Below are 56,619 nucleotides of genomic sequence, written 5' to 3' on the forward strand. Positions count from 1 at the left end.
GTGGGTCGCCGCCGACCGGACGCCCGAGTCCGCACTGTTCTGCGTCGTCGATCTGCACGCGCTGACCGTCGAGCACGAGCCGGCGCGCGTACGAAGGCTGAGCCGCCAGGCCGCGACGTTGTTCCTGGCCGCCGGGCTGGATCCACAGCGGTGCACCCTCTTCGTACAGAGCCATGTCGACGAGCACACCCGGCTGGCGTACCTCCTGGAGTGCACCGCCACCGACGGGGAGCTCCGGCGGATGATCCAGTACAAGGAGAAGGCGGCGAAGGCCCAGGTCTCCGGGGAAGGCGTGCGGCTGTCGCTGCTCACCTATCCCGTGCTGATGGCCGCCGACATCCTGGCGTACGGGGCGCAGGAGGTGCCGGTCGGGGAGGACCAGCGGCAGCACGTCGAACTGACCCGGGATCTGGCGGTGCGGTTCAACCAGCGATACGGGCACACCTTCACCGTCCCGAAGGCCACGCTGCCGGCGGTGGCCGCGCGGGTCATGGACCTGCAGGACCCGACGTCGAAGATGGGGAAGTCCCACGAGAGCGGGGCGGGGATCGTCTATCTGCTCGACGAGCCCGGGGTCGTGCGCAAGAAGGTGATGCGGGCGGTCACCGACAGTGGGGACGACGGGGTGGTCTACGACCGGGAGGCCCGGCCGGGGGTCGCGAATCTGCTGGACATCCTGGCGGCGTGTACCGGGGGTGATCCGGCCGTGCTCGCCGAGGGGTACAGCGGCTACGGGGCGCTGAAGCGGGATGTCGCCGACGCGGTGGTCGAGCTGTTGCGGCCGTTGCAGGAGCGGCACGCGGAGCTGGCGGGCGATCCGGCGGAGGTGGAGAAGGTGCTGCGGGAGGGTGCGGAGCGGGCCAGGCAGCTGGCGCGGCCGGTGGTGGACCGGGCGTACCGGGCCATCGGGCTGCTGGAGCCGTGACGGGTGGGGGTCCCGCGAGCCGCGGGACCCCCACCCGTCACGGCTGTGTCAGCTGTTGCCGGAGGCGAGCTCGCGGCTGCGGTCGCGGGCCGCTTCCAGGGCGGCGATGAGGGCGGCGCGTACGCCGTGCTTCTCCAGCTCGACGATGGCGTTGATCGTCGTGCCGGCCGGGGAGGTGACGGCCTCGCGGAGCTTGACCGGGTGTTCGCCGCTGTCGCGGAGCATGACGGCGGCGCCGATGGCGGCCTGGACGATCAGGTCGTGGGCCTGGGCGCGGGGCAGTCCGAGGAGGATGCCGGCGTCGGTCATGGCCTCGACGAGGAAGTAGAAGTAGGCGGGTCCGGAGCCGGAGAGGGCGGTGGCCGCGTCCTGCTGGGACTCGGGGACGCGCAGGGTCTTGCCGACGCTGCCGAAGATCTCCTCGGTGTGGGCGAGGTGTCCCGCGGTGGCGTGGCTGCCGGCGGAGATGACGGACATGGCCTCGTCGACGAGGGCGGGGGTGTTCGTCATGACGCGGACGACGGGGGTGCCGGGGCTGAGCCGTTCCTCGAAGAAGGCCGTGGGAACGCCGGCGGCCCCGCTGATGACCAGGCGGTCGGCGGGGACGTGCGGGGCGAGCTCGTCGAGGAGCTTGGCCATGTCCTGGGGCTTGACGGTGAGGATGAGGGTGTCGGCGCGCTTGGCGGCTTCGGCGTTGGTGACGGCCTCGACCCCGTAGCGGGTGCGCAGTTCCTCGGCCCGTTCGGCGCGGCGGGCGGTGACGAGGAGCTTCGCGGCGGGCCAGCCGCCGCGGATCATTCCGCTGAGCAGGGCCTCGCCGATCTTGCCGGTACCGAGGACTGCGACTGTCTGGGTCATGCCCGATCCACCTCGCCGAACTGTGCTTGCGCGTGAGCTACGTATACGTCCTCATCCTTGCACCCGGGCGGGGAACGGGGAGGTGCTGTCCGTAGTGCGGTCAAGGCGTTCGGTCAGGGGGTGCGGCGGCGGAGGGTGACCGCGCCGAGGGCGAGGACGAGCAGGGCGCAGGTGGCGACGATCGCGGCGTCGCGGACGAAGTCGGCGGTCATGTCGGTGTGGGTGAGGACCTGGGTCATGCCGTCGACGGCGTAGGACATGGGCAGGACGTCGGAGAGGCCTTCGAGGACGGGGTGCATGGTGTCGCGGGCGGCGAAGAGGCCGCACAGGAGCAGCTGGGGGAAGATCACCGCCGGCATGAACTGGACGGCCTGGAACTCGGACGCGGCGAAGGCGGAGACGAAGAGGCCGAGTGCGGTGCCGAGGAGGGCGTCGAGGAGGGCTACGAGGAGCAGGAGCCAGGGGGATCCGACGACGTCGAGGCCGAGGGCCCAGAGGGCGAGGCCGGTGGCGAGGAGGGACTGGAGGACGGCGACGGCGCCGAAGGCGAGGGCGTAGCCGGCGATGAGGTCGCCCTTGCCCAGCGGCATGGCGAGGAGGCGCTCCAGGGTTCCGGAGGTGCGTTCGCGCAGGGTGGCGATGGAGGTCACCAGGAACATGGTGATGAGGGGGAAGATCCCGAGGAGTGAGGCGCCGATGCCGTCGAAGGTCTTGGGGCTGCCGTCGAAGACGAAGCGCAGCAGCGTGAGCATCAGTACGGGGACCAGGAGCATCAGCGCGATGGAGCGCGGGTCGTGGCGGAGCTGGCGCAGGACGCGGGCGGCGGTGGCGGTGGTGCGGGCGGCGTTCATCGGCTCTGCTCCCGGATGGCGGTGACGTCGGAGGCGTTCGCGGCGACGGCGGCGGCGTTGGCGTTGGCTTCGTCGACGAGGCGCAGGAAGCCCTCCTCGACGGTGGTGGCGTGGGTGCGGGTGCGCAGTGCGTCGGGGGTGTCCTGGGCGAGGATGCGGCCCTCGCGCATGAGGAGCAGGTCGTGGCAGCGCTCGGCCTCGTCCATGACGTGGGAGGAGACGAGGATCGTGGCGCCGCGGGTGGCGGTGATGTCGTGGAAGAGGTTCCACAGGTCGCGGCGCAGGACGGGGTCGAGGCCGACGGTGGGTTCGTCGAGGACCAGGAGCTCGGGGGTGCCGAGCAGGGCGACGGCGAGGGAGACGCGGCTGCGTTGGCCGCCGGAGAGGTTGCCGGCGAGGGCACCGGCGCGGCTGGTGAGGTCGACGTCGGTGATGGCGCGGGTGACGGCGGCGGCGCGACGGTCGGCGGCGGCTCGGCCGGGGTCGAGGACGGCGGCGAAGTAGTCGAGGTTCTGCCGGACGGTGAGGTCGTCGTAGACGCTGGGCGCCTGGGTGACGTAGCCGATGCGGGAGCGCAGCCGGGGGTGGCCGGCGGGGTGGCCGAGGACGTCGAGGGTGCCGGTGACGTGGGCCTGGGTGCCGACGACGGCGCGCATGAGCGTGGACTTTCCGCAGCCGGAGGGGCCGAGGAGGCCGGTGATGCGGCCGCGGGGCACGTCGAAGGCGAGGAAGTCGAGGACGGTGCGGGGAGTACGGCCGGTGCCTCGGCGGACGGTCAGGTCATGGGCGTGGACGGCGGCCGGGTCTCCCTCGGGCTGCTTATTCATCATGTGATGAATAATGCTCCTGGCGGTGCCAGGACGTCAATCGTCGGAAAGGAAGCGGGCGGGCCGCCGCTCGCCGCAGGCGCCGCCGGCGCCGCGCGGGGACGACTACTTCTTGCGCTTGGGGCGGCGGGCGGCCGGATTGCCCGTACGGGTGCTGCGGCGGCGGGCGTACTCGACCTGGGCGCGCTCGTACTCGGCGCGGCGGAGCTTCTCGCCCGGCGCCTCCCCGAGGCAGCGCAGGAAGTACGCGATCAGGGAGCCGATGAAACCGATGGTCTTCAGGCCCTTGAGGGCGGCCTCGTCCGAGGACGGGGCCGGGCGACGGCTGAAGGAGGCCCAGGTCTTGGTGAAGGCGATCGAGCTGGCGATCGCGAACAGGACGACGACCGAGATGCTGAGGAAGGGGCCGACGTTGCCGATCTCCAGCCCCTCGTACGCGAAGCGGAGCATCAAGGCGGAGGAGATGGCGGTGGCCAGCGAGCCGATGGCGAGGCCGACGCGGAGCAGGGCGTAGTGGCCGTCGTGCTCGACCCAGGTGGTGCCGAAGAACCGGATCGGCTCGGGCTGCGGGCCGGCGGGCACCGAGGCCTGCGCGGCCGGCTCGGCGGGGGTCTGGTCTCGCTGGTCGTCGCTCACATCAGCGATTATCCCCCGCCGGGCCGATCGGGCCGGGTGTGTCTCACGTGTCAGACGTGTCAGACGTGTCGGACGGGACGCCGGTGCGCGGCGCCCCGTCCGCCGATCACCGGACTCCGCCCCGGACGATCAGCCGCACTGGTTGGTGACGTAGCCGTCGCTGCCGGTACGCACGTACGCGTCGGAGACGAACCGGCCGTTGCCGATGCAGTCCCAGATGTCCGTCGTACCGTACGGACCCGAGACCGTGGTGCCCTCGCACTGGCAGCGGAGCGAGACGGTCGCGCCGAGCGGCAGGACCTCGATGACCGAGTAGTTGGTACCGGGACCGTTGCGGACGTTCAGCCGCGTGCCCGGGGCGACCGGGAACATCGGGTAGCCGGAACCACCCGCCATGCTCTGGATTTGGCTCGAATCGTTCTCCACCGACATACGAAATCTCCCCCCATGGGCGTTGCCCTGCGCAACTCGCGCAGGGTAGCAGGACCTTGGAGATGCGCAGGGGTCATCGACTAGGCTCCGACGGGGGTGGTGAGCGGTGCATTCGCTGCGCGCGGACTACGTGGGATTTCCGGAGTACGCCGGGCAGTACCGGCTCGAATCGGTGCTCGGTTCCGGAGGGATGGGCGTCGTCCATCTGGCCACGTCCGACTCGGGGCTGAAACTCGCCGTCAAGATCGTGCACCCCGAGCACGCGGTCGATCCGGAGTTCCGGGCCCGCTTCCGGCAGGAGGTCGCCGCCGCGCGGCGGGTGAGCGGAGCGTTCACCGCGCCCGTCGTGGACGCCGACCCCGATGCCGAACGGCCTTGGATGGCCACCCTGTTCATCGACGCGCCGACGCTCGCCGAACGCGTACGGGAACAGGTCCTCGGCCCCGTCGAACTGACCCGGCTCGCCGCCGGCCTGGCCGAGGCCCTGCGCGACATCCACCGGGCCGGAGTGGTCCACCGGGACCTCAAGCCCAGCAACGTACTGATGGCTCCGGACGGCGTACGGGTCATCGACTTCGGGATCTCGCGTCCGGCGGACAGCGACCTGCGGACCGAGACCGGGAAGCTGATCGGCACTCCCCCGTACATGGCGCCCGAGCAGTTCCAACGACCCCGCGACGTGGGAACGGCCGCGGACGTCTTCGCCCTGGGATCCGTGCTCGTGCACGCGGCGACGGGACACGGCCCCTTCGACTCGGACAGCCACTACCTGGTGGCGTACCAGGTGGTGCACAGCGAGCCCGATCTGACCGGGCTGCCGCCACGGCTCGCCCCGCTCGTCGCCCGGTGCCTGGCGAAGGACCCGGCGGAACGGCCCACCGCCGAGGAGCTGATCGCCGAGATGCGGGCGATCGCGTACCCGACCGCCGAGGACACCCAGGCCTTCGTCCCCCGGCAGCGGCAGCCCGCCGAATCGGAGCAGGTCACGCACCAGCGGGTGCGCGGCGCCGCCGCGCCCGAGCCGATCCGCCGGCGCACCCGCCCGGCCGTCGGGATCGGGGTCGGACTGCTGCTCGTCGGCGTCGCCGCGGTCGGCGGGTACCAGTGGTTCGGACCGGACGCCGGACCCACCGACCGGATCGCCACGCGGACCGAGCCGGCGCCGCGGAAGACCTTCACCCCCTGGGCCGTCCCCTTGGGCAAGCCCGGTACGGGCAGCCGGATCGGGGCCTGCTCCTGGCAGTCGGCGGCTCTCTACTGCGCCGGGCCGGGCCTCGTCGCGGCCCGACTGGACCCCACGGACGGCACCACCGTGTGGGCGGTGGAGGCCGCCACCCAGGCACCCCGGACGACGGCCGTCGGCGCGCCGGTCCACGCGGGCGGACGGGTACTCGTCGTGGCACCCGGCAGCGAGACCCTCCAGGCCCTGGACCCGGGCACGGGAACGGAGACCTGGCGGCGCAAGCTGCCGGGCGGCTCACAGGTGGTGACCGCGGGCGGGCAGGTCCTGCTCGTGGGAACGACCGGCAGCGTCACCGCGCTGGACGCGGCCACCGGCACGGAACGCTGGACCCGGCGGATCGGCGGGACGGGCGCCGAGTGGTGGGGCGGCACCGACGAGTCCGGAACACCCGGGCTGTACGCGGCGACGCCCGGCAGCGACAGCGGATCCACCCAACTCGCCGCGGTGGAACCGGCGGACGGAACCGTCCGCTGGCAGATCCGGACGGCGGGACGGCTGCGCCCGATCGGCGTGGCGCGGGGCGGGCTGTTCCTGCTGGACCTCGACGCGTCCTCCCGGACCGGCGCGGTCGTGCGCGTCGACCTGGCGGCGCACGGGGTGCAGCACGTGCGGCTGACGGCGCCGGTCTACGACGCGGAGCCGACGGTGGGCCAGGACGGCACCGTGTACCTGTTCGGGACCTCCGGCACGCTGGTCGCGGTCGGCACGGCCCAGGAGCAGTGGCGGCTGGAGACAGGCGTGGCCGTGGCCTCACGACCGGTGTTCGCCGACGGCCGGGTGTTCCTGGCCGCCCCGGACGGACGGCTCCTCGCCGTCGACGCGGTCAGCGGGCGACCGGCGGGCCAGACCGAGCCTCGCATGGCCGACAACGGCGCCAAGTACACCTCCACCCTGCCCGCGCCCGCGGTCGGCGGCGGCCAGGTGTTCACGGGTGCGCCCGACGGGACGGTGTTCGCGGTGCGGGCGGGGAATCCGGGCGCCTGGTGAGACGGCGGCGCCCCCGCACCGGAGGGCGGGGGCGCCGGCGGGGTGCCTGTGGGGTCGGCCGTCGGACCGGGGTCGTCGGCCCAGGGACGTCAGCCCAGGAGCGAGACGTCGCGGACCGCGCCCTTGTCTGCGCTGGTGGCCATCGCGGCGTAGGCGCGCAGGGCCGCGGAGACCTTGCGCTCACGGTTCTTCGGGGCGTACACGCCACCGAGGGCCTCGTGGCGGGCCGCCAGGGTGGCCTCGTCGACCAGGACCTCGATGGACCGGTTCGGGATGTCGATGCGGATCCGGTCGCCGTCCTCGACGACCGCGATGGTGCCGCCCGAGGCCGCCTCCGGGGAGGCGTGGCCGATGGACAGGCCCGAGGTACCGCCGGAGAAGCGGCCGTCCGTCACCAACGCGCAGACCTTGCCGAGGCCGCGGCCCTTGAGGAAGGAGGTCGGGTAGAGCATCTCCTGCATACCGGGTCCGCCGCGCGGGCCCTCGTAACGGATGACGACCACGTCGCCCGCCTTGATCTCCTTGCGGAGGATCTTGTCGACGGCCTCGTCCTGCGACTCGCAGACAACCGCCGGACCCTCGAAGGTCCAGATCGACTCGTCGACACCGGCGGTCTTCACGACACAACCGTCCTCGGCGATGTTGCCGCGCAGGACGGCGAGGCCGCCGTCCTTGGAGTACGCGTGCTGCACCGAGCGGATGCAGCCGCCCTCGGCGTCCAGGTCGAGGGTCTCCCAGCGCCGGGACTGGGAGAAGGCGGTGGCGGAGCGCTCGCAGCCGGGGCCCGCGTGCCACAGCTCCATGGCCGTGTCGGTGGCCGTGCCGGAGCGGGCGTCCCACTTCGCCAGCCAGTCCTCCAGGCCCTCCGAGTGGACGGTGGTGATGTCCTTGTTGAGGAGACCGCCGCGGTGCAGCTCGCCCAGGATCGCGGGGATGCCACCGGCGCGGTGGATGTCCTCCATGTAGTACGTGCCGCCGGGCGCCACGTTCGGCGCGACCTTGGCCAGGCACGGGACCCGGCGCGAGACGGCGTCGATGTCGGTGAGGTCGTAGTCCAGGCCCGCTTCCTGCGCCGCGGCCAGCAGGTGCAGGATCGTGTTCGTCGAGCCGCCCATCGCGATGTCGAGGGCCATGGCGTTCTCGAAGGCCTCGCGGGTGGCGATGTTGCGCGGCAGGACGGACTCGTCGCCGTCCTCGTAGTAGCGCTTGGTGATCTCCACGACCGTGCGGCCGGCGTCCTCGTACAGGGCGCGGCGGGCGGTGTGCGTGGCGAGGACCGAACCGTTGCCCGGGAGGGCCAGGCCGATGGCCTCGGCGAGGCAGTTCATCGAGTTGGCGGTGAACATGCCGCTACAGGAACCGCAGGTGGGACAGGCGTTCTCCTCGATGCGCAGCACGTCCTCGTCGGAGACGTTCTCGTTGGAGGCGTCGACCATGGCGTCGATCAGGTCCAGCTTGCGGACGGTGCCGTCGACGAGGGTCGCCTGACCGGCCTCCATCGGGCCGCCGGAGACGAAGACGACCGGGATGTTGAGGCGCATGGCGGCCATCAGCATGCCGGGGGTGATCTTGTCGCAGTTGGAGATGCAGATCAGCGCGTCGGCGCAGTGCGCCTCGACCATGTACTCGACCGAGTCCGCGATCAGGTCGCGGGACGGGAGGGAGTACAGCATGCCGCCGTGGCCCATGGCGATGCCGTCGTCGACCGCGATGGTGTTGAACTCGCGGGGGATCGCACCGGCGGCACGGATGGCGTCGGAGACGATCCGACCGACCGGGGCCAGGTGCGTGTGACCGGGCACGAATTCGGTGAAGGAGTTGGCGACCGCGACGATCGGCTTGCCGATGTCCGCGCTCGCTACGCCCGACGCGCGCATCAGCGCACGCGCGCCTGCCATGTTGCGGCCGTGGGTGACGGTGCGGGACCTCAGCTCGGGCATGCGGTTTCACTCCCCATGAGTGCGGCTGTACGGTCAGCCGCGACTGCGGATATGGCTCAGATACGAGGCTACGCCCACCGCCCGCGATCCGGACGGCATGTCCGGATGCCGGGACGGACGGCTCATTCCTCGGTCAGGTACCGCTGGAGGGTGGGCGCCACCAGCGCCACGATCTTCTCCGGGTCGGCGGATGCCAGGGGCTCCACCTGGACCACGTAGCGCAGGATCGCGATGCCGACCATGTGGGAGGCGGCCAGCTCGGCCCGGAAGGTCGGGTCCGGGACGTCGAGATCGGCGGCGACCCGCGCCAGCAGCCGGCGCAGCACCAGCTCGCGCAGCACCTTGGCGGCGGCCTCGTGGGTCAGCGCGGAGCGGATCACGGCGAGCAGCGGGACCCGGGTGACCGGGTTCTCCCAGACGCCGAGGAAATAGCGGGCGAGGCGCTCGCCGACGCCGTCCGGGCCCTCGCCGATGACCGCGGGGACCACCAGGGCGGGCTCGATGCTGACCTCGATGGCGGCGGCGAACAGATCGTCCTTGCTGCCGAAGTAGTGGTGCACCAGCGCCGGGTCGACACCGGCGACCTTCGCGATGCCGCGCACGGACGTCTTGTCGTACCCGCGCTCCGCGAACACCTCACGGGCGGCGAGCCGGATGCGCTCCTGGGTGCCGGGGCCGTCGTCGGCCTCGTCCTGCCGGGGCCGGCCGGGGCCACGACGGCGCGGCTTGGGCGCGTCCGGGGTGTCGCTCACCGTCGGCGGGCCCTGTCGCGCTCGGTGGTGGGGGTGGCGGTGGTGGCGAGGTGCAGGCGGGTGAAGGCCAGCGCCTCGGCGAGATCGGCCTCGCGCTCGGCGGAGGACATCGCCCGACGGGTGTTGACCTCGATCACCACGTGCCCGTCGAACGAGGTCCGCGCGAGGCTCTCCAGCAGCTCGGCGCAGGGCTGCGTACCGCGGCCCGGAACCAGGTGCTCGTCCTTGGCCGAGCCGTTCCCGTCGGCGAGGTGGATGTGCGCGAGCCGGTCGCCCATGCGGTCGATCATCGCGGTGGCGTCGGTACGGGCGGTCGCGGTGTGCGACAGGTCGACCGTGAAGTGGCGGTAGTCGTCCTTCGTCACGTCCCACTCGGGGGCGTACGCGAGCATCTCGCGGTCGCGGTAGCGCCACGGGTACATGTTCTCCACGGCGAACCGCACGTCGGTCTCGTCGGCCATCCGCCAGATGCCGGAGACGAAGTCCCGCGCGTACTGGCGCTGCCAGCGGAACGGCGGATGCACGACCACGGTGCTCGCCCCGAGCCGCTCGGCCGCGGCCTGGGCGCGCTGCAGCTTGGTCCACGGATCGGTGGACCAGACCCGCTGGGTGATCAGCAGACAGGGCGCGTGCACGGCCAGGATCGGCACTCCGTGGTGGTCCGACAGACGGCGCAGGGCGTCGACGTCCTGACTGACCGGATCCGTCCAGACCATCACCTCGACGCCGTCGTAACCGAGGCGCGCGGCGATCTCGAAGGCGGTCGCCGTCGACTCCGGATACACGGAGGCGGTGGAGAGGGCGACTTTCGCGCTCGGGACACGGACTGGTTCTGCCACGGAGACAGGGTACGGGCCCGGACCGCCCGCTGACCGTGACGGCGGCCACGCGGGGGCTCGGGGGGGGCGGGGGCTTCGGGGAGCGGGAGCCGCTCGGCCGACGTCGGACGGGTGCGACGGGGGTGGGGACGGCGGGGTCCACTCGGGCGGCATCAGGGTGGGGCATGGGGGTTTCCCGTCAGTCCCATCGTCCCTCCGGGTCGGGCCGGTCCCTCAAGGGCGCTCCCTCCGGTCGCGTCACTGCGTGATGGCCTGCGGCCACCCTTGACCGACCGTCCCGCCCCGGAGAAACGAAAGACTGCCGAGAAGCCCCCAAAAGAACGAGCCGGGCGTTCCTTTTCAGGGGCGGGGAGATCAGAGCCCCCAGGGCGATCCCCGTGGGCACGGCCCCGAGACGGGCCCATGAGAGATGCGTGTCGGTGGCGATGGGGCGCATCCGATCGCTACGCGCTCCTGACATCTCAGCGTCCCCAGCCCGTCCTGGGCCGGACATAAGCCGCCTACGACCCCAGGCATTCCGCGCTCACCGCGTCCGACGGCCATCTGTGGCCGGACATAAGCCGCCTCAGATCGCTACGCGCTTCTCCAAGACCGCGACCTGAGGCTGTCCGGGGCACATGAATGGGGTGGGGGGAATCGGTCGCATTCAGAGGGTGGCCAGTCGCACGAGCAGGACCGTCAGCGTGCCGGCCGTGAGGAGCGACCCCAACACGGTGAACAGCAGATCGAGGACCTTCCCGTCCATGCCCACGATGAAGAACCGACTCGGTTTTTCGGGGTCGTATCGGACCGTGACGGAAGCCCCTACGCGAAAGGCCTTGGGTACCTTCCCGCGGCCGAACCTGGATGTGTGCTCGCAGGCGCGCCCGTCCCTGGACGTCCATGCCGCGACCGGGTGGTAAAAGGTGCCGCCCTCACTGCCCTCGCTGGTTTTGTGTCGAACGATTCGCCCCGCGGCGATGGCACCTTCGCGACGCAGCGAACTCAGATGACGCAGGCCAGACACACCGAAAGCGAGGAAGCCTGTGCCGAGCGTCAGGGGGATAAGGGAGAAAAGCCATTCGGGTCCCATGATCCATGCGACGCAAACGCCGAGGTGCCGGTTGCGACCTCTTCCACGTGTCGGACAACGACTATTCCGTCGTGGATGCGAGTCAGCGCGCATGGCAACCCGAAAGGCCGATGGTTTGCCGAATTTGCCCCTATTTGGGAATGGGTTCCTGAAGTGCTGCACGCGCTGACCCCCATCCACCACGGATCAGCGGAGCTGTCGACCGTCCACCCCTCCCAGCGCGTCTCACCAGCCCGTGACGGCCGGTGGTCGCGGTCTTGGAAAGGCACGTGGCGATCCGAGGCGGCCTATGCCCGGCCGCAGGCGGTCGTCGGACGCAGGTCGGATATCGGATCACGGTCGTGGGCGGCCTATGTCCGGCCCAGGACGGTCGTCGGACGCTGAGACATGAGGAGCGCGTAGCGATCTGGCGCGCCCACCGCCCCCGAGGCCGGTCCGGAGGGCCCCGTCTCGGGACCTCGCCCACCCGGACGTGCCTGAGGGGCTGTGATCTCCCCGCCCCTGAAAAGGAACGCCCGGCTCGTTCTTTTGGGGGCTTCTCGGCAGTCTTTCGTTTCTCCGGGGCGGGACGGTCGGTCAAGGGTGGCCGAAGGCCATCACGCAGTGACGCGACCGGAGGGAGCGCCCTTGAGGGACCGGCCCGCCCCGGAGGGACGATGGGACTGACGGGAAACCCCCATACCCCACCCTGATGCCGCCCGGGCAGCTCCCGCCGTCCCGAAGCCCCCGCCCCGCCCCGCCCCTCACGCCTCCGGTGCCGGCATGTGGTCCAGCCTGCGCAGGATCACGCCCTCGCGGAGGGCCCAGGGGCAGATCTCCAGTTCCTCCACGCCGAAGAGGTCCATCGCGCCCTCCGCGACCAGGGCTCCGGCCAGGAGCTGGTTCGCGCGACCTTCCGAGACGCCCGGGAGCGCCGAGCGTTGGGCCGTGGTCATCGCCGCCAGGCGCGGGACCCATTCCTCAAGGGACTTGCGGCTCAGGTCCCGCTGCACGTACAGGCCGTCCGCCGAGCGGGCCGCGCCCGCGATGCGGGCCAGCTGCTTGAAGGTCTTCGAGGTCGCCACCACGTGGTCCGGCGCGCCGAAGCGGCTGAACTCGCCGACCGTGCGGGCGATCTCCGCCCGCACGTGTCGCCGTAGCGCCCGGATGTCCAGCGCGTCCGGCGGGTCGCCCGGGAGCCAGCCCGAGGTGAGGCGCCCCGCGCCCAGGGGGAGGGAGACGGCCGCGTCCGGGTCCTCGTCGATGCCGTACGCGATCTCCAGCGAGCCGCCACCGATGTCCAGGACCAGCAGCTTCCCGGCGGACCAGCCGAACCAGCGGCGGGCCGCGAGGAAGGTGAGGCGGGCCTCGTCCTCGCCGCTCAGCACCGGCAGGTCGACGCCGGTCTCGGCCTTGACCCGGGCGAGGACCTCGTCCGCGTTCGTGGCCTCGCGTACGGCGCTGGTCGCGAAGGGGAGGACGTCCTCGCACCCCTTGTCCTCGGCGGCCTGGACGGCGTCAGCGATCACCGAGACGAGACGCTCGACGCCCTCGGGGGTGACGGCGCCGCGCTCGTCGAGCAGCTCCGCCAGCCTCATCTCCACCTTGTGCGAGTGCGCCGGCTGCGGGCGCGCACCGGGATGCGCGTCCACCACCAGCAGATGGACCGTATTCGAACCCACATCCAGCACACCGAGTCTCATAGGGGGAAACGCTACTGCGAGGAAGACTCGGGGGTTGAGTAAGGGGCGCATAGGCTTGGCTTTGTGCCAAATACGAAGAAGGCCAACAAGACCCGGTCGCAGAAGGACACGGGCAAGGACACCGGCAAGGGCAAGGCCAAGGCCGACGCCAAGAGCGGTAAGGACAAGACCGTGGTCGCGGCCGACGAGAAGGGGCTCGACTTCCCCCGGGCCTGGGTGGAGTTCCCCGATCCGGCCGACGACGAGCAGGTCTTCCGCTGTGACCTGACCTGGCTGACCTCCCGCTGGACCTGCATCTTCGGCAGCGGCTGCCAGGGCATCCAGGCGGGGCGGGCCGACGACGGCTGCTGCACGCTCGGCGCGCACTTCTCCGACGAGGACGACGAGAAGCGCGTCGCGCAGCACGTGGCCCGGCTGACGCCGGAGCTGTGGCAGTTCCACGACGTCGGCAGCGAGGGCGGCTGGACGCAGCACGACGACGACGGGGAGAAGCAGACCCGCCGCTGGGACGGCGCGTGCATCTTCCTGAACCGGCCGGGGTTCCCCGCCGGGGCCGGTTGCTCGCTGCACATCCTCGCGGTGAAGGAGGGTCGGGAGCCGCTGGAGACCAAGCCCGACGTCTGCTGGCAGCTGCCGATCCGTCGGACGTACGAGTGGATCGACCGGCCGGACGACACGCGCGTGCTGCAGGTGTCGATCGGTGAGTACGACCGCCGCGGCTGGGGTCCGGGCGGCCACGACCTGCACTGGTGGTGCACGTCGGCGACCTCCGCGCACGGGGCCGGCGAGCCGGTGTACGTGTCGTACCGCCCCGAGCTGACGGAGCTGATGGGCAAGGAGGCCTACGACGAGCTGGTGAAGCTGTGCGAGGCGCGCCTGGCCTCGCTGCTGCCGATGGCCCCGCACCCCGCGGATCCTGCCTGACCGCAGGCCCGGTCAGGGGCCCGGTGACACCGACGGGGCCGGGTCCGGGGCGGGGGAAACCGTTCCGCCTGAGCCCTCCGTCGGGGTCGGCGTGGGCGTCTCGGACGGCGGTGGGATCGTCGGCTCCGTGGGGGTCGGGGTGGGCGGCTGGGTCGGGTCCGGCGAGGGCGTCGGCGTCGCGGGCTGCGTCGGGTCGGGGGTGGGCGGGGGCGTCGCCGCTGGGCGGCCGCGCCCCTGGATGGAGACCACCGCACCGCTCGGGTCGACCCCGACCCGGGCCCGCCAGGCGCCGACGGGCTGGCCCTCGGGGTCCACGGCGATCCGTAGGGTGACCGATTCTCCTGGGGCGAGCGTGCCCGCGGTCCGGCTCGCGCGCAGCCAGGGGGCGTCGGACCAGAGCCGCCAGTCCACGGGGGCGCCGCCGGTGGCGGTGAGGGTGAGCAGGGTGACGGCGCCCTGGGCGGACGCGGCCACGGTGAGGCGGCCCGGGTCGCCGGCCTGGTCGGGGGTGGCGGGCGGGCCGCTGCTGATGACCTCGACGGAGACGTCGGAGGTGGTGTCGCTCTGGGCGAAGCCGGGGCCGCCGGTGGTGGCGGCGGCGTTGCCGGTGTTCTCGTAGGCGGTCAGCGGGCGGCCGTCGGTCCGTGCGGTCGGGAGCTCGGACTCGCTGGAAGAGATACGGGTGGGGTCACCGACGGCGGGCTCGCCGGTGTCGGGTCCGCCGCGGTACGCCGCCCACAGGGCCAGGACCGGGGCGGCGACGACGGTGGCGACGACGGTGGTGGTCACCACGCGGGCGCGCAGCCGGTCGCGGCGGGCCACGCGGTCCTTGGGGTCCATGGGGAAGCCGGTGCGGTCGAAGCGTGGGGCGGGTCGGCGGGCGCGGCCCCGGCCGGAGCGGAGCATCGCGGCGTGGACGGCGGTGCGGGGGGCCGGTACGAGGGGGAGCGCGGCGGAGTTGATGCCGCCGGAGCCGGGCCAGGGGCCGGCGGCGCCCACGCGTTCGGCGACGCGGCGGCAGCGGGGGCAGTCGTCGACGTGGCGGACGAGCTCGGCGCGCAGGGTGCTGGAGAGCAGGACGTTGCCGTCGCCTTCGTCGCCGGTGAGCCGGGAGACGCTGGGGCAGTTGCCGGTCTCGACGACGGCGAGGGCGGCGCGGGTGCGTTCGACCTCGCAGGCGGCGCCGGAGAGCAGTTCGCGGGCGGTGGCCGCGGGGGTGCCGAGGACGGCGGCGAGTTCGGGGACGCCGAGGCGGTGGCGGACGGCGAGTTCGAGGGCTTCGCGCTGTTCGGGTGTGGTGCCGGCGGCTTCGGGCCAGGCGAGCCGGGCCAGCTCGGTACGGCGGTAGGCGCTCACGTCAAGGGGCCGGTGGGCGTCCTGGCCTCGGTCGGGTGCGGTGTCACCGCCCGGCGCACGGTCGCGCCGGGTGTGCTCCGGCGCACGCCGGGCGGAATGCGCTCCCTGCCGTGCGCGCCGCTGCTCGGCGAGCCGGTGCAGGCAGCCCCAGCGGGCGAGGGCGTAGAGCCAGGCGCGCCGGTCCCCCTCGTCGGGGCAGCGGCCGGGATGCCGCTCGGCCACGGCGAGGACGTCCCCGAGCACGTCGGTCGCGGTGTCGTGGTCGCACAGGACCGACAGGCAGTACGTGAACAGGCCGTCCAGGTAGGGCTCGTGCCGGAACGGCGGCGGCTGCTCGGCCTCGTGGGGCGTGCGCCCATGCGCCCGGTGTGCGCCGGTGCGCGCTGAGGAGTGTGCCTGGTCGCTGCTGTTCACCTGGCGACCGTAGGCGGCGCGCCGGTGACGCCCTGGAAGCCTTCGCCACTTTTAGCCCTTACGGGTGAACAGATCGGTGAGGCGCTGACGCAGGCCCTGACGTGGTCGGACCGGCGAGGAGCGCGTCGAGGCGGCCGGGCCCCGTCGTCGGCACCGCGGTCCGGCTTGTCGGTGCGGGCGGCTACCGTGAACGCCATGGCTGCCCGCACCGCTCGTTCATCCGCCAAGGACCGGCCGTCCTACCGCTGCACCGAGTGCGGCTGGACGACCGCGAAGTGGCTCGGTCGCTGTCCCGAATGCCAGGCCTGGGGCACCGTCGAGGAGATGGGCGCGCCCGCCGTGCGGACCACCGCCGCGGGCCGGGTCTCCACCGCCGCCCTGCCGATCGGGCAGGTCGACGGCCGGACCGCGACCGCTCGCAGCACCGGTGTGGACGAGTTGGACCGCGTCCTGGGCGGCGGGCTCGTGCCCGGCGCCGTCGTCCTGCTCGCCGGCGAGCCCGGCGTGGGCAAGTCGACCCTGCTGCTGGACGTCGCGGCGAAGGCGGCCAGTGACGAGCACCGCACGCTGTACGTGACGGGCGAGGAGTCGGCGAGCCAGGTGCGGCTTCGGGCCGACCGGATCAACGCCCTGAGCGATCACCTCTACCTCGCCGCCGAGACCGATCTGTCCGCCGTGCTCGGGCATCTCGACGCCGTGAAGCCCTCCCTGCTGATCCTGGACTCCGTACAGACCGTCGCCTCCCCGGAGATCGACGGGGCGCCCGGCGGCATGGCCCAGGTGCGGGAGGTGGCCGGGGCACTGATCCGGGCCTCCAAGGAGCGCGGCATGTCCACCCTCCTCGTCGGCCACGTGACCAAGGACGGGGCCATCGCCGGTCCCCGACTGCTGGAGCACCTCGTGGACGTGGTGCTGAGCTTCGAGGGCGACCGGCACGCCCGGCTGCGGTTGGTGCGCGGCATCAAGAACCGGTACGGGGCCACCGACGAGGTCGGCTGCTTCGAGCTGCACGACGAGGGGATCACCGGGCTCGCCGACCCGAGCGGGCTGTTCCTGACCCGGCGGGCCGAGGCCGTTCCGGGTACCTGCCTGACGGTGACTCTGGAGGGCAAGCGCCCGCTGGTCGCCGAGGTGCAGGCGTTGACCGTGGACTCGCAGATCCCCTCCCCCCGGCGCACGACCTCGGGCCTGGAGACCTCGCGCGTGTCGATGATGCTGGCGGTGCTGGAGCAGCGCGGCCGGATCACGGCGCTCGGCAAGCGCGACATCTACAGCGCCACCGTGGGTGGGGTGAAGCTCACCGAGCCGGCCGCCGACCTGGCGATCGCGCTCGCGCTGGCCTCCGCCGCCAGTGACGTCCCGCTGCCGAAGAACCTCGTCGCGATCGGCGAGGTCGGTCTGGCCGGCGAGGTGCGGCGGGTGACCGGCGTGCAGCGGCGGCTCGCGGAGGCACACCGGCTGGGATTCACGCACGCGCTGGTCCCGGCGGATCCCGGCAAGGTGCCGGCCGGGATGAAGGTCATCGAGGTCGCCGACATGGGCGACGCGCTACGGGTGTTGCCGCGCGGCCGCTCGCGCACGCCCGCCAAGGAGCGGTCCGAGCAGTAGCCGAGCCGGGGGGACGATCCCCTGGTCAGGGGGTCCGCCAGGGGGGTCGGGAAGGGCCCTCCCGGGCCCTACCTGGCCAAGCCACGGCGGGGCCGCGGCGCGCGCCGGTAGACTTTGTGCTGGTCCGCCCGGCCGTACGCACGTCCTCGTGCCCGCGGCGCGGGGCGGCGCAACCCGCGACCGGAGGAGTGCAGTGGCAGCCAAGGACGGGGCAGCAGCATCCGGGAAGTCGGGCGCGAGCTCCAAGCAGGAGGCCATGATGCGCGCCTCGCTGAGCGCGGTCGCACCTGGTCAGCCGCTGCGTGACGGCTTGGAACGGATCGTCCGCGGCAACACCGGCGGGCTCATCGTCCTGGGTATGGACAAGAGCGTCGAGGCGATGTGCACCGGTGGCTTCGTCCTGGACGTGGAGTTCACCGCGACCCGGCTGCGCGAGCTGTGCAAGCTCGACGGCGCGCTCATCCTCGACAAGGACATCACCAAGATCCTGCGGGCCGGTGTGCAGCTGGTGCCGGACGCGTCCATCCCGACGGAGGAGACCGGTACGCGCCACCGTACGGCCGACCGCGTCTCCAAGCAGTGCGGCTTCCCGGTGGTGTCGGTGTCGCAGTCGATGCGGCTGATCGCGCTGTACGTGGACGGGGAGCGGCGGGTCCTGGAGGAGTCCGGGGCGATCCTGTCGCGGGCGAACCAGGCGCTGGCCACGCTGGAGCGGTACAAGCTGCGCCTCGACGAGGTCGCGGGCACGCTGTCGGCGCTGGAGATCGAGGACCTGGTGACGGTCCGCGACGTGACGGCGGTCGCGCAGCGGCTGGAAATGGTCCGCCGGATCGCGACCGAGATCGCCGAGTACGTGGTCGAACTGGGCACGGACGGGCGACTGCTGTCGCTGCAGCTGGACGAGCTGACGGTCGGGATCGAGCAGGAGCGGGAGCTGGTCATCCGGGACTACGTGCCGGAGCCGACGGCGAAGCGTTCCCGCACGGTGGACGAGGCGCTGGCGGAGCTGGACGCGCTGACGCATCCGGAGTTGCTGGAGCTGGCGATCGTGGCGCGGGCGCTGGGGTACACGGGCTCGCCGGAGACGCTGGACTCGGCGGTGTCGCCGCGCGGGTACCGGCTGCTGGCGAAGGTGCCGCGGCTGCCGGGCGCGATCATCGAGCGGCTCGTGGAGCACTTCGGCGGGCTGCAGAAGCTCCTCGCCGCTTCCGTGGACGACCTCCAGGCCGTGGACGGGGTGGGCGAGGCCCGTGCCCGGAGCGTCCGCGAGGGCCTGTCCCGTCTGGCCGAGTCGTCCATCCTGGAGCGGTACGTCTAGCCTGCGGCTCCGCTCGACCGATCGGTGGGGCTGCCCTGCCCGTTCGGCCTGCGCACCGCGCCGGGGCTCCGCCCCGCACCCCGCACCCCGCGCCTCGAACGCCGGCGGGGCTGGGGGGGCCGAGCAGCACCGGCGGGGCTGGGAGTGCCGCTGAGAGTTTCGGGTCAGTCCTGCTTGAGGACGAACGAGGTGCGGGCCACCGGCATGCCCGGGGCCTTGACCTCGACCACGTAGGTGTCGGGGGCCGCGGACCCGGCCGGAGGTGTCTGGCACTGGTCGGCGGCGCTGAACCTGCGGTCCCAGTCCAGTGACTGCTTGGTCTCGCCCTGCGCCGGGAGGCGGAAGAAGGCGTTGCCCGCGCCGGCCGGGCAGTCCGCCGAGGACCAGACGGCCTTGCTGCTGCTCGCCTGAAGGATGGTCAGGACGGCCTGCTTCGGGCCGAGGTCGATCTTGCAGGTGGTTCCGGAGGTGTTGCGGGCGACCAGTTCGAGGCGCGGCTTCTCGTTCGCCTCGTACTCGTTCTTCACGCTCTTGACCTCCCACTGCAGGGAGCCCGGTGCGCAGGTGGGGAGTGCGGAGTCCGCGGGGACCGGAGCCGGGCCGCCCGCGGCGCCGCCGGAGCCGGAGCCCGAGCCGCCGTTCGAGCCCGAACCGCCGCCCGGTTCACCGTTCTTGCCCGCGCCGCCCGTGGAGCCGCCCTGGGAGCCGGTGCTCCCGCCGCTGCCGGACTCGGGGCGTCCGCCGGGGGCCGCGCTGATCGCGGGGCCGGTGCCGGCCGGACCCGGGGTGATCGACGTGACGGGGGCGGGGCCGTCCTGGCCCTTCCCGTTCGTACTCGTCCTCCCCCCGCCGGAACTGACGGTCCATACGGCGAGGAGCGCGAGGAGCGCGACAACGGAAGCCAGCACAGCCCTCCGTCGCCAGTAGATGGAGGAGGGGAGCGGCCCGACCGGATTGCGCAGAGATCCCACGGACGGAACTTTACGAGAGTTCGCGGCCCGATCAGTGCCCCACATGCCGCGCGGAGGTTTTGATTTGCCGATGATCATCCCGCGGGCGCAATCGAGGGGCCGAGATCCGGCCAAAGGGTTGGCGCGGAGATCGATCCGCTTCCCCTACGTCGGGTGAGCACGGACAGCGCCGAGCGTCGTTCGCCGGCCCGGGTCCGGCGCGCCGAGGGAGGCGAAACGTGCCAGGATGCCGTCTGCCATGACTGCATCCCCCGCTTCCTCCACGGCCGTATCCCCCGACTCCTCCCACGCGCTGCACTCCCCCGTCATCGCGTGGTTCGACGAGCACGCCCGCGACCTGCCCTGGCGCCGCCCCGAGGCGGGCCCCTGGGGAGTGATGGTCAGCGAGTTCATGCTCCAGCAGACGCCCGTCAACCGGGTCCTGCCGGTCTACGAGCAGTGGCTGGCCCGGTGGCCCCGCCCCGCGGACCTGGCCGCCGAAGCCCCCGGCGAGGCCGTACGGGCCTGGGGCCGGCTCGGTTACCCGCGCCGCGCGCTGCGGCTGCACGGGGCGGCCGTCGCCATAACGGACCGGCACGGGGGCGACGTGCCGCGGGAGCACGCGCAGCTGCTGGCCCTGCCCGGGATCGGCGAGTACACGGCGGCGGCCGTGGCCTCCTTCGCGTACGGGCAGCGGCACGCCGTCCTCGACACGAACGTCCGCCGGGTCTTCGCGCGCACCGCGACCGGGGTCGAGTACCCGCCGAACGCGACGACCGCCGCCGAGCGGCGCCTGGCCCGGGCCCTGCTGCCCGAGGACGAGGCCACGGCGGCCCGCTGGGCGGCGGCCTCGATGGAGCTCGGCGCGCTGGTGTGCACCGCCAAGAACCCCGACTGCGCGCGCTGCCCGGTGGCCGGGCTGTGCGCGTGGCGGCTCGCCGGGAAGCCCGCGCACGAGGGTCCGCCGCGGCGCGGGCAGACGTACGCCGGGACCGACCGGCAGGTGCGGGGCAAGCTCCTCGCCGTGCTCCGGGAGGCGGTGGGCGCCGTTCCGCAGGCCGTGCTCGACACGGTCTGGGACGAGCCCGTGCAGCGGGCCCGGGCGCTGGACGGGCTGGTCTCCGACGGGCTGGTCGAGCCCCTGGACGGCGGCTTCTACCGGCTTCCGCAGGGCCTCCCCCAGGTCGCCCCGCAGACCCTCCCCCGAGCCTGACCGAAACTGACCCGGAGATTCCGCTTCCTGCCGGTAAACCCCAGCTCACGCGGGCTGTTACACAACCTATGGGTGTCCGTGCGTCCACCGAAGGCTGGCTCGCACAGGCCCGTGACAACCCCTCCGTACCTTCGAATCCGTAGGACACGGGGATGAGCGGTTGGACGGGTGGAGGCGGTCTCAGATGGCGCACGGTGAGGTGCTCGGTTTCGAGGAGTACGTACGCACGCGGCAGGACGCGCTGCTGCGCAGTGCCCGGCGCCTGGTCCCGGACCCCACGGACGCGCAGGACCTCCTGCAGACCGCGCTCGTGCGCACCTACGGCCGCTGGGACGGCATCGCCGACAAGTCCCTGGCCGACGCCTACCTGCGCCGGGTCATGATCAACACCCGTACGGAGTGGTGGCGCGCCCGCAAGCTCGAAGAGGTCCCCACCGAGCAGCTCCCCGACGCCTCCGTCGAGGACGGCTCCGACCAGCGTGCCGACCGGGCCCTCCTCATGGACATCCTCAAGGTTCTCGCGCCCAAGCAGCGCAGTGTGGTCGTGCTGCGACACTGGGAGCAGATGAGCACCGAGGAGACGGCAGCGGCGCTCGGAATGTCGGCGGGAACCGTGAAGAGCACTCTGCACCGCGCGCTGGCCCGCCTCCGGCAGGAGCTGGAGAGTCGGGATCTGGACATGCGTGCGCTGGAGCGCGGTGACCACACCATGCGGTACGAGGGGCGTGAGCGGTGCGCGGCCTGAACGGCCAAGGTTTGTCCGGAGGTTCTCTGGTACTGATGTCGGCGGGGACGGTCGTCCTCGTCGGCACAGCCGTGTTCGCGGTCGGGTGCGCCACGGGCGGCACCGGCCTGCGCGACGGCGGTCCGGCCCGCCCCGAGGCCGTGGCCAAGGCCGCCACTTCGGGGCCCGCCCCCGAGGACTCCGTCTCGGCGTCGTCCGGCCGGCCGCTGAAGAAGGTCGACCCGGTCGGGCTGCTGATGAAGGACCCCAAGGTCAGCACCGAGGTCAAACGGGACCTCAAGCCCTGCTCCGGCAAGGAGTATCCGGTGGACGTGAGCTACGGGAAGGTCACCGGCGGTCCCGTCGTGGACATCGTGGTGAACGTCCTGTCCTGCGCCGATGCCTTGGGCCGCGGAACGTACGTGTACCGGTCCGACGGAGCCACGTACGAGAATGTCTTCTCGGACGAACAGCCACCCGTCTACTCGGAGATCGACCGGGGCGACCTGGTGGTCACGAAGCAGGTCTACGGAAAGAGCGACGCGCTCGCCTATCCGTCGGGCGAGGACGTGATCACGTACCGCTGGAACGGGGAGAAGTTCACCGAGCAGGACCGAGTTCACTCGGAGTACAGCAATGTGGTCGACGGCGGGATCCCGCCCGCCCCGGCCACGAGTCAGAAGAACTGAGCACAGAAGAACCGAGGCGAGGCTCCCGCATGGCCGAGACCCATGTCCTGTTCGTGGAGGACGACGACGTCATCCGTGAGGCCACGACCCTGGCGCTGGAACGCGACGGGTTCGTGGTCACGGCCATGCCCGACGGTCTTTCCGGACTGGAGTCCTTCCGCGCGAACCGGCCGGACATCGCCCTGCTGGACGTGATGGTCCCCGGCATGGACGGCGTGAGCCTGTGCCGTCGCATCCGCGACGAGTCCACCGTCCCGGTCATCATGCTGTCGGCGCGCGCCGACAGCATCGACGTGGTGCTGGGCCTGGAGGCGGGCGCCGACGACTACGTCACCAAGCCCTTCGACGGCTCCGTGCTGGTGGCCCGGATCCGCGCGGTGCTGCGCCGCTTCGACCACTCCGGCGGCCCCCAGAACGGCTCGAACGCGATCGCCAACGGCTCGGACCCCGACCGCGGGGTGCTCTCCTTCGGCGACCTGGAGGTGGACACCGAGGGCATGGAGGTCCGCCGGGCGGGCGCCGCCGTGGCCCTGACCCCGACCGAGATGCGGCTGCTGCTGGAGTTCTCCTCCGCGCCCGGTACCGTGCTGTCGCGCGACCGCCTGCTGGAGCGCGTCTGGGACTACGACTGGGGCGGCGACACCCGCGTCGTGGACGTCCACGTCCAGCGACTGCGCACCAAGATCGGTCAGGACCGCATCGAAACGGTCCGGGGCTTCGGATACAAGCTCAAGGCATGAGACGGTTCACCCTCCGCACGGGGATCCGCTGGAAGATCACGGTCGCCATCGCCTCCGTGGGCGCCCTCGTCACGATCGCGTTGAGCCTGGTCGTGCACAGTGCTGCCCGCGTGTCGATGCTGGAGAGCGCCCGTGAAGTGCAGCTGGACCGCGTGCAGTTCATCTCCCGCAACGCCGACGCCGGCCGCAAGCCGCCCATGGGGGCCAAGCTCAACGATCCCGAACTGCCCGCCGAACTGCGGCGCAAGGCGCAGTCGGGACGGCGCGGGACCTACATCCAGGAGCGGCCGCACGGGGCACCCGAGGTGTGGGCCGCCGTGCCGCTCGGGAACGGACAGGTGCTGTCGCTGCACACGCCGTTCCGGGACGGCGCCAACAATCTGATCGCCGACCTGGACCGGGCCCTGGTCATCGGCGGCCTGTCCGCCGTGATCGGCGGCTCGGCGCTCGGCGTGCTCATCGGCGGGCAGATCTCCCGCCGGCTGCGCAAGGCCGCGGCCGCCGCGCAGCGCGTGGCGCACGGCGATCCCGACGTCCGCGTACGGGACGCGGTCGGCGGTGTCGTGCGGGACGAGACGGACGACCTCGCGCGGGCCGTGGACGCCATGGCCGACGCCCTCCAGCAACGGCTGGAGGCCGAGCGGCGGGTGACCGCGGACATCGCGCACGAGTTGCGGACTCCGGTGACGGGCCTGCTCACGGCGGCGGAACTGCTGCCCCCGGGGCGGCCGACGGAGCTGGTGCGGGACCGGGCCCAGGTGCTGCGCGCCCTCGTCGAGGACGTGCTGGAGGTGGCCCGGCTGGACAGCGCCTCGGAGCGGGCGGAGCTCCAGGACGTGGCGCTGGGGGAGTTCGTGAGCCGGCGGGTGACGTCGCTGATGCCGGAGGCGACCGTACGGGTCGTCGCGGACGAGATCGTCAGCACCGACCCGCGCCGCCTGGAGCGGATCCTGGGGAACCTGCTGGCCAATGCCGCGCGGTACGGGCGGCCGCCGATCCAGGTCGACGTCGAGGGCCGGGTCGTACGGGTCCGGGACCACGGGCCGGGCTTCCCGGAGGCGCTGCTGCGCGAGGGGCCGAGCCGCTTCCGTACCGGGTCGACGGACCGCGCGGGTGTGGGGCACGGGCTGGGGCTGACCATCGCCGAGGGCCAGGCGCGGGTGCTGGGCGCCCGGCTGACCTTCCGTAACGTGGCCGCCCGGGGCGGCTCGGAGCGCGAGGGTTCGGCGGCCGGCGCGGTGGCGGTCCTGTGGCTGCCGGAGCACGCGCCGACGGCGACGGGCAGCTTCCCGATCCTCAAGCTGCCGCAGGGCTGAACCGGGGCGGGTGGGGCGGGACGGGTACCGGGCGGTATCCGCCCACGGGTCCGTGACTTAGCATCCGTGGCATGACCGACGGTACGAATCCCCCGAGCCACCCGCAGCCCGAGCCCGCCCCCGGGAGCGGCGGATACGGGTTCCCGCCGGGACCGCCCGCCCAGGGCGGCTACGGCTACCCGACCCCGTCCGGGGGCTACGGCTACCCGCAGTCGGGACAGCAGCCGAACCCGTACCAGCAGGACCCGGGGGCCGGTTACCAGCAGGACCCGGCGGCCGGATACCCGCAGGACCCGGCGGCCGGATACCCGCAGGATCCGGGAGGCGGCTACCCGCAGGACGGTGGCGGTCAGTGGTCCCCGGCCCAGCCGGGCTTCACGAGGCTGGCCGGTCCGGACCTGCCGGGCTCCTCGCAGCCGGACTGGGAGGCCATGGCCGACCGCTCGGCGGCCGAGCGGCGCAAGAAGCGGTTGTGGATGCTGGGCGGCGCGGTGACCGTACTGGCACTGCTGGCCGGCGGCGGAACGTTCTTCCTGCTGGGCGACGACGACGGACAGGACGCCCAGCCCGCGAACTCGGCCTCCGCCTCGCCCGAGCCGGACGATTCGAAGGGGCCCGCGGCCTACACCGCGACCGTCGCGGGTGACGACACCCTGCTGCGCGACAGCTACGGCGGCATGGGCATCCGGCTGGGTCCCGACCTCAAGGTCGGTCCGCTGGGCAAGCGTTTCCAGGTCGTCGGCAAGGGCAACGGGAACTCGTGGGGGCAGTCCGCCGAGCCGGTCGTGGACGTGACCAAGAGCTTCACGGTCACGGCCCGCGCCTACAACTCCGCCACCAAGGGCTCGCGGATCGTCATGAGCCAGGGCGACGGGGAGTCGTTCTCCTTCGAGCTCGGCGTGAACGAGGTGAACGGCAAGCAGGCCTGGATCTTCCGTGTGCAGACGGGCGACAAGGGCGCCGCGGCCACCACGCGGACGGTCACCGCCGAGGGGCTCAACATGGTGAAGACGCCCACGCTGCTGATGGCCACGTACGACGCCGACAAGAAGGCCATCGCGCTCTACGTGGACGGCAAGAAGGCCGGCGAGACCCCGGTGCCGCCCATCTGGCAGGCCCCCGGTCCGCTGCAGCTCGGCCGGTCCAAGCACCACAACATATGGACCGGTCCGTGGCAGGGCGCCCTGCACAGCCTCAAGACCTACGACATGGCCTTCACGGCGGAGCAGGCCGCCGCGTACAAGGAGGGGAAGCTCGATCCATCGCCGAAGCCGACCCATGCCTGGCTGCTCACCTGATCGGTGAGCAGGGCGGGTCGGCCGGTGCGACGGGTGCCGCGGGCGCCGCGAGTGCGGCGCGTGCGGCGGTCGGGACGGGTCGGTCGGGTCAGACGGTGACGCCGTTGGTGCGCAGGAAGGCCACCGGGTTGACGGCCGAGCCGTAGTTCGGGGTGGTGCGGATCTCGAAGTGCAGGTGCGGGCCGCTGGAGTTGCCGGTGTTGCCGGACAGGGCGATCCGCTGCGAGGCCTTGACCTTCTGGCCGACCTTGATCTGGATCTTCGAGAGGTGCGCGTACTGGGAGTACGTGTTGTTCGCGTGCTTGATCACGATGGCGTTGCCGTACGCGGGGCCGTCGCCGCCGCCGTTCGGGCCGGCCTTGACGACGGTACCGGCGGCCGCGGCCTTGACCGGGGTGCCGACCGGGACGGCGAAGTCCTGGCCGGAGTGCTTGTGGGACCACATGTTGCCGCCCTTGCCGAAGGTGGCGGACAGCGTGTACTTCTCCAGCGGCTTGTCCCACAGGCCGGTCTTCGAGGCGCCCGCGGCACCGGCGGCGCCGGCGGTCTTGGCGGTGACGGCGGCCTGCGGGGCGTCTGCGAACGCGGCGGTCGTGCCCGCCCCGAGGGCCAGCACCGCACCGAGAACGGTGGTGCCGACAGCGATACGGGTACGACGGGTGTAGACGCGCTTCGCGAACATGTGCAGACCTCCGGGGCCGGGAACAAGGGGGGTTTCACACCTGTCAGAGGCATGAAGTGACCCGGCACGATCGAGCGAGTGCCGGGCTGGCTCAACCTTGGTAACCCGCGGCCCGGGACTTCCCCAAATGCCCCGATTACTAGCGGAACTCGTAGCGGCACCCCTGTGACGCGTCCCGTTGACGGCCTCCCTCCAGGGGCGAAGGTCCTGCGACAGGGCGTTTTGGATCTACGAAACGGCCTAGTACGTCCGTTTTGTCTTGTGCCGCTTGTCACCGAAGCCAGGACCGTTTGCGACCCACGTCACTAGGCTCCGGCCCGTGGACGTATCGGTGTTGGGAATCCGGCTGGCCTCGGGGGTCGTGACCCCGCTCGTCAGGAAGCTCTTCCGGCACGAGGAGGCGGGCGCGGGCCTGGTGGACCGGCCGCACCGGATCTCCTCCTACGTGGCGTGGCGCGAGAAACGCGACCTCGACGCGGCGGACCTGCGCAGGCTCGCCGACCGCTTGGTCGAGGAGGCCTTACGGGCCCCCGGGGAACGCCCCCTGCCGCCCGGCGAGGAGGCGGGCGTGGCGGCCGCCCTCGCCGCCACCCTGCACGCACTGGGCGACCTCACCCTCTCCGACGTGGAGGCCGTCCGCCTCGGACCGCGGGCCTTCGCCCGGCAGCTGCGGGCCGCCGCCCCGCACCCCGGGCTCTCCCGCGACGCCGAGCTCTTCCACTCCCGCCTCGTGGACCTGGCCTGCCTGCACATCCTCAACTTCTTCACCCAGCGCTCCACCTTCGTCGCGTCGACCCTGGTCGAGCAGAGCCGGCTGCACGCCGAGACCATCGCCAAGGTGGACGAACTGCTGACCCGCGTCCCCCGCCAGGACGGCCGCGACAGCGCCTTCGAGGCCCGCTACCTGGACTACCTGGCCCGGCGCCACGGCTCCCTCACCATCTTCGGCCTCGACCTGGCCCCGGGATCCTCCCGCTGGCCGCTGGACGCGGCCTACGTGAGCCTGGAGGTCACCGCCGCCCCCGGAGACCGGGCCGAGGCGCTCCCCGCCGCCCCCTACTCCCTGCCCGCCGACCGGCTGCTCGACGAGCACCCCCGCGTCCTGCTGCGCGGCGAGGCGGGATCCGGCAAGACCACCCTGATCCAGTGGCTGGCCGTATCCGCCGCCCGGGACCCCGGCGCGGGGACCGTCCCCTTCGTCCTGCCGCTGCGCACCCTGACCCGGCACGGCGAGCGGCTGCCCGCGCCCCGCGACTTCCTCGCCGGCTCCCCGCTCGCCGGGGAGGCCCCCGACGGCTGGGAGGGCCGGGTCCTGCGCGACGGCCGCGCCCTGCTCCTGGTCGACGGCATCGACGAGATCCCGGCGACCGAACGCGACCGGGCCCGCGACTGGCTCGCCGACCTGATCGCCGCCTGTCCCGGCAACCGCTGGCTGGTCACCTCCCGGCCCTCGGCGGTCCGGCCGGACTGGCTGGCCGCCGTGGACTTCTCCGAGGTGACCCTGACCCCGATGACCCGGGCGAACGTACGGGCTTTCATCGAGCGCTGGCACACGGCCGCGGACCACACCCCGCCGGAGTACCGGGACCAGCTGCTGGACGCCGTCGCCAGGAAGCCGGACCTGGCCAGGCTGGCCACCAATCCGCTGTTGTGCGGGATGATCTGCGCCCTGCACCGGGAACGTCGCGGCTTCCTCCCCACGGGCCGCAAGGAGCTGTACGCGGCCGCCCTGTCCATGCTGTTGCACCGCCGCGACCGCGAGCGGGGCCTGCTGCTGCCGGACCTGGCCGAGGAACCCCAGCTCCAGCTGCTCCAGCGACTCGCCTACTGGCTGATCCGCAACGGCCGCACGGAGATGGACCGCACCCGGGCCGAAGCGCTGATCGCGGACGCGCTGCCCGCCGTACCGGCCGCCCGGGTCCTCGGTGACGCTCCGGAGGTGTTCGCGCACTTCCTGGAGCGCACCGGCCTGCTGCGGGCACCGACGGAGGACACCGTCGAGTTCGTCCACCGCACCTTCCAGGACTTCCTCGGAGCCCGGGCCGCCCTGGACGAGGGCGGCCTCGGCGAGCTGACCGGTCACGCGGAGGACGACCAATGGGAGGACGTCATCCGCATGGCGGTGGCCCAGGGCCGCCCGCGCGAGCGCACCGAGATCATCCGGGGCCTGCTCGACCGCGGCCCCGACCGGTCCGTGCTCCTGGCCTACGCCTCCCTCCAGTACGCGGCGGAACTCACCCCCGCGCTGCGCGCCGAGGCCGAGGCCGCGGTACGGCACCTGCTGCCGCCCCGGAGCATCGACCAGGCCCAGGAGCTGGGCCGGACCGGACCGCTCGTGCTGGAACTGCTGGCCGACCCGGCCGAGGCGAGCGAGGAGGAGGCCCTGATGGCCGTCGCGGCGGCCGGCGAGACCCTCTCGGACCTGGCCGTCCCCTACCTGGCGGGCTTCCGCGACACGCGGTCGCCCGCGGTCCACCACGCCCTGGTCTCGCTGTGGGGCCGCTTCGACGCCCGGGAGTACGCCCGGGAAGTGATCGAACACCTCCGCCACGATCCGCACGCCCTGCAGATCCTGCGCGACGGCCAGGCGGACGCCTTGCACGCGTTCACACGGCCGCCGGGGCTCGTCGTGCGCGGTGCGGTGTCCGCCCGCGCCCTGTCCGCACTGTGCTCCCGCGTACAGGTGGTGAGTCTGAGCCTCCTCGAACTCGAAGAGCTCACCGATCTGGACTTCCTGCGAGGACAGGAGGCGCTCGACGTGCTGGAGGTCAACCGGTGCCACGGGCTCACGGACGTGACGGCCCTCCACGGCCTGCCGATACGGGTCGCCCGCCTGAGCATGTCCGTGCCGGGACTGCACGAGGCCATCGCGAGCTGGCCCCGCCTGCGGTCACTGGAGTTGTACTCGCCGCACCCCTGGTCGGCCCGCGACCTCGCACCCGGAGCGGAGCTCGAATCCCTGATCCTGAACACCGCCTCGGTGCGGATGGAGGGCCTGGGCCGGCATACGGGGCTGCGCATCCTGAACCTCGGCCACGGTTGGCGGCCCACCGGCCCGGCGGACTGGGCCGAGCTGTCCCGGCTGGACCGGCTGGAGGAGCTGGCCGTGTCGGACGAGGTCCTGGCGAGCCTGGTCGAGCACCTGAGGCTGCCGTCGCTGCGGACCCTTCGGCTGTACGAGGACGAACCGATGGCGCCCGGCCTGGCGGAGCGGCTGGCCCGGCGCTTCCCCGAGACCGAGGTCGAGTCCTTCTACACGGTGTACGAGCAGTGACCCGATGACGGAAAAGGGGCGGCCCCAGGACCTGTGGGTCCTGGGGCCGCCCCTTACCGCTCGGTCGCGTCACGCGCCCTTCGACAGGTCCGGGCCGGAGCCCGTGGCCTCGATCGGGGGGAGGTCGGGCAGAGCCGACTTCTCCTCGCCGCGGAAGGTGAACTTGGCGTCCTCGCCCTCACCCTCCTTGCCGACGACCACGATGTGACCGGGACGCAGCTCGCCGAAGAGGATCTTCTCCGACAGGATGTCCTCGATCTCGCGCTGGATGGTCCGGCGCAGCGGCCGGGCACCCAGGATCGGGTCGTAGCCCCGCTTGGCGAGCAGGAGCTTGGCGTCACCGCTCAGCTCGATGCCCATGTCGCGGTCCTTGAGGCGCTCGTCGACCTTGGCGATCATGAGGTCGACGATCTGGATGATGTCTTCCTCGGTGAGCTGGTGGAAGACGACCGTGTCGTCGACACGGTTGAGGAACTCGGGCCGGAAGTGCTGCTTGAGCTCTTCGTTGACCTTCGCCTTCATCCGGTCGTATCCGGTCTTGGTGTCGCCCTGAGCCGCGAAGCCCAGGTTGAAGCCCTTCGAGATGTCCCGGGTACCCAGGTTGGTCGTCATGATGATGACCGTGTTCTTGAAGTCCACGACCCGGCCCTGGGAGTCGGTCAGGCGACCGTCCTCCAGGATCTGGAGAAGGGAATTGAAGATATCCGGGTGGGCCTTCTCGACCTCGTCGAAGAGGACGACGGAGAACGGCTTCCGGCGCACCTTCTCGGTGAGCTGGCCGCCCTCTTCGTAGCCCACGTAGCCGGGGGGCGAACCGAAGAGACGGGAAACCGTGTGCTTCTCGCTGAACTCCGACATGTCGAGGGAGATCAGCGCGTCCTCGTCGCCGAAGAGGAATTCGGCGAGCGTCTTGGAGAGCTCGGTCTTACCGACACCGGACGGGCCGGCGAAGATGAACGAGCCACCCGGGCGCTTCGGGTCCTTCAGACCGGCACGGGTACGGCGGATCGCCTGGGAGAGCGCCTTGATGGCGTCCTTCTGGCCGATGACCCGACGGTGGAGCTCGTCCTCCATGCGGAGCAGTCGCGAGGACTCCTCCTCGGTGAGCTTGAAGACGGGAATGCCGGTCGCGGTCGCGAGGACTTCGGCGATGAGCTCACCGTCGACCTCGGCGACGACGTCCATGTCGCCGGCCTTCCATTCCTTCTCGCGCTTGGTCTTCGCCGCCAGCAGCTGCTTCTCCTTGTCACGGAGAGACGCCGCCTTCTCGAAGTCCTGGGAGTCGATGGCCGACTCCTTGTCGCGACGCACGCCCGCGATCTTCTCGTCGAACTCGCGGAGGTCCGGCGGCGCGGTCATCCGACGGATGCGCATCCGGGAGCCGGCCTCGTCGATCAGGTCGATCGCCTTGTCCGGGAGGAAGCGGTCCGAGATGTACCGGTCCGCCAGCGTCGCCGCCTGGACGAGGGCCTCGTCCGTGATGGAGACGCGGTGGTGGGCCTCGTAGCGGTCGCGCAGGCCCTTGAGGATCTCGATCGTGTGGGGGAGGGAAGGCTCCGCCACCTGGATCGGCTGGAAGCGGCGCTCAAGGGCCGCGTCCTTCTCGAGGTGCTTGCGGTACTCGTCGAGCGTCGTGGCACCGATGGTCTGGAGCTCACCACGGGCCAGCATGGGCTTGAGGATGCTGGCGGCGTCGATCGCGCCCTCGGCGGCACCCGCACCCACGAGGGTGTGGAGCTCGTCGATGAACAGGATGATGTCGCCGCGGGTGCGGATCTCCTTGAGCACCTTCTTCAGGCGCTCCTCGAAGTCACCGCGGTAGCGGGAACCCGCGACCAGGGCGCCGAGGTCGAGCGTGTAGAGGTGCTTGTCCTTGAGCGTCTCGGGAACCTCGCCCTTGACGATCGCCTGGGCCAGGCCCTCGACGACGGCGGTCTTGCCGACGCCGGGCTCGCCGATGAGGACCGGGTTGTTCTTCGTGCGGCGGGACAGCACCTGCATGACCCGCTCGATCTCCTTCTCGCGCCCGATGACCGGGTCGAGCTTGGATTCGCGGGCCGCCTGGGTGAGGTTGCGGCCGAACTGGTCCAGGACGAGCGAGGTCGAGGGCGTACCCTCGGCCGGGCCGCCGGCAGTGGCCGACTCCTTGCCTCCACCGGTGTAGCCGGAGAGCAGCTGGATGACCTGCTGCCGGACTCGGTTGAGATCGGCGCCCAGCTTCACGAGGACCTGGGCGGCGACGCCCTCGCCCTCGCGGATCAGGCCGAGCAGGATGTGCTCGGTGCCGATGTAGTTGTGGCCGAGCTGGAGGGCCTCTCGGAGCGAAAGCTCCAGGACCTTCTTCGCCCGCGGGGTGAAGGGGATGTGGCCGGACGGGGCCTGCTGCCCCTGACCGATGATCTCCTCAACCTGCTGGCGAACAGCCTCGAGCGAAATCCCGAGGCTCTCCAGGGCCTTAGCGGCGACACCCTCACCCTCGTGGATCAAGCCCAGGAGGATGTGCTCGGTGCCGATGTAGTTGTGGTTGAGCATCCGGGCTTCTTCCTGAGCCAGGACGACAACCCGCCGCGCGCGGTCGGTGAACCTCTCGAACATCGTTTATCGCTCCTCAGAGCGGTCGGGCAGTTCGGGGTCGGTCCCCGCCCTGTCCTTCCGCATGCTAGTCCCGTGGGGCGGGACAGCTCATTCCAACTGCCGACATCCGTCCACGGCTCACCCCTGCATCAGCGGGAAAACCGGCTTGAAGAGCCGACAACTGCTCCAACTCGATGGTGCGAGACGATGTTCCCGCAGGCCAGGCAGATACCCGTCATGCGTGTACGCCGACGGCGAACGGAGACCCGTCAAATCAGCGTGTCGCCCCGATCCACTAGGAATGTCTTACCCGTAAGGACTGACACTCCATGCCGGTGGCACCGGTTCCCTCAGCTAAGGGCGAACACGGTTGCGTCCCGAATGCGGACTCCGGAGTCCACGGAAGTTTACGTTCCGCACGGCGGTGAGTGCGGTCCGTCACATTGAGCGTAACCCGGAGGCGTTTCGGAAGTTGCTCCGGACATGGCCGTCACCCTGCCGCTCGCCACGCCGCTCGTGCCGTCGCCCCGCCCGACGCCCGAGGAGGACGCCTACGCCTCCTGGTACGGGAGGGTGCTCGGCTGGACCGTCACGGGCGGGCCGCCGGTCCAGCTCGCGACCGGGGTCCGGTTCGACGTGCTGGAGCTGCCGTCCGACGCGGGGGCCGCGCTGTTGCGCAGGCCGGTCGCGACGGGCCCGGTGGCCCTGATGGGACGCCGGATGCGGTTCCTGGTGGCCGCGGGCGGCGCCGAGGAGCTGGACGGGCTGCTGGACTGGCTCGAATGGGGCGGGGTCGCCCTCGATCTGACCGCCCTGGGTGCGGGTGGCCGGATCACCGCCCCGGTGCCACCGGGGCATGCCGTACGGGACGGGTGTCCCCGGGGGGCCGCCGTGTGGCTACGGCCCCCCGAGCAGGGGTGCGAGGCACTTCTGCCTGCCCTGTCCGGTCCCGGACAGGGTGCCGGTCCCGGCCGGGTGGGCGCCGGTCCCGATCTCGTGCGCCTGGTCTCCGCGGCGGCGACGGAATGCCACCGCGCGCGACTCCGGCGCCGGACGCCCTCGCGGAGCGCCGTGGCCGGGCCTCCCTCACGGGCCGGCCGGGTCAGTCCCTGACGGGTCAGCCCCGGTTCTCGTAGGCGTCGCGGATGTCCTGCGGTACGCGGCCGCGGTCGTTGACGCTGAGGCCCTGGGACTTCGCCCAGGCGCGGATCTCCGCGGTGTCCGGGTTGCCGGACGCCACGGCCGTACGGCCCTTGGCGCGACCGGTGGACGCGCGGCCACCGGTGCGGCGGCCGCCCTTGGTGTACGGGTCGAGCAGACCGCGGAGCTTTTCAGCGTTGGCGGTGGTGAGGTCGATCTCGTAGGTCTTGCCGTCCAGAGCGAACGTCACCGTCTCGTCCGCCTCGCCACCGTCGAGGTCGTCGACAAGAAGGACCTGAACCTTCTGTGCCACCGGGATTTCCTTTCATCGAAAAGCAGTACGCGGAAAGGAAACCGCTTTTGCCTGGAAAACACAAACCCCCGGGGAGAGGTTCGAGACCGCAACAGGGCGGGAAACGTACGCGATTCGGACATAGGCCACAGGCAGGCGGAGCACCGGAAAAGCTGAGGCCATCGATCAGAGGTGCAGAAGCATCCGACTGTTGCCCAAGGTGTTCGGCTTCACTCGTTCGAGACCGAGGAACTCGGCGACACCCTCGTCATAGGAACGCAGCAGCTCCATGTAGACATCGGTCTTGACCGGGGTCTCGCCGATCTCGACGAAGCCGTGCTTCGCGAAGAACTCGACTTCGAAGGTGAGGCAGAAAACCCGGCTCACCCCGAGGGTGCGGGCGGTACGCAACAACTGCTCCAGCACCTGATGCCCGACTCCGGCACCCTTCAAGCCCCGGTCCACGGCGAGAGTGCGTACTTCGGCAAGGTCTTCCCACATCACGTGGAGAGCCCCGCAGCCGACGACCTGACCGTCGGACTCGCGTTCCGCGACCCAGAACTCCTGGATGTCCTCGTAAAGGACGACCGGAGCTTTGTCGAGCAGGATCCGCTGCTGCACGTACTGGTCGAGGAGGCGGCGCAGCGCGGGAACATCACGCGTCCGGGCACGGCGGATCGTCACTGTTTCTGCATGTGCAGTGGAAAACTCTCCCATGGCTGCGGACGTTATCGCCCCGGCTCCTGCGGGCGCTCGTCGGACTCCCCTTCGGCCGCGGGCGGAGCGGTGGGTTCTGCGGCGGCGTCCGCGCCCGACCCGTCGTCGTACTGGACCACGCGCACGGCGTCCCGGAGGGCTTCCCGCTGTTCCGCGGACATCATGCCGAAGAAGGCCACGAGGGCGGCCGCGGGGTTGTCGCTCGTCGACCAGGCTTCGTTCATCAGTGCGGCCGAGTAGGCGGCGCGGGTGGAGACCGCCGTATATCGATAGGCGCGGCCTTCGGCTTCCCGGCGGACCCAGCCCTTCTGATGGAGATTGTCCATAACGGTCATGACCGTGGTGTACGCGATGGACCGTTCCTGCTGGAGGTCTTCCAGTACTTCTCGCACGGTGACCGGGCGGTTCCACTGCCACACCCGTGTCATGACGGCGTCTTCGAGTTCTCCCAGGGGGCGAGGCACACCAGCACGATAGTGCGGCTTGTGCGGAATTGCCCGACTATTCGCTCGGCAACGCGCAGGAAAAACGGGCGCGCGGCCGGTGAGGCCGCACGCCCGAGGGGGTTACTTCTGCTGCTGGGTGGCTTCGGCCCGGGCGAGCACGGCGTCGACCGCCGCGTCTTCCTTGGCCTTGTTGGAACCGCCCTGGCTCTTCACGATCGTCACGACGAGAGCGATGAAGAACGTGGCCATCACGAAGGGGGGCACGAGCGCGGAGACATAGTCCATGCCCCACAGCGTAGCTACCCGGCGGCGAGCCCGGCCTCCGGGGGCGGGGTGGGCTTGCGGCGTGGCGGGAACACCTCACCGGGGGTCGGAATCGGCCGCTCCGGGCGCGGCGGCTCCTTGGGGTTCGGCGCCGGACGGGCCGGCGGGTCGTCCTTCTCCTTGCCGCCGGCCAGGGCCAGCAGCCGGGTCCGGGGCGCGGGGGCGGTCGACAGCCGCCGGCGTACGGAGCGCTCCGCGACCGTGCGGACCCGTTCCAGCAGTGCGGCGGCGACCGGATTGGCGCGGAGCGCGCGCAGGGCGGCGAGGTCGTCGGGCTCCGGTTCGTACCCGGCGGCCAGGGCGTCCTGCAACAGCTCCAGATAGCCGGAGAGGCTGCCGGGCAGGGCGCCCCGGTAGCGGGCGAGGTCCGCGAGGAGGAAAGCTCTGAGTCGGCCCGCCTCCCGGACCGCTTCGTCCACCGACTGCGCGAGGCGCAGGCAGTCCTGGACCTCCTCGGCCGCCAGGGGGGCCGAGGAGGACTGAAGGGCGTGGGCGAGGAGGCGCCTGAGCAGGTGCAGCTCAGCGGCGCTGAACGCCATGCCGCCGCGGGATCCGTAGGGCGTGGGCATGGGCCGAAGATACGCGCTAATCGGACAAAATCCCCTGATCGCGGATGCGGCGCGCTCGGCGGGTCCCTCAGCCGGTCTCTTTGACCGCGCGCAGGAAGTCGGCCCAGGCGGCCTGGGTGGTGGCCAGGACGAGGTGGGCGGGGTCGGCGCGGTCGGCGACCTTGACGAGGGCCCCGGGAGCCGTCGCGACGTAGACGCAGGCGTCGCCCTCACTGCAGAACGAGGACTTCCGCCACACGGGCTGAGTGGTCATGGTGTCTCCATCCGGGCGCGGTGGCCGGTAATTGCCGTCAATGAAGGTAACGCCGTGGCCGGTCCGCGCCGGTGGCTTTCGGGAATTCGGCGTTTCGCCCTTGCCTTCCGGACGCGGTACGGGTACCGCTGAGCCGGGTCTTCCCCCCGCCCTTTCGCCGTTTCCCGACACCGCTGGAAGGTGCCCCCCTGGCGGGGCCGGATCGCGGACTAGGGCCTGTCTTTCGGATCAGGGCGGATCAGCCCGCGGCGTCTGGTGCCGTGGATCGCAAGGCCGAGGAGGGAGTCCATGCGGAGCATCGACGACCGACGAGAACGCGGCGAGGTGCGGCACCAGGCGTCGCGGGCCCGGAATGATCCGAAAGACAGGCCCTAGATGCGGGCCACGAAGGCCGAGACCGCTTCGTGGACGTCGGACTCCGTCCAGGACAGGCCGGGCCGGGTGATCTCCATTTCCGTCACCGCCAGGCCCGGCGGGCCCTCGGCGGACCAGCGGCGGAAGAGGACCGTGCCCGTCTCCTCGGCCTGGCGCAGGCCCGCCTCCGTCAGCCGGTCCGGCTCGTACGGGAGCCACACCTGGAACTGGTGGGTGTGCGGCTCCTCCGGGTGGATCCGGGCCCACGGGACTCCCGAATCCGCGAAGGCCGAGCGCAGCGCCCCCGCGACCGTCCGCGCCTGCGTCACGTACGACGGCAGCCGGGGCAGTTCCCGTTCCAGTCCGGCCAGCGCCGCGAGGGCCTGCGGGAACTGCCGGAAGATCTGGCCGCCGTAGCGGTGCCGCCAGACCCGGGTCTCCTCCACGAAGGAGCGGGGCCCCGCCAGCGCCGCCCCGCTCAGGCCGCCGAGCGACTTGTAGAACGAGACGTAGACCGAGTCCGCCAGGCCCGCGATCTCCGGCAGGGTGCGCCCGAAGTGGACGGTGGACTCCCACAGCCGGGCCCCGTCGAAGTGGACGACCGCGTCCCGCTCCCGGGCCGCTGCGGTGAGCGCCTCCAGCTCCTCCCAGGTGGGCAGCAGGAAGCCCGCCTCCCGCAGCGGCAGCTCCACCATCAGCGTCCCGAAGGGCTCCCGCAGCGCCTCGACCTCCTCCGCCGTCGGCTGGCGGGCCTCCGTCGTCGGGTGCGTCACGCGCAGTCCGGAGACGGCCGAGAGGGCTTCGCCCTCCCAGCGCTCCGGATGGCTCATCGGGTGCAGGGCCACCACCGGGTTCCCGGTCCGGCCCGCCCAGCAGCGCAGGGCGATCTGCTGGGCCATCGTGCCGCTGGGGAAGAACGCCGCGTCCTCGGTGCCCAGCAGCTCGGCGACCTTGCCCTCCAGCGCGGTGACGACCCCGTCGCCGTAGACGTCGGCCGGCCCGTCCATGGCGTACGGGGCCTCGGCGAGCGAGCCGAGCAGCTCCCCCACGGTGGGCTCCAGCAGGCTGCGCGACAGCTTCCGCTCCGCCCCGCGCCAGGCCGCGACCAGCCGCTTCGTACGTTCGGTGTCCTCGCTGTTGTCACTCATGGGCAATGATCCTCGCTCCACTCGCCGCCGACCGGCCAACTGCCCCAGGAGCTAGCATGGCGGCGTATCGTCCGGTACCCCCCGCGGACTGGAACGGAAGGGCCCTCCCCGCGTGAATCCATCACAGCAGCCACGCCCTGCCCGGCTCGCCGTCGGCGTCGTCGGAGCCGGCCGCGTCGGTCCCGCGCTGGCGTGTGCGCTCCAGCAGGCCGGACACCGGCCCGTCGCCGTCTCCGGAGTGTCCGACGCGTCCGTGCGGCGGGCCGCGCGGATGCTGCCCGATGTGCCGCTCGTACCGCCCGCGCAGGTGCTGGAGCTGGCCGACCTGGTGCTCCTGACCGTCCCCGACGACGCGCTGCCGTCCCTGGTGGAGGGTCTCGCCGAGACCGGCGCGGTCCGGCCCGGACAGCTCCTCGTGCACACCTCCGGCCGGTACGGGACCTCCGTGCTCGACCCGGCGCGCCGCGCGGGCGCCCTCCCGCTGGCCCTGCACCCGGCGATGACCTTCACCGGTACCGAGGTCGACGTGCAGCGGCTCGCCGGCTGCTCCTTCGGCGTCACCGCCCCCGAGGAGCTGCGCCTGGCCGCGGAGGCCCTGGTCATCGAGATGGGCGGGGAGCCCGAGTGGATCGCGGAGGAGAACCGTCCGCTCTACCACGCGGCCTTGGCCCTCGGCGCGAACCACCTGGTCACCCTGGTCGCCCAGTCGATGGAGCTGCTGGCCAAGGCCGGGGTGGAGCACCCCGACCGGATGCTGGGCCCGCTCCTCGGCGCGGCCCTCGACAACGCCCTGCGCTCCGGTGACGCCGCCCTGACCGGGCCGGTGGCCCGCGGGGACGCCGGGACGGTCGCCGCGCACGTCTCGGAGCTGCGCCGGCACGCGCCCGCCGCGGTCGCCGGGTACCTGGCGATGGCCCGCACCACCGCGGACCGGGCCCTCGCCCACGGTCTGCTGAAGCCCGAACTCGCCGAGGACCTGCTCGGTGTGCTCGCCGACACGGAGTCCGACGGAGGCGACCGGTGACCGACCTGCTGCTGCACACCGCCGAGGAACTGCACAAGCTGTCGCGCACCGGCCGCCGGGCCGTGGTGATGACCATGGGCGCCCTCCACGAGGGACACGCCACCTTGATCCGCACGGCCCGCGAGCTGGCCGGGCCCGAGGGGCAGGTCGTCGTCACCGTCTTCGTCAACCCGCTGCAGTTCGGGGCCGGCGAGGACCTCGACCGCTACCCCCGCACCCTCGACGCGGACCTGGTGATCGCCGAAGAGGCGGGCGCCGACGCGGTGTTCGCCCCCGCGGTCGAGGAGGTCTACCCGGGCGGCGACCCGCAGGTGCGGATCACCGCCGGCCCGATGGGCGAGCGCCTCGAAGGCGCCACCCGCCCCGGGCACTTCGACGGGATGCTGACCGTCGTCGCCAAGCTGCTCCACCTCACCCGCCCCGACCTGGCGCTCTTCGGCCAGAAGGACGCGCAGCAACTGGCGCTGATCCGGAGGATGGTGACCGACCTGAACTTCCCCGTCGAGGTGGTCGGCGTACCGACCGTCCGCGAGGAGGACGGGCTCGCGCTGTCGTCCCGCAACCGCTACCTCTCGGCCGCCGAGCGGGGCACCGCCCTGGCCCTGTCGCGCGCCCTGTTCGCCGGCCGCGACCGGCTCGCCGCGCAGGCCGCGCTGCGCGCCCGCGCCGAGGCCTCACCGGCCAGCGACGAGCGGGCCACCGCCCTGGCCCGCCTCGGCGAGATCCGCGCCTCCGCCGACGCGCACGCCGTCTCGGCGGCCGTCTCCGCGGCCGGCTCCGGGCTGCCGGACGCCGTACGGGCCGCCGCGCTGCACGTCCTGGACGAGGCGGGCCGCCACGAGCCGCCGCTCGTGCTGGACTACCTGGCGCTGGTGGACCCGCTGGACTTCACCGAGACCGGTCAGGACTTCACCGGGCAGGCCGTGCTGGCCGTCGCCGCGAAGGTGGGCGCGACCCGGCTGATCGACAACATCCCATTGGAATTCGGAGCACACTCGTGAGCACCCCAGGCAGAGGCATCCCGTCGGGCGGGGCAGGCGCGGGCACCGGCATACGGCTGCACGCACCGGCCCCCGGCTGGTCCCTCGACGCCGACGTCGTGGTCGTCGGTTCCGGCGTGGCGGGCCTGACCGCCGCGCTGCGCTGCGCCGCCGGGGGCCGCCGTACCGTCGTGGTCACCAAGGCCCGGCTCGACGACGGCTCCACCCGCTGGGCCCAGGGCGGTATCGCCGCGGCCCTCGGCGAGGGCGACACACCCGAGCAGCACCTCGACGACACCCTGGTCGCCGGTGCGGGCCTGTGCGACGAGGAGGCCGTCCGGCTGCTCGTCACCGAGGGGCCGGACGCGGTACGTCGGCTGATGGCCACCGGCGCGGTCTTCGACACCTCCACGGAGACCGGCGAGATAGAACTGACCCGCGAGGGCGGGCACCACCGCCGCCGGATCGCGCACGCGGGCGGCGACGCCACCGGCGCCGAGATCTCGCGGGCGCTCGTCGAGGCCGTGCAGGCCGCGGGCATCGAGACCGTGGAGAACGCCCTCGTACTGGACCTGCTGCAGGACGCGCAGGGCCGTACGGCCGGTGTCACCCTGCACGTCATGGGCGAGGGCCAGCACGACGGGGTCGGCGCCGTGCACGCGCCCGCCGTGATCCTCGCGACCGGCGGCATGGGCCAGGTCTTCTCCGCGACCACCAACCCGTCGGTGTCCACCGGTGACGGCGTGGCGCTCGCGCTGCGGGCCGGCGCCGAGGTCTCCGACCTCGAATTCGTTCAGTTCCACCCGACGGTGCTCTTCCTCGGCCCGGATGCCGAGGGCCAGCAGCCGCTGGTGTCGGAGGCGGTCCGGGGCGAGGGCGCGTACCTCGTGGACGCGGACGGCGTGCGCTTCATGCAGGGGCAGCACGAGCTGGCCGAGCTGGCGCCCCGCGACATCGTCGCCAAGGGCATCATGCGCCGCATGCAGGAGCAGGGCGCGCAGCACATGTACCTCGACGCCCGGCACTTCGGCGCGCGGATGTGGGAGCAGCGCTTCCCGACCATCCTGGCCGCCTGCCGCTCCCACGGCATCGACCCGGTGACCGAGCCGATCCCGGTGGCGCCCGCCGCGCACTACGCGTCCGGCGGCGTCCGGACCGACCTGCACGGGCGGACCACGGTCCCCGGTCTGTACGCCTGCGGCGAGGTCGCCTGCACCGGTGTGCACGGCGCGAACCGGCTGGCGTCCAACTCCCTGCTGGAGGGGCTGGTCTTCGCGGAGCGGATCGCCGAGGACATCGTCGCCGAGCGGGCCGCCGGCCGCGGCCCGGGGATACCGGTCCCGGCGACCGGCCCGCTGCAGCCCGGCGGTGCCCGGTACGAGGTCCAGCGGATCATGACGGAGGGCGCGGGCGTGCTCCGCTCCGCCGATTCGCTCGCCGCCGCGGCCGAGGCCCTGGAAGCGCTGTACGCCACCGCCCTGAACGAGCTGGAGGCGCACGGCAAGACCGCCGAGCCGGGCGTGGACACCTGGGAGGCCACGAACCTGCTGTGCGTGGCGCGGGTCCTGGTCGCCGCGGCGCAGCGGCGGGTGGAGACCCGTGGCTGCCACTGGCGTGAGGACCACCCCGAGCGGGACGATGCGCACTGGCGCCGCCATCTCGTCGTCCGGCTCTCGGCGACCGAGAAGCGCGCCTTGGTCGTCGTACCCACCGACTCCGCGGACTTCCCGTCCGTGCACCCCCTGAGCAACCCGAGCCTGGAGCAGTGACCGTGAGCACCCCCGAACTTCCCCTGATCGACCAGAACGACGGCGGCTGCGGCGACGACTGCGCCTGCGGCGACGGCGAGGAGAGCGGCCTGGACCCGGCGCTGGCGCAGCTGCTGGCCGACGCCGGCCTGGACCCGATCGAGGTCGAGGACATCGCGCACATGGCGCTGTCGGAGGACCTGGACGGCGGTGTGGACGTGACGACGGTGGCGACCGTGCCGGAGGAGGCCGAGGCCGTCGCCGACTTCGTCGCGCGCGAGGACGGTGTGGTGGCCGGTCTGCGGATCGCCGAGGCCGTGTTCTCCGTGGTCTGCACGGAGGCCTTCGAGGTGGAGCGGCACGCGGAGGACGGCGACACCGTCACGGCCGGTCAGCTGCTGCTGTCCGTGCGCTCGCGCACCCGTGACCTGCTGACGGCGGAGCGCAGCGCGCTGAACATCATGTGCCGGCTGTCGGGCATCGCGACGGCCACCCGCCGGTGGGCCGACGTGCTGGAGGGCACCTCGGCCAAGGTCCGCGACACCCGCAAGACGACGCCGGGTCTGCGTTCGCTGGAGAAGTACGCGGTGCGCTGCGGCGGCGGCGTCAACCACCGGATGTCGCTCTCGGACGCGGCGCTGGTCAAGGACAACCACGTGGTGGCGGCGGGCGGCGTCGCGCAGGCCTTCAAGGCCGTGCGGGAGGCCTTCCCGGAGGTCCCCATCGAGGTCGAGGTCGACACGCTGGAGCAGATCGGTGAGGTCCTGGAGGCCGGCGCCGACCTGATCCTGCTGGACAACTTCACGGTCGAGCAGACCGCGCGGGCCGTGGCCCTGGTGGCCGGTCGTGCGGTGCTGGAGTCCTCCGGCCGCCTGACCCTGGACACGGCCCGCGCGTACGCGGAGACGGGCGTGGACTACCTGGCGGTCGGCGCGCTGACCCACTCCTCGCCGATCCTGGACATCGGACTCGATCTGCGCGAGGCGGTGTAACCCGTGCTCCTCACCATCGACGTGGGCAACACCCACACGGTCCTGGGCCTGTTCGACGGTGACGAGATCGTCGAGCACTGGCGCATCTCGACCGACCCGCAGCGCACGGCCGACGAGATGGCCGTGCTCATGCAGGGGCTGATGGGCATGCACCCGATGCTCGGCAGCGAGCTCGGCGACGGGATCCACGGCATCGCGATCTGCTCGGCGGTGCCGTCGGTCCTGCACGAGCTCCGCGAGGTGACCCGCCGCTACTACGGCGACGTGCCGGCGGTGATCGTGGAGCCGGGCACCAAGACCGGTGTGCCGATCCTCATGGACAACCCGAAGGAGGTCGGCGCGGACCGCATCGTGAACGCGGTCGCGGTGGTCGAGCTCTACGGGGGCCCGGCGATCGTGGTCGACCTCGGTACGGCGACCACCTTCGACGCGGTGTCCGCGAAGGGCGAGTACGTGGGCGGGGTGATCTCCCCGGGCATCGAGATCTCGATGGACGCGCTCGGCGTACGGGGTGCCCAGCTGCGGAAGATCGAGCTGGCGCGTCCGCGCAACGTGATCGGGAAGTCCACGGTCGAGGCGATGCAGTCGGGCGTGGTCTACGGCTTCGCGGGGCAGGTCGACGGGGTCGTGACCCGGATGGCGAAGGAGCTGGCCGGGCCGCACGGGAACCCGGACGACGTGCGGGTCATCGCGACGGGCGGGCTGGCTCCGATGGTGCTGGGCGAGTCCTCGGTGATCGACGACCACGAGCCGTGGCTGACGCTCATCGGGCTGCGGTTGGTGTACGAGCGCAACGCGCCGAAGTTCGGGTAGACCGGTACGGGAGAGGGGCCGTACCCCGTGCGTACGGTCCCGGCCCGGTCAGGCATGGACTTCGACCCACAGCAGCTTTCCCCCGGAGTCCCCGTACAGCCCCGTCCCGCCGAGCGGATACCCGCCCCAGTTGGCGGCGTACGCCTGTACGAGGAAGAGCCCGCGGCCTCGCTCGGCACCCGGCGGCGGTGTGCCGCCGGGGGAGTCCGCTCCGAACGGCGACGGGATGTGCGGATTGCTGTCCCAGACGCTGACCCGCAGCCGAGTGGACCCCATGGCCCGCAGCCGGAGTGTGTACGGGCCGTCGGAGTGGAGGTAGGCATTGGCCATCAGCTCCCCGGCCAACAGCTCGGCCGTCTCGACGAGTGCGCTCATCGCGTGTGTGCGGAGCACGGAGCGCAGGGTCTGGCGGGCGAGGCCAGGGGCGCGGGGATCCTGTGGGAGTTGCAGGCTGTAGGCCCACGACGGGGATACGGTGGCAGGCATGGAAGTCTCCGATCACGGAGGGGTGTTGGTCGTGTTGCGCTTGCTGCCCGGTGACCTGGCCGCTCCGTCGAACGGGGTACTTCCGGGTGAGGTGGCCTGCGTCCCAGATTAGAGGTCGTCAAAGATTCTTTGCGTAAATCCAAGGTCTTCGATCCGGAATTCCCTCGTGTGAGTGAGGAGTGAAACATGGTCACTCGCCCCGCCCCGACGGCCCGTCGTGCCCGGCTGGCGGCTGAACTGCGCAAACTCCGCGAGCGGGCCGGTATGACTGCCACCGAGGCCGCGGCCTCGATCGGCACGAGCTCGGGCCAGCTGAGCAATGTGGAGACGGCCAGGTTCGGAGTGAGCCCTGACCGCGTTCGTGCGATGGCACGCGTCTACTCGGCCTGCGACCATCAGCTCGTGGAGGCGCTGGCGGCGATGGCAGCCGACCGCACGAACGGATGGTGGGAGCAATACCGGGAGGTCCTGCCTCCCAGCCTCCTCGACCTGGCCGAACTTGAGCACCACGCGTTGGCGTTGCGTGCCGCCTACACGGCTCATGTTCCGGGCCTCTTGCAGACGGCGGACCACGCACGGGAAGTCTTCCGGCAGGTGGTACCGGAGCTGACCCCACCCGAGGTCGAGCACCGGGTGTCCCACCGGATCAAGCGGCAGGACGTGCTCTACCGGAGCGACCCCATTCCCTACACCGCGATCATCCACGAGGCGGCCCTGCGGATGCAGTTCGGCGGACGCGCCGTCGTCAAGGGGCAGCTCGCCCACCTCATGGAGATGGGGCAACGAAGCCAGGTCCGCATCCTGGTGATCCCCTTCGACGCGGGCTCATTCCCCGGTGCCGGCCAGTCGATCTATTACGCCCACGGACCCGTGCCGCAGCTCGACACGGTCCACCTGGACCAGTCCCACGGTCCGGCACTGGTGGATGCCGAGGCTCGGCTGGACGGATACCGGCTCCTCCTCGGCCGCATGGAGGCCATGGCCCTCGGCCGGGAAGAGAGCAGCCAGTTCATCCACAGCATCCTGCGGACCCTGTGAAGGGAAGACCCATGTCCGAGCTCAGCTGGCAGAAGTCGTCCTACTGCGGCACCGGCGAGGCCTGCGTACACGTCGCGACAGCCGGACCCGGCGCGGCCGTGAACGTGGCCGGCAGCGCCGACCCCGGCGAGACATACCTGACCGTGTCCCCGGCCGCCTGGTCGGCCTTCCTACGAGCCGTGAAGAACCCCGGCGCCGTTTGAGGGAGGATCCGCGCGATCCCGGCCGACGGCGTCCTGAGAAACCTGCCCGCCCCGTCACTCACCGCGAGTAGCCTGGCGCGATGGTGGACGTGGGGGTGAGCGAGCTGCGCCGGAGCCGCGAGCGACTCGCCAAGCAGGGGGAGGCCGCCGAGCAGGCGGGGGAGAACGCGGTCAGCGGACTACTGCTCTTCTACGCTGCCGAGTGCGGATTGAAGGCTGAGCTGCTGCGCTGGGTTCTGCGCTGCGAGGACACGTCCTCCTTGACCGCTACGCACGCTATGAGCTGCGCTGGGACGCTGAGGACGCCCTCCGGCTGTCGCTGTGGCTGGCGATGAGGGCTGAGGCGTTGCCGACCGCCGATCTTCCGATCGCCGACATGGGCTACGACGAGATCGTCCAGGCTCTCCCTCCCCTCTGGGGCGCGAAGCTCGGGACCGACAACTCCCGCGAGGCATGGACCGGACGATGGGTTCCGGCCGCCCTCGGGGACTTCAACGAACAGATTCAGGCGCGCGATGTCGTCCGCTTCGTGCGCGAGGCGGCGCTCGCCTCCGTGGGCGATGCGAAATGGCCGGACAGACTACTGACCCCGGTGGCCATGCGTCGCGCCCTGAACGCGTGCAGCCGCGCGAAGGTAGAGGAGATCAACCAGGAGAATCCACGTCTCGGAGCGCTACTGAGGCGCATGTCGACTTTTTCGGACTCCGTGAAGATGCCCTTCGACGCGGCGGACGTGGAACTGACGGCCGACGACGTCGAAGCCCTGGGGGAGTGGGGTGTACTGGCCCGAGACATCGACGGGCGCTACCGCATGCCCGAGATCTATCGCCACGCGCTCGGCTTCCGCACGCAAGGCAGGGCCCGGGTGGTCCGGAGCCTTTGAAGGAGCAGGGGAACGCCGCCCGAGGCGTCAGCACGCCCGCGGGCGGACGAATATCCGGCGCAGGGCGGCGCGCCAGGGGTGGCGGGCCGGTCTGCCGTCCAGGACCGCTCTGGCCTGCTCGTACGTGCGCAGCGAACGCACGACGGCGACGTCGTCGCGCCCGGGCGGCGGGGGCATGGGGGCGCCCTGCTGGGAGGCCCGGTAGGTGTCGATCATGTACTGCTCGATTGCGGTCATGACCCAAGCCTCACCCCGTCGGCGGCATGGCGCACGACAGTTGACGTTCCCCGTCAATCGACGGCGCGAAAGCGCCCCCGCGGCCATAAACGATCACTCGTCCGGCGGCCGCGCCGGGCCGTCCGCGGCCACCCGTACGGCGGGCCGGGGAGGCCCGCCCCGGCGTGCCCGGAGTGCGCGGAACGACAGAATGGCCTGATGAGCGTCACGATCGACATCGCGGGCCTGCCCACCGAGCGGATCACTTTCGCGCCGTCCCCGCTCGCCGAGCTCTGCATGGCCCTGCACGCGCTCTCCCAGCCCGCGCACCACCCCGGGCTGGCCTCCTGGACCACCGCCACCACCGCCTCGCTCGATCCGTGCCTCGCGGACCGGCTGCTGGAGGCCGACTTCATGTGGCGGAGCTCGTTCTCCGACATCTTCATGCCCTTCGCCGGGGTGCCCGGCGGAACCGGCCGGCCGGCCGCGACGCTGGCCGAGGCGCTGGACGTGCTCGACCGGCTGGACGACGAGCGGTTCGTGCGGGCCGCCCTGGAGCAGTGCTGGCTGGCGCTGTACAACGAGGGCGGCCCGGCCTCCTCGCCGCTGGCTAACCCGGCCGCGCGGGCCAAGGCTCTGGAGACGGCCGCCGCCCGCGGCCCGCGCCAGCTGGACTTCTCGATGCGGCTGCTCGACGACACGGCGGCCGTGCGGGTGTGGGTGCGGCGCCTGCTGGAGGATTGCGACGAGGCCTTCTTCGCCGAGACGTGGAAGCGGGTCGAGCCCGGGCAGAGCGCCGATGCCCGGCACAAGACGGAGGTGCTGCGCCGCAAGGGGCTGCCGGCCGTGCTGAAGGAGGTCTCGGCGGCGCTGAGCGTCGACGCGGGCGGCACCACCATCACCGCGGACAAGATGGTCCACGGGTCGACGACCGCGACCGATCCCCGAATAGGCGCCGGTCTGGTCTTCGTGCCGACCAACTTCGGCTGGCCGCATCTGCTGGTGCTGCACGCGCCGGGCTGGCGGCCGGTGGTCCACTATCCGCTCGGCTCCCCCGAGCTGGCCTCCGAGCCCGGCTCGGTGGAGCTGCTCCAGCGGCGGATGGAGGCGCTGGCGCATCCGATGCGGATGATGCTGTGCCGGAGCCTGGCCCGGGCCCCGTTCACGACGAGCGAGCTGGCGACCGTGTACGGGATCACCGCGCCGGAGGTGTCGCGGCACCTGGCCGTCCTGAAGAAGGCCGGCCTGATGCACACGCGGCGTCAGGGCCGGTACGCCCAGCACCAGTTGGACCTTCCGGCGGTCGCCCGCATCGGATCGGACTTCATCGAGGGCATCCTCCGCTAGGACCAACAGGAGTCCGGTTGGCTTGATTTGGGCGGCCCAGAGTCACCGATATACGGAATTCATAAACCGGAATCGGCGAAAACTCTGGCCATGGTGGCCACTTGCTGTCTAACGTGCGTCCACCGATCCCCCACGTAACGCGCACCACTTCTGCTCACGCGCTCCGCCATGCTCCGCCCCGCTATGCCCTGCTCCGCCCTGCCCTGCTCGCCTTGCCGTGGAAGGACCTTCATGCCCTCACGCCGTATAGCCGCAGCAACCGCCGCCCTGGCAGCCGCAGCCCTCGTCTCACCGCTGCTGCTGGCCGGACCGGCCGGAGCCACCGGAAGCCCGCAGAGCGACGCCGCCCGGGGTGACGCGCTCGCCAAGAAGCTGGTCAAGGAAGCGACCGGCAAGGGCGCCTACAACCACCTCAAGGTCCTGCAGTCGCTCGCCGACTACAACAACGGCAACCGCGCGGCCGGGTCCAAGGGGCACGTGCAGTCGGCCAAGTACATCGAGGCCGTGATGAAGGCGGCCGGCTACAAGGTCACCAAGAACGAGTTCGACTTCGTGTACGTCGAGACCATCGAGGAGAAGCTGACGGTGGGCGGCGCGAACCAGCGCGACGTACCGATCCACCTGATGTCGTACACGGCGAACAGCCCGGAGGGCGGTGTGACCGCCGGCGTCGCCGTCGCCCCGGTCGACGCGGACGGGACGAACGGCTGCGAGCCCGGCGACTTCGCCTCCGGCACCTTCACCGGCAAGATCGCCCTGATCAAGCGCGGCGGCTGCACCTTCGCGGCGAAGCAGGCCAACGCGGCGGCGGCCGGCGCGGTCGGCGCGGTCATCTACAACAACACCGCGGGCGCCCTCAACGGAACCCTCGGCGACCCGAACGCCGGCAAGATCCCGACGGGCGGCATCACCCAGGAGGACGGCGAGAAGCTCGCCGCCGAGGCCGCGGCCGGCCCGGTCCAGGTCACCCTCGACATCCGGCAGCTGCGCGAGAACCGCAAGACGTACAACGTCATCGCCGAGACCAAGGGCGGCGACGAGAACAACACCGTCTTCCTCGGCTCGCACCTCGACTCGGTCGCGGCCGGCCCGGGCATCAACGACAACGGTTCCGGCTCGGCCGGCATCCTTCAGGTCGCGCAGCGCCTCGCGAGCAGCCAGACCAAGATCAAAAACAAGGTCAAGTTCGCCTGGTGGTCGGCGGAGGAGTTCGGGCTGCTCGGCTCCGAGGCGTACGTCGCCGGGCTGACGGACGCGCAGAAGAAGCAGATCAAGCTCTACCTGAACTTCGACATGATCGCCTCGCCGAACGCCGCGTACTTCGTCTACGACGGCGACGACTCGGACGCGACCGGCGCGGGCCCCGGCCCGGAGGGCTCCGCCCAGCTGGAGAAGGGCATCACCGACTTCCTCGACTCGAAGAAGATCCCGCACGAGGGCACGGACTTCTCGGGCCGCTCGGACTACGGCCCGTTCATCGAGGTGGGCATCCCGTCCGGCGGCACCTTCACCGGCGCCGAGGGCATCAAGACCCCGGAGCAGGCGGCGAAGTTCGGCGGCCAGGCGGGTGTCGCCTACGACGTGAACTACCACGGCAAGGGTGACGACATCACCAACATCGACCAGAAGGCGCTCGACATCAACGTCGACGTCATCGCGGACGCGGTCGGCCACTACGCCTTCGACCTGGCCCCGCTGTCGAAGCCGGTCGTCTCGCAGCCGACGGGCGGCACGGGCAGCGGCGGCGGCCTGCACCAGGGCCACGACGAGCTGACGCAGTAGGCACGCGCGCAGCCGAACAGGAGGGCCGGGATCCAGCGGATCCCGGCCCTCCGCGCGTCGGCCCGGCGCCCGCCCCCGTCCCTCCCACTCACCCACCGCACCGCACCGCACGAAGATCCACAGTTCGAACTTGCGCACCGTTCGCCACGCGTTTCATCACGGAGAGCACCCAAAGTATCCATTACGGTTACTTTGAGTGAGAAATCCGGACAGAGCGCCTTCGGGCGAGAGGAGCCACACCGTCATGCCCATGCTGCTGATCAAAGGTTCGTACGAGATCCTCGGGACCGACCCGGACGGGGACACCATCCACTTCCGGCCCGACAACCCCGACGAATGGGATCTCATCGGCGGCCCGCGGAAGGTCAAGCGCAACGCGGCAGGCCGCGGGAAGCTGCGCCTGGAGGCCATCGACGCCCTGGAGACCCACTACACACGGACCGGTCCCACGGTCCATCAGCCGCTCACCCTCGCCAACGCCGCCCGGGACGCCGTACTGGAGTGGGTCGGCTTCACCAGCGTCACCCGGGGGTCGGACGGTCTGGTGACCGCCTCGACCCCGGCGAGCGTGCCCGGCTTCGTCCTGACGCGGGGCGTCGACATCAGCCGCCGGTGCATCGCCTTCGCGGGGCGGGGCGAGCCGCCGGCCGCCAGCGGGACCCAGGTGCTCGTGGACGTGGCCATGCTGGAGCTCACGCTCAACCACCACCTGATCAAGGAGGGGCTGGTGTACCCGATGTACTACAACACGCTCTTCCACGACCTGCGCAACGCGATCACCACCGCGACCCAGAAGGCACGGACCGCCACCCCGCCCAAGGGGGTGTGGGCCGAGGACTCGACCGTCAGCGGAGCGACGGTCACCGGCATGTCCTCGATCACCGAGCACGAGGTCATCCTCCCCAAGCTCTTCCGGCGCCTGGTGGACTACCTCTACCTCGGCGACAACGACCTCTCCGGCTTCCCCGCCTACCTGGACCAGCAGGCCGACAAGTTCCTCATCCTGCCCACCGGCCAGTTCACCACGGGCCTCGACGAGGTGGTCCAGGTCTCCGGCACCACGGTGAAGATGACCCGCAACCCCGAGGACCTCGTCTTCGACGAGGACTGAGCGGAAGACGACCGTCATGACCGACGCCACGGACTTCCGCGCCCTCTCCGAGCTCCTCACCGGTGAACCGTCCCTCGACCAGGCAACGGCGGACGCGCACCGCACCCACCTCGCCGCCCACTACCCGGCAGCGCTCCCGCGCCTGATCGAGGCCTACCGGACCGCGTCGGGGCAACCCGACCCCGGCGGCGCGCTGTTCGCCGCCGTGAACGCCGCTCCGGAGCTCGCCCGCATCGCCCGGGAGACCCTCGCGATCTGGTACACCGCCCAGTTCACCCGGCCCGACAACACCCAGGCCGGGCCCGCCGCGCCCGGCCTCTACCGAGGGGGGCTGGTGTGGCGGGCGATCCGGGCGTACCCGATCTCCGCCGCTCCGACGCCCGGCACCTACGGCCACTGGGCTCAGCACCCCTGAAACGAGGACAGCCGGATGGACTCCACCCCCTACGACGTCGTCATCGTCGGCGCCGGTGTGGCCGGCGCCCTGGCCGCCTGCCGGATCAAGGAAACCAAGCCGCACGCCCGGGTCCTGCTCCTGGACGCCGGCAACAACAGCCTCACCGAAGACCAGAGAGCCGCGTTCGTCGACTCCTACCAGGTCTCCGAGACCAAGAACGTCCCCTCCCCCTACGCGGCCCTGGACAACAACAAACAGGGCTGGGCGCCGTCCTCCGACAACACGGGCGATCCGGTCGCGATGAACCGCTACTACGTGGAGACCGGGCCCGACCTGTTCAAGAGCGGCTTCACGCGCATGATCGGCGGCAGCACCTGGGCCTGGCGCGGCAACACCCCCCGCTTCCTGCCCAGCGACTTCGAGCTCAGGACCCGCTTCGGCATCGCGGTCGACTGGCCGCTCACCTACGACGACCTGGAGCCCTTCTACGCACAGGCGGAGAACGAGCTGGGCGTCTCCGGCAACCGCGAGGAGTGGGACCCGCTCACCCCGCGCAGCACCGACTTCCCGATGCCCGGCATCGTCGCCAGCTACGGTGACGAACTCGTCCGGGCCGCCCTCGCCACCATCGACCCGATCGACGGCACCCCCGTCACCCTGGTGACCACCCCGCAGGCACGCAACTCCCGGACCTACCAGGGCCGCAGCCCCTGCCTGGGCAATGCCAGCTGCATCCCCGTCTGCCCCTCCGGCGCCAAGTACGACGCCTCCGTCCACGTCCGCCGGGCCCGCGACGTCCTCGGCGTCGAGGTGCGCACCGGCTGCACCGTGACCCGTCTCGTCCCGCGCCCCGGCAACGCCGCGCCGACCGTCGTCCTGCGGGACTGGACCACGAACGACCGGGCCGAGGAACAGGTCGACGGCCACCACGTCGTACTGGCCCTCAACGCGATCGAGATCCCGAAGCTGTGGTTGATCTCCGGCCTCGACAACCGCAGTGACCAGGTGGGCCGCAACCTCATGGACCACCTCACCGAAGAGGTCGTCGGACTCTTCGGCAAACCCGTCTTCCCCTTCCGCGGACCGCAGTCGACCCTGAGCATCGAGACCTTCCGCGACGGCGACTGGCGCCGCACCACCGGCGCCTTCCGCATGACGGTCGGCAATGACGGCTGGGGCCGGTTCGAATCCCCCTCGGCCGCCCTGGACAAACTGATGTGGGACCCCGCCGGGCAGCGCCTCAAGCGCTACGGCCAGGATCTGCGGGACAAGCTCGCGGACCGTGTCACCCGCATGATGCGGATCGGCTACTCCACCGAACAGCTCCCCGACCCCGCCAACCGGGTCACCCTCTCCGACCAGCGCGACGCGCTCGACGTCCCGCGCCCCAAGATCGCGTTCAAGGTCGACGACTACTCCAAGCGGGCCCTGGCCTACGGGCATTCGGTGGCACGCCGCATCTGGCAGCACATGGAGGACACGGCGGGCGCCCGTGCGGTCGAACCACTGCAGCCGACGCTGAAGTTCAACGGCGCGGGCCACCACATGGGCACCACCCGGATGGGCACCGACCGGTCGAGTTCCGTGGTCGACGCCGACGGCCTCTCCCACGCGCACGCCAACCTGTGGGTCGTCGGCTCCTCCGTCTTCCCCACCGGCAGCACCGCCAACCCCGCCCTCACCTTGGCCGCGCTGACCCTGCGCACCGCGGACAAGCTCGCCCGCGCCCTGTGACCGCACCACGATGACCGTGACCGCACGACTGGTCGTGGCCCGCCACGCGGAAGCCCGGTGCAACGTCGAGGGCCGCGTCGGCGGCCCCCGGACCTGCACCGGTCTCACCGACGTCGGGCGCGGCCAGGCTGCGCTCCTGGCCGCCCGGCTCACCGCCGAGCACCGGGACGGCGGCCCTGCCTTCCACGCCCTGTACGCCGGCCCACGCCGCCGCGTCCAGGAGACGGGCGGCATCCTCGCTCCCGCACTCGGCCTTCCCCTCACCGTCGATCAAGGCCTCGAAGGCCCCGTGCACGGGGAGGCGGACGGGCGGCCGTGGCGGGAGGTCGAGGACGCCTTCCGGGGCGCCCCGCACACGCACCCGGACCGGCCTTACGCTCCCGGTGCGGAGACCTGGCACGCGTATCTCGACCGGGCCACGGCGCACCTGGCCGGCCTCCTGCGGCAGCACCCGGGGCAGAACGTCCTGCTCACCGCGCACGGCGAGACCGTCCACGCGGCCTGCCACCTGCTCCTGCGGATCCCCTTCGGGGCGAGCGGCGAGGTCGGCTTCGGCACGCGCCACACCGGCCTCACCCGCTTCGAGCACCGCCGCGACCGCTACGGCAACGGGCGCTGGGTGCTCACCGCCCTCGACGACACGACCCATCTCGGGCCGCACCCGGCCCACTAGGTCGTCTCTTTCGGATCTTGTCGGCCGAGCCCGCGGCGTCCGGTGCCGTGCACGGCAAGGCGGAGGGGCGCCCGTGTACTGGAGGTACTCGGGTGTCCCGACAACGCGGCCGGGTGCGGTGCCGGGCGTCGCGGGCCCGGCAAGATCCGAAAGAGACGGCCTAGGCCTTCAGGCCCGGCCCGCGGCGCCCGGCCACGCCGGGGCCGGCAGGCCGGCCGGCTGGACCAGCCAGCCGAAGGCCCCCAGCCCGGCGGGGTCCGTGAGCTCCGCCGCCTCGCCGGCCGCGGACAGGGCCCGTACGTAGGCCACCGGGTCCGTCGACGCCAGGGCCAGCGGGGGACGGGCGCCCGAGACGCCGAGCGCCGCCAGGGCCTCGCGCTGGGTCAGCAGGAGCGACCCCGGCCCCGCGCAGGAGTCCAGGGCCACATGGGCGGTGACATCGCAGGAGCCGTCCGGGACCGGCGGGACCTCCCGGCCGCCGCGGAATCCCGTCAGGGTGCCGTACGGGGGCCGCGCGCCCCGGGTGTGGGCGTAGTCCACCGCCACCGCCAGGCCCCGTTCCAGGGACCCGGTGGCGGCCGCCCAGGCCTCGTCGCGGGCCCGGCCGATCTCGGCGCGGCCGCCGCCGGGCCACCACCGCTCCAGCCAGGCCCGGTCCGGGCCGTCCAGCGGGTCGCCCACGCGCTCCGTACCGTCCGGGGCGACCAGTACGTAGTGCCCGCCCTCGGCGATCTCCAGCGGCACGTTGTCCAGCCATTCGTTGGCGAACAGCAGCCCCGTCGTCCCTTCGGGCGGGGCCACGACCCAGCGGATCCGGGGGTCGAGCCCCGCCGGCCGCTCGGCCCGTTCCACGGCGTACGGACGCACCCGCGCGGCCGTCCCCGGCTCCAGGGCGGCGAGCACCCCGGCCAGCAGCTCCCCCCGCCCGGCCCCGACGTCGACCAGGTCCAGCTCCGCCGGGTGCCCGAGCTCGGCGTCCACCCACCGCAGCAGCCGGGCAACGGCCCCCGCGTACAGCGGGGAGGCGTGCACGGAGGTACGGAAGTGTCCGGCGGGTCCCGGCCCGCCGGGGCGCGTGTAGAAGCCGTCGGGCCCGTACAGCGCGGCCTCCATCGCATCGCGCCACCGGACCGCGGTCACGCCTTCACCCTGAGAGCTCACCGGACAAAGGTTATGCATCCGTCCACCTAGGGGAGTACGCGTCGGGCGTCAGGTTCGCACCTCTGGTTGACTCCAGCACCTATCTGCGTTCCCTACTCTGGGTTACGTGCAGCGCCTCTACGACTTCCTCCGCAGACACCCGACGGGCGTCGACAGCTTCTGGGCTGTCCTCCTCTTCGGGATCGGGATGCTGCAGGTCGCCGACGACAGTTCCCACAGCACCACCGCACGGCTGCTCGCCGTCCCCGCGGTCGTCGCGATGAGTGTCGTGGTGGCCCTGCGCCGCAAGTGGACACCGGCGATGTTCTGGCTCGCCGTCGGCACCGGCGTCTACAAGCTGATCACCCACACCGACGTGAATCCCGCCGACGTCGCGATGCTGATCATCCTGTACACGGTCGCCGCCTCCTCCGAGGTCTCGCGCCGGATGTCCCGTACCGCGTTCGCCATCGGATTCCTCGCCTCCCCCCTGTACGCCGTGCGCTTCGCGGTGGACCAGGGCAACCTGCGCGACAACGCCCTCTCCGTGCTCTTCGCGATCGTCCCGTTCGTCCTCGCCTGGGTGCTGGGCGACTCCCTGCGCACCCGCCGGGCCTACTACGCCCAGCTCGTCGAGCGGAACCAGCGCCTGGAGAACCAGCGCGAGGCCCAGGCCAAGGTGGCCGTGGCCGCCGAGCGCGCCCGGATCGCCCGCGAGCTGCACGACGTCGTCGCGCACAACGTCTCGGTGATGGTGGTCCAGGCGGACGGCGCCGCGTACGTCATGGACGTGGCTCCCGAGCAGGCCAAGGAGGCCCTCCAGACCATCTCCGGCACCGGGCGCCAGGCTCTGGCCGAGATGCGCCGACTGCTGGGCGTCCTGCGTACCGGCGAGCCCCAGGAGTCCGAGGACTACGTGCCGCAGCCGGACGTCGAGCAGATCGAGGTACTGGTCGAGCAGGTGCGGGCGGCCGGGCTCGTGGTGGACTTCGAGGTGGAGGGCGCGCCGCGCCCGCTGCCCAGCGGGGTCGAGCTGACGGCGTACCGGATCGTGCAGGAGGCACTCACCAACACCCGCAAGCACGGCGGCCCCGAAGCCAAGGCCAGCGTCCGGCTGGTCTACTTCGACGACGGGCTCGGCCTGCTGGTCGAGGACGACGGCCGGGGCGCGGCCCACGAGTTGTACGAGGACGGCGGCGCGGACGGCGCCGGGCACGGGCTGATCGGTATGCGCGAGCGGATCGGTATGGTCGGCGGAACCCTGGACGCGGGGCCTCGGCCCGGTGGCGGATTCCGGATCAGCGCACTGCTTCCCCTGAAGAAGAGATGACGAGGACGAGGTAACTGATGTCCATCCGCGTGATGCTGGTCGACGACCAGGTGCTGCTGCGCACCGGATTCCGTATGGTGCTCGCCGCCCAGCCCGACATGGAGGTCGTCGCCGAGGCGGGCGACGGCCTGGAGGCGCTCGAAGTGCTGCGGGCCACGAAGGTGGACGTGGTGCTCATGGACGTCCGCATGCCCAAGCTCGACGGGGTGGAGGCGACGCGGCGGATCTGCGAGCCGGAGGAGCACCCGAAGGTGATCATCCTGACCACCTTCGACCTCGACGAGTACGCCTTCTCGGGCCTGAAGGCGGGCGCGAGCGGCTTCATGTTGAAGGACGTCCCGCCGGGCGAGCTGCTCGCGGCCATCCGCTCGGTGCACAGCGGGGACGCGGTGGTGGCCCCGTCCACGACGCGGCGTCTGCTGGACCGGTTCGCGCCGATGCTGCCGACGACCACGCAGGAGCCGCAGAACAAGGAGATCGAGCGGCTGACGGAGCGCGAGCGCGAGGTCATGCTGCTGGTGGCGCAGGGTCTGTCGAACGGTGAGATCGCGGCCCGGCTGGTCCTGTCGGAGGCGACGGTGAAGACCCATGTGGGCCGGATCCTGACCAAGCTGGGACTGCGCGACCGGGTCCAGGTCGTGGTCCTGGCGTACGAGACGGGCCTGGTCCGCGCGGGCGGCGGAGCCGGCTAGGCCTGCCCCGCCCCGCCCGCCGCTCGGCCCGCCACCCGCTACGTCCCGGCCTCCGCCGCCGGGTCCGGTGCCGTCATCCAGCGGTCCGGTCGGGCCGAGGCCCGGGAGGTGCGGGAGCGGGCGGCCTGGGCGTGCAGCAGGGTCGCGGCCTCCGGCTCCGGGCGGAGTCGGGCCGTGACCGTGCAGTTCGCGCCGGTGTCCACGTGGACGTCGGCGACCCCGCGGGCGCGGGCCCACGGGCCCTGCGTGAAGCGGACGCTCTGCACCTTGGCGTGCGGGACGACGTCCGTACGCCGGCACAGGCGGCCGTGCCGGGCGGCGAACACCTCCGGGGAGAGCGCCAGCGCGTAGCCCTTCCACCACACCGGCACCACCCAGCGGGACCCGGTCCGCGGGGAGCCCGAGAAGGACAGGGCCGCCAGGTCCACACCGGGCAGCACCCGGGCGATGACGGCGGTGGCGGCGTCCCGCGAGGCGACCGGGACCAGGACGGTGTTGTTCGAGCCGGCGACCTTCAGCTCCACCCGGACCAGGCCGCGCCTGCGCCACAGCAGCGGCTCCACGATCCGTACGTTCTGCACGCGGCCCGGCGGCACGGTCTCGTGGGCCCGGTCCAGCAGTCCGTGGTCCAGGCGCAGTCCGTCGGGGGATTCGGCGACCCGC

General features: G+C 71.8%; 53 protein-coding genes and 1 pseudogene (2 of these 54 running past the window's edge). 29 read left to right on the forward strand and 25 right to left on the reverse strand.

Annotation, left to right across the window (positions count from 1 at the left end):
• Positions 1-925, forward strand: the 3' portion of a protein-coding gene (gene trpS / locus ACWG52_RS16630; RefSeq protein WP_033227097.1) for a tryptophan--tRNA ligase. Its footprint begins 83 nt before the window's first position; only the last 925 of its 1,008 coding nucleotides appear in the window; the start codon falls outside the window, past its left edge; its stop codon occupies positions 923-925.
• Positions 926-973: 48 nt separating this feature from the next.
• On the opposite strand, the gene proC is transcribed toward trpS, so the two are convergent.
• The 5 genes from proC to ACWG52_RS16655 form a co-directional block, all read right to left on the reverse strand.
• Complete coding sequence (gene proC / locus ACWG52_RS16635; RefSeq protein WP_389803374.1) at positions 974-1,783, reverse strand: pyrroline-5-carboxylate reductase; 810 nt, start codon at positions 1,781-1,783, stop codon at positions 974-976.
• Positions 1,784-1,896: 113 nt separating this feature from the next.
• Positions 1,897-2,634 (reverse strand): ABC transporter permease, encoded by a 738-nt coding sequence (locus ACWG52_RS16640; protein WP_033227095.1) that lies wholly within the window; start codon positions 2,632-2,634, stop codon positions 1,897-1,899.
• Positions 2,631-3,464 carry an ABC transporter ATP-binding protein gene (locus ACWG52_RS16645; protein WP_453128934.1) on the reverse strand — a complete coding sequence of 278 codons (834 nt, stop codon included), beginning with the start codon at positions 3,462-3,464 and terminating at the stop codon, positions 2,631-2,633. The genes ACWG52_RS16640 and ACWG52_RS16645 overlap by 4 nt, the downstream gene beginning before the upstream one ends.
• Before the next feature lie 102 nt (positions 3,465-3,566).
• Positions 3,567-4,097 carry a hypothetical protein gene (locus ACWG52_RS16650; RefSeq protein WP_389803383.1) on the reverse strand — a complete coding sequence of 177 codons (531 nt, stop codon included), beginning with the start codon at positions 4,095-4,097 and terminating at the stop codon, positions 3,567-3,569.
• 129 nt (positions 4,098-4,226) lie between these two features.
• Positions 4,227-4,493: a peptidase gene (locus ACWG52_RS16655; RefSeq protein ID WP_375942155.1), complete on the reverse strand. Its 267-nt coding sequence runs from the start codon at positions 4,491-4,493 to the stop codon at positions 4,227-4,229.
• Positions 4,494-4,635: 142 nt separating this feature from the next.
• On the opposite strand from ACWG52_RS16655, the gene ACWG52_RS16660 reads away from it, so the two are divergent.
• A complete protein-coding gene (locus tag ACWG52_RS16660) occupies positions 4,636-6,759 on the forward strand; it encodes a serine/threonine-protein kinase (protein ID WP_453128935.1) in 2,124 nt (707 codons plus the stop codon).
• Between the two features lie 89 nt (positions 6,760-6,848).
• Here the strand turns inward: ACWG52_RS16660 and ilvD are convergent, their stop codons facing one another.
• The 5 genes and pseudogenes from ilvD to ACWG52_RS16685 form a co-directional block, all read right to left on the reverse strand.
• Positions 6,849-8,699: a dihydroxy-acid dehydratase gene (gene ilvD, locus ACWG52_RS16665; RefSeq protein ID WP_033227084.1), complete on the reverse strand. Its 1,851-nt coding sequence runs from the start codon at positions 8,697-8,699 to the stop codon at positions 6,849-6,851.
• A gap of 122 nt (positions 8,700-8,821) precedes the next feature.
• On the reverse strand, positions 8,822-9,451 hold the full coding sequence (locus ACWG52_RS16670) for a TetR/AcrR family transcriptional regulator (RefSeq protein ID WP_033227098.1): 630 nt from the start codon (positions 9,449-9,451) through the stop codon (positions 8,822-8,824).
• Positions 9,448-10,290 carry a sugar phosphate isomerase/epimerase family protein gene (locus tag ACWG52_RS16675; protein ID WP_386026380.1) on the reverse strand — a complete coding sequence of 281 codons (843 nt, stop codon included), beginning with the start codon at positions 10,288-10,290 and terminating at the stop codon, positions 9,448-9,450. Before ACWG52_RS16675 ends, ACWG52_RS16670 begins: the two co-directional genes overlap by 4 nt.
• Positions 10,291-11,050: 760 nt before the next feature.
• A pseudogene (locus ACWG52_RS16680) lies at positions 11,051-11,455 on the reverse strand (DUF3592 domain-containing protein); the annotation flags it as partial.
• 650 nt (positions 11,456-12,105) lie between these two features.
• Positions 12,106-13,044 carry a Ppx/GppA phosphatase family protein gene (locus ACWG52_RS16685; protein ID WP_033219156.1) on the reverse strand — a complete coding sequence of 313 codons (939 nt, stop codon included), beginning with the start codon at positions 13,042-13,044 and terminating at the stop codon, positions 12,106-12,108.
• 171 nt (positions 13,045-13,215) lie between these two features.
• On the opposite strand from ACWG52_RS16685, the gene ACWG52_RS16690 reads away from it, so the two are divergent.
• The gene (locus ACWG52_RS16690) at positions 13,216-13,968 is read left to right on the forward strand and encodes a hypothetical protein (protein WP_051763156.1); all 753 of its coding nucleotides are present in this window, start codon (positions 13,216-13,218) and stop codon (positions 13,966-13,968) included.
• Between the two features lie 12 nt (positions 13,969-13,980).
• Here ACWG52_RS16690 and ACWG52_RS16695 read toward each other — a convergent pair whose 3' ends face one another.
• Positions 13,981-15,738, reverse strand: a complete 1,758-nt coding sequence (locus ACWG52_RS16695; protein WP_389803396.1) for a BACON domain-containing protein — start codon at positions 15,736-15,738, stop codon at positions 13,981-13,983.
• Between the two features lie 195 nt (positions 15,739-15,933).
• Here ACWG52_RS16695 and radA point away from each other — a divergent pair, with 195 nt between their 5' ends.
• Together radA and disA are read left to right on the forward strand one after the other, a co-directional pair.
• Entirely contained in the window at positions 15,934-17,346 is a 1,413-nt protein-coding gene (gene radA, locus ACWG52_RS16700; RefSeq protein ID WP_389803398.1) for a DNA repair protein RadA, read from the forward strand.
• A 193-nt stretch (positions 17,347-17,539) separates the two neighbouring features.
• Positions 17,540-18,664: a DNA integrity scanning diadenylate cyclase DisA gene (gene disA, locus ACWG52_RS16705; protein WP_030727101.1), complete on the forward strand. Its 1,125-nt coding sequence runs from the start codon at positions 17,540-17,542 to the stop codon at positions 18,662-18,664.
• A 164-nt stretch (positions 18,665-18,828) separates the two neighbouring features.
• Here the strand turns inward: disA and ACWG52_RS16710 are convergent, their stop codons facing one another.
• Positions 18,829-19,572, reverse strand: coding sequence for a hypothetical protein (locus ACWG52_RS16710; protein WP_389803403.1), 744 nt, complete (start codon positions 19,570-19,572; stop codon positions 18,829-18,831).
• A gap of 301 nt (positions 19,573-19,873) precedes the next feature.
• Between ACWG52_RS16710 and ACWG52_RS16715 the strand changes: the two genes are divergently transcribed.
• The 6 genes from ACWG52_RS16715 (at position 19,874) to ACWG52_RS16740 (ending at position 25,594) form a co-directional block, all read left to right on the forward strand.
• A complete protein-coding gene (locus ACWG52_RS16715) occupies positions 19,874-20,827 on the forward strand; it encodes an HhH-GPD family protein (protein ID WP_389803406.1) in 954 nt (317 codons plus the stop codon).
• Between the two features lie 184 nt (positions 20,828-21,011).
• Positions 21,012-21,572, forward strand: a complete 561-nt coding sequence (locus ACWG52_RS16720; protein ID WP_030010715.1) for a SigE family RNA polymerase sigma factor — start codon at positions 21,012-21,014, stop codon at positions 21,570-21,572.
• 35 nt (positions 21,573-21,607) lie between these two features.
• Complete coding sequence (locus tag ACWG52_RS16725; protein ID WP_389803408.1) at positions 21,608-22,240, forward strand: hypothetical protein; 633 nt, start codon at positions 21,608-21,610, stop codon at positions 22,238-22,240.
• 29 nt (positions 22,241-22,269) lie between these two features.
• Positions 22,270-22,980, forward strand: a complete 711-nt coding sequence (gene cseB, locus ACWG52_RS16730; protein WP_453128936.1) for a two-component system response regulator CseB — start codon at positions 22,270-22,272, stop codon at positions 22,978-22,980.
• Positions 22,977-24,296 carry a two-component system sensor histidine kinase CseC gene (cseC, locus tag ACWG52_RS16735; RefSeq protein WP_033219167.1) on the forward strand — a complete coding sequence of 440 codons (1,320 nt, stop codon included), beginning with the start codon at positions 22,977-22,979 and terminating at the stop codon, positions 24,294-24,296. Before cseB ends, cseC begins: the two co-directional genes overlap by 4 nt.
• Positions 24,297-24,367: 71 nt before the next feature.
• A complete protein-coding gene (locus ACWG52_RS16740) occupies positions 24,368-25,594 on the forward strand; it encodes a LamG-like jellyroll fold domain-containing protein (RefSeq protein ID WP_390139439.1) in 1,227 nt (408 codons plus the stop codon).
• An 88-nt stretch (positions 25,595-25,682) separates the two neighbouring features.
• Here the strand turns inward: ACWG52_RS16740 and ACWG52_RS16745 are convergent, their stop codons facing one another.
• A complete protein-coding gene (locus ACWG52_RS16745) occupies positions 25,683-26,276 on the reverse strand; it encodes a M23 family metallopeptidase (RefSeq protein ID WP_390139441.1) in 594 nt (197 codons plus the stop codon).
• 319 nt (positions 26,277-26,595) lie between these two features.
• Here ACWG52_RS16745 and ACWG52_RS16750 point away from each other — a divergent pair, with 319 nt between their 5' ends.
• Positions 26,596-29,550: an NACHT domain-containing protein gene (locus ACWG52_RS16750; RefSeq protein WP_390166457.1), complete on the forward strand. Its 2,955-nt coding sequence runs from the start codon at positions 26,596-26,598 to the stop codon at positions 29,548-29,550.
• Positions 29,551-29,619: 69 nt separating this feature from the next.
• Here ACWG52_RS16750 and ACWG52_RS16755 read toward each other — a convergent pair whose 3' ends face one another.
• On the reverse strand, positions 29,620-32,145 hold the full coding sequence (locus ACWG52_RS16755; RefSeq protein ID WP_033219171.1) for an ATP-dependent Clp protease ATP-binding subunit: 2,526 nt from the start codon (positions 32,143-32,145) through the stop codon (positions 29,620-29,622).
• Between the two features lie 462 nt (positions 32,146-32,607).
• Between ACWG52_RS16755 and ACWG52_RS16760 the strand changes: the two genes are divergently transcribed.
• Positions 32,608-33,237 carry an SCO3374 family protein gene (locus ACWG52_RS16760; protein WP_390166459.1) on the forward strand — a complete coding sequence of 210 codons (630 nt, stop codon included), beginning with the start codon at positions 32,608-32,610 and terminating at the stop codon, positions 33,235-33,237.
• Between the two features lie 4 nt (positions 33,238-33,241).
• Here the strand turns inward: ACWG52_RS16760 and ACWG52_RS16765 are convergent, their stop codons facing one another.
• The 7 genes from ACWG52_RS16765 to ACWG52_RS16795 form a co-directional block, all read right to left on the reverse strand.
• On the reverse strand, positions 33,242-33,577 hold the full coding sequence (locus ACWG52_RS16765) for a histone-like nucleoid-structuring protein Lsr2 (RefSeq protein ID WP_030009902.1): 336 nt from the start codon (positions 33,575-33,577) through the stop codon (positions 33,242-33,244).
• Between the two features lie 165 nt (positions 33,578-33,742).
• Complete coding sequence (locus ACWG52_RS16770) at positions 33,743-34,273, reverse strand: amino-acid N-acetyltransferase (protein WP_030727070.1); 531 nt, start codon at positions 34,271-34,273, stop codon at positions 33,743-33,745.
• Positions 34,274-34,284: 11 nt separating this feature from the next.
• Positions 34,285-34,737: a BlaI/MecI/CopY family transcriptional regulator gene (locus ACWG52_RS16775; protein WP_389803429.1), complete on the reverse strand. Its 453-nt coding sequence runs from the start codon at positions 34,735-34,737 to the stop codon at positions 34,285-34,287.
• A 102-nt stretch (positions 34,738-34,839) separates the two neighbouring features.
• A complete protein-coding gene (locus ACWG52_RS16780; protein ID WP_033219175.1) occupies positions 34,840-35,004 on the reverse strand; it encodes a hypothetical protein in 165 nt (54 codons plus the stop codon).
• Positions 35,005-35,018: 14 nt separating this feature from the next.
• Positions 35,019-35,612 (reverse strand): ribonuclease D, encoded by a 594-nt coding sequence (locus ACWG52_RS16785; RefSeq protein WP_208869336.1) that lies wholly within the window; start codon positions 35,610-35,612, stop codon positions 35,019-35,021.
• Between the two features lie 67 nt (positions 35,613-35,679).
• A complete protein-coding gene (locus tag ACWG52_RS16790) occupies positions 35,680-35,865 on the reverse strand; it encodes a DUF397 domain-containing protein (RefSeq protein WP_030727059.1) in 186 nt (61 codons plus the stop codon).
• Positions 35,866-36,236: 371 nt separating this feature from the next.
• The gene (locus ACWG52_RS16795) at positions 36,237-37,367 is read right to left on the reverse strand and encodes a threonine aldolase family protein (RefSeq protein ID WP_453128937.1); all 1,131 of its coding nucleotides are present in this window, start codon (positions 37,365-37,367) and stop codon (positions 36,237-36,239) included.
• 112 nt (positions 37,368-37,479) lie between these two features.
• Here ACWG52_RS16795 and ACWG52_RS16800 point away from each other — a divergent pair, with 112 nt between their 5' ends.
• From ACWG52_RS16800 to ACWG52_RS16820, 5 genes are read left to right on the forward strand one after another with little or no spacing between them, the layout of a single operon-like run.
• Entirely contained in the window at positions 37,480-38,391 is a 912-nt protein-coding gene (locus tag ACWG52_RS16800) for a Rossmann-like and DUF2520 domain-containing protein (protein ID WP_389803437.1), read from the forward strand.
• Positions 38,388-39,392 (forward strand): pantoate--beta-alanine ligase, encoded by a 1,005-nt coding sequence (gene panC, locus ACWG52_RS16805; RefSeq protein WP_390139450.1) that lies wholly within the window; start codon positions 38,388-38,390, stop codon positions 39,390-39,392. Before ACWG52_RS16800 ends, panC begins: the two co-directional genes overlap by 4 nt.
• Positions 39,389-41,140: an L-aspartate oxidase gene (locus ACWG52_RS16810; RefSeq protein WP_389803443.1), complete on the forward strand. Its 1,752-nt coding sequence runs from the start codon at positions 39,389-39,391 to the stop codon at positions 41,138-41,140. Before panC ends, ACWG52_RS16810 begins: the two co-directional genes overlap by 4 nt.
• A gap of 2 nt (positions 41,141-41,142) precedes the next feature.
• Positions 41,143-42,111, forward strand: coding sequence for a carboxylating nicotinate-nucleotide diphosphorylase (gene nadC / locus ACWG52_RS16815; RefSeq protein ID WP_389803446.1), 969 nt, complete (start codon positions 41,143-41,145; stop codon positions 42,109-42,111).
• 3 nt (positions 42,112-42,114) lie between these two features.
• Positions 42,115-42,924, forward strand: coding sequence for a type III pantothenate kinase (locus ACWG52_RS16820; protein WP_389803449.1), 810 nt, complete (start codon positions 42,115-42,117; stop codon positions 42,922-42,924).
• Positions 42,925-42,972: 48 nt separating this feature from the next.
• Here the strand turns inward: ACWG52_RS16820 and ACWG52_RS16825 are convergent, their stop codons facing one another.
• Positions 42,973-43,410, reverse strand: a complete 438-nt coding sequence (locus ACWG52_RS16825) for an ATP-binding protein (protein WP_390166464.1) — start codon at positions 43,408-43,410, stop codon at positions 42,973-42,975.
• A 186-nt stretch (positions 43,411-43,596) separates the two neighbouring features.
• Here ACWG52_RS16825 and ACWG52_RS16830 point away from each other — a divergent pair, with 186 nt between their 5' ends.
• The 3 genes from ACWG52_RS16830 to ACWG52_RS16840 all read left to right on the forward strand — a co-directional run bounded on the left by ACWG52_RS16830 (position 43,597) and on the right by ACWG52_RS16840 (position 45,534).
• Positions 43,597-44,448 (forward strand): helix-turn-helix domain-containing protein, encoded by an 852-nt coding sequence (locus ACWG52_RS16830; RefSeq protein WP_389803455.1) that lies wholly within the window; start codon positions 43,597-43,599, stop codon positions 44,446-44,448.
• Between the two features lie 11 nt (positions 44,449-44,459).
• A complete protein-coding gene (locus tag ACWG52_RS16835; RefSeq protein ID WP_389803458.1) occupies positions 44,460-44,651 on the forward strand; it encodes a DUF397 domain-containing protein in 192 nt (63 codons plus the stop codon).
• A 376-nt stretch (positions 44,652-45,027) separates the two neighbouring features.
• Positions 45,028-45,534, forward strand: a complete 507-nt coding sequence (locus ACWG52_RS16840) for a hypothetical protein (protein WP_389803461.1) — start codon at positions 45,028-45,030, stop codon at positions 45,532-45,534.
• A gap of 27 nt (positions 45,535-45,561) precedes the next feature.
• Here the strand turns inward: ACWG52_RS16840 and ACWG52_RS16845 are convergent, their stop codons facing one another.
• A complete protein-coding gene (locus ACWG52_RS16845; RefSeq protein WP_389803464.1) occupies positions 45,562-45,771 on the reverse strand; it encodes a hypothetical protein in 210 nt (69 codons plus the stop codon).
• Positions 45,772-45,969: 198 nt separating this feature from the next.
• Here ACWG52_RS16845 and ACWG52_RS16850 point away from each other — a divergent pair, with 198 nt between their 5' ends.
• From ACWG52_RS16850 to ACWG52_RS16875, 6 genes are all read left to right on the forward strand, one after another.
• Positions 45,970-47,097, forward strand: coding sequence for a DUF5937 family protein (locus ACWG52_RS16850; RefSeq protein ID WP_389803467.1), 1,128 nt, complete (start codon positions 45,970-45,972; stop codon positions 47,095-47,097).
• 231 nt (positions 47,098-47,328) lie between these two features.
• Entirely contained in the window at positions 47,329-48,879 is a 1,551-nt protein-coding gene (locus ACWG52_RS16855) for a M28 family metallopeptidase (RefSeq protein ID WP_389803470.1), read from the forward strand.
• A gap of 244 nt (positions 48,880-49,123) precedes the next feature.
• Positions 49,124-49,990: a nuclease gene (locus tag ACWG52_RS16860; RefSeq protein ID WP_389803473.1), complete on the forward strand. Its 867-nt coding sequence runs from the start codon at positions 49,124-49,126 to the stop codon at positions 49,988-49,990.
• Positions 49,991-50,006: 16 nt separating this feature from the next.
• Positions 50,007-50,405, forward strand: a complete 399-nt coding sequence (locus ACWG52_RS16865) for a sugar dehydrogenase complex small subunit (RefSeq protein ID WP_389803476.1) — start codon at positions 50,007-50,009, stop codon at positions 50,403-50,405.
• 15 nt (positions 50,406-50,420) lie between these two features.
• Entirely contained in the window at positions 50,421-52,121 is a 1,701-nt protein-coding gene (locus ACWG52_RS16870; protein ID WP_389803479.1) for a GMC oxidoreductase, read from the forward strand.
• Between the two features lie 16 nt (positions 52,122-52,137).
• Positions 52,138-52,794, forward strand: coding sequence for a histidine phosphatase family protein (locus tag ACWG52_RS16875; RefSeq protein ID WP_389803482.1), 657 nt, complete (start codon positions 52,138-52,140; stop codon positions 52,792-52,794).
• Between the two features lie 168 nt (positions 52,795-52,962).
• On the opposite strand, the gene ACWG52_RS16880 is transcribed toward ACWG52_RS16875, so the two are convergent.
• Positions 52,963-53,973: an SAM-dependent methyltransferase gene (locus ACWG52_RS16880; RefSeq protein WP_389803485.1), complete on the reverse strand. Its 1,011-nt coding sequence runs from the start codon at positions 53,971-53,973 to the stop codon at positions 52,963-52,965.
• An 88-nt stretch (positions 53,974-54,061) separates the two neighbouring features.
• Here ACWG52_RS16880 and ACWG52_RS16885 point away from each other — a divergent pair, with 88 nt between their 5' ends.
• Both ACWG52_RS16885 and ACWG52_RS16890 read left to right on the forward strand, forming a co-directional pair.
• On the forward strand, positions 54,062-55,264 hold the full coding sequence (locus ACWG52_RS16885) for a sensor histidine kinase (RefSeq protein WP_390139452.1): 1,203 nt from the start codon (positions 54,062-54,064) through the stop codon (positions 55,262-55,264).
• A 17-nt stretch (positions 55,265-55,281) separates the two neighbouring features.
• Positions 55,282-55,956 carry a response regulator gene (locus tag ACWG52_RS16890; RefSeq protein WP_033219194.1) on the forward strand — a complete coding sequence of 225 codons (675 nt, stop codon included), beginning with the start codon at positions 55,282-55,284 and terminating at the stop codon, positions 55,954-55,956.
• 38 nt (positions 55,957-55,994) lie between these two features.
• Here the strand turns inward: ACWG52_RS16890 and ACWG52_RS16895 are convergent, their stop codons facing one another.
• Positions 55,995-56,619 carry the 3' end of a PH domain-containing protein gene (locus ACWG52_RS16895; RefSeq protein ID WP_389803491.1) on the reverse strand. 875 nt of this gene lie beyond the right edge of the window, so only the last 625 of its 1,500 coding nucleotides appear in the window; the start codon falls outside the window, past its right edge — the gene reads right to left on this strand; the stop codon is at positions 55,995-55,997.

It is taken from the genome of Streptomyces sp. CLCI03, from assembly GCF_053615355.1.

What these genes read in the sequence shown, in the direction of transcription:
- proC (WP_389803374.1), bottom strand. Translation starts at nt 1,783, where the DNA reads ATGACCCAGACAGTCGCAGTCCTCGGTACCGGCAAGATCGGCGAGGCC.
- ACWG52_RS16640 (WP_033227095.1), bottom strand. Translation starts at nt 2,634, where the DNA reads ATGAACGCCGCCCGCACCACCGCCACCGCCGCCCGCGTCCTGCGCCAG.
- ACWG52_RS16645 (WP_453128934.1), bottom strand. Translation starts at nt 3,464, where the DNA reads ATGATGAATAAGCAGCCCGAGGGAGACCCGGCCGCCGTCCACGCCCAT.
- ACWG52_RS16655 (WP_375942155.1), bottom strand. Translation starts at nt 4,493, where the DNA reads ATGGCGGGTGGTTCCGGCTACCCGATGTTCCCGGTCGCCCCGGGCACG.
- ilvD (WP_033227084.1), bottom strand. Translation starts at nt 8,699, where the DNA reads ATGCCCGAGCTGAGGTCCCGCACCGTCACCCACGGCCGCAACATGGCA.
- ACWG52_RS16685 (WP_033219156.1), bottom strand. Translation starts at nt 13,044, where the DNA reads ATGAGACTCGGTGTGCTGGATGTGGGTTCGAATACGGTCCATCTGCTG.
- radA (WP_389803398.1), top strand. Translation starts at nt 15,934, where the DNA reads ATGGCTGCCCGCACCGCTCGTTCATCCGCCAAGGACCGGCCGTCCTAC.
- ACWG52_RS16715 (WP_389803406.1), top strand. Translation starts at nt 19,874, where the DNA reads ATGACTGCATCCCCCGCTTCCTCCACGGCCGTATCCCCCGACTCCTCC.
- ACWG52_RS16720 (WP_030010715.1), top strand. Translation starts at nt 21,012, where the DNA reads ATGGCGCACGGTGAGGTGCTCGGTTTCGAGGAGTACGTACGCACGCGG.
- ACWG52_RS16725 (WP_389803408.1), top strand. Translation starts at nt 21,608, where the DNA reads ATGTCGGCGGGGACGGTCGTCCTCGTCGGCACAGCCGTGTTCGCGGTC.
- cseB (WP_453128936.1), top strand. Translation starts at nt 22,270, where the DNA reads ATGGCCGAGACCCATGTCCTGTTCGTGGAGGACGACGACGTCATCCGT.
- cseC (WP_033219167.1), top strand. Translation starts at nt 22,977, where the DNA reads ATGAGACGGTTCACCCTCCGCACGGGGATCCGCTGGAAGATCACGGTC.
- ACWG52_RS16740 (WP_390139439.1), top strand. Translation starts at nt 24,368, where the DNA reads ATGACCGACGGTACGAATCCCCCGAGCCACCCGCAGCCCGAGCCCGCC.
- ACWG52_RS16745 (WP_390139441.1), bottom strand. Translation starts at nt 26,276, where the DNA reads ATGTTCGCGAAGCGCGTCTACACCCGTCGTACCCGTATCGCTGTCGGC.
- ACWG52_RS16755 (WP_033219171.1), bottom strand. Translation starts at nt 32,145, where the DNA reads ATGTTCGAGAGGTTCACCGACCGCGCGCGGCGGGTTGTCGTCCTGGCT.
- ACWG52_RS16760 (WP_390166459.1), top strand. Translation starts at nt 32,608, where the DNA reads ATGGCCGTCACCCTGCCGCTCGCCACGCCGCTCGTGCCGTCGCCCCGC.
- ACWG52_RS16770 (WP_030727070.1), bottom strand. Translation starts at nt 34,273, where the DNA reads ATGGGAGAGTTTTCCACTGCACATGCAGAAACAGTGACGATCCGCCGT.
- ACWG52_RS16780 (WP_033219175.1), bottom strand. Translation starts at nt 35,004, where the DNA reads ATGGACTATGTCTCCGCGCTCGTGCCCCCCTTCGTGATGGCCACGTTC.
- ACWG52_RS16785 (WP_208869336.1), bottom strand. Translation starts at nt 35,612, where the DNA reads ATGCCCACGCCCTACGGATCCCGCGGCGGCATGGCGTTCAGCGCCGCT.
- ACWG52_RS16790 (WP_030727059.1), bottom strand. Translation starts at nt 35,865, where the DNA reads ATGACCACTCAGCCCGTGTGGCGGAAGTCCTCGTTCTGCAGTGAGGGC.
- ACWG52_RS16795 (WP_453128937.1), bottom strand. Translation starts at nt 37,367, where the DNA reads ATGAGTGACAACAGCGAGGACACCGAACGTACGAAGCGGCTGGTCGCG.
- ACWG52_RS16825 (WP_390166464.1), bottom strand. Translation starts at nt 43,410, where the DNA reads ATGCCTGCCACCGTATCCCCGTCGTGGGCCTACAGCCTGCAACTCCCA.
- ACWG52_RS16830 (WP_389803455.1), top strand. Translation starts at nt 43,597, where the DNA reads ATGGTCACTCGCCCCGCCCCGACGGCCCGTCGTGCCCGGCTGGCGGCT.
- ACWG52_RS16835 (WP_389803458.1), top strand. Translation starts at nt 44,460, where the DNA reads ATGTCCGAGCTCAGCTGGCAGAAGTCGTCCTACTGCGGCACCGGCGAG.
- ACWG52_RS16840 (WP_389803461.1), top strand. Translation starts at nt 45,028, where the DNA reads ATGGGCTACGACGAGATCGTCCAGGCTCTCCCTCCCCTCTGGGGCGCG.
- ACWG52_RS16845 (WP_389803464.1), bottom strand. Translation starts at nt 45,771, where the DNA reads ATGACCGCAATCGAGCAGTACATGATCGACACCTACCGGGCCTCCCAG.
- ACWG52_RS16850 (WP_389803467.1), top strand. Translation starts at nt 45,970, where the DNA reads ATGAGCGTCACGATCGACATCGCGGGCCTGCCCACCGAGCGGATCACT.
- ACWG52_RS16855 (WP_389803470.1), top strand. Translation starts at nt 47,329, where the DNA reads ATGCCCTCACGCCGTATAGCCGCAGCAACCGCCGCCCTGGCAGCCGCA.
- ACWG52_RS16860 (WP_389803473.1), top strand. Translation starts at nt 49,124, where the DNA reads ATGCCCATGCTGCTGATCAAAGGTTCGTACGAGATCCTCGGGACCGAC.
- ACWG52_RS16865 (WP_389803476.1), top strand. Translation starts at nt 50,007, where the DNA reads ATGACCGACGCCACGGACTTCCGCGCCCTCTCCGAGCTCCTCACCGGT.
- ACWG52_RS16870 (WP_389803479.1), top strand. Translation starts at nt 50,421, where the DNA reads ATGGACTCCACCCCCTACGACGTCGTCATCGTCGGCGCCGGTGTGGCC.
- ACWG52_RS16880 (WP_389803485.1), bottom strand. Translation starts at nt 53,973, where the DNA reads ATGCATAACCTTTGTCCGGTGAGCTCTCAGGGTGAAGGCGTGACCGCG.
- ACWG52_RS16890 (WP_033219194.1), top strand. Translation starts at nt 55,282, where the DNA reads ATGTCCATCCGCGTGATGCTGGTCGACGACCAGGTGCTGCTGCGCACC.